Origin of the sequence: Mesorhizobium sp. CA13 (genome assembly GCF_020165235.1) — a bacterium.
GTDB lineage: Bacteria > Pseudomonadota > Alphaproteobacteria > Rhizobiales > Rhizobiaceae > Mesorhizobium.
On the sequence record NZ_JAIUHS010000008.1, the window covers coordinates 57,672 to 113,391 of the forward strand.

At 63.2% G+C, this 55,720-nt stretch carries 59 protein-coding genes and 2 tRNA genes (2 of these 61 only partly in view); 36 read left to right on the forward strand and 25 right to left on the reverse strand.

Annotation, left to right across the window (positions count from 1 at the left end; all coding sequences use genetic code 11):
• Positions 1-446, forward strand: the final stretch of a protein-coding gene (locus LB566_RS18895) for a LysM peptidoglycan-binding domain-containing M23 family metallopeptidase (protein WP_140551463.1). The gene continues 1,087 nt to the left of window position 1, outside the view; only the last 446 of its 1,533 coding nucleotides appear in the window; its start codon lies off the left edge, out of view; it ends in the stop codon at positions 444-446.
• A 238-nt stretch (positions 447-684) separates the two neighbouring features.
• Positions 685-990, forward strand: a complete 306-nt coding sequence (locus LB566_RS18900) for a hypothetical protein (protein ID WP_140551464.1) — start codon at positions 685-687, stop codon at positions 988-990.
• 85 nt (positions 991-1,075) lie between these two features.
• On the opposite strand, the gene LB566_RS18905 is transcribed toward LB566_RS18900, so the two are convergent.
• The gene (locus LB566_RS18905) at positions 1,076-1,951 is read right to left on the reverse strand and encodes an ATP-binding protein (protein WP_140551465.1); all 876 of its coding nucleotides are present in this window, start codon (positions 1,949-1,951) and stop codon (positions 1,076-1,078) included.
• A 278-nt stretch (positions 1,952-2,229) separates the two neighbouring features.
• Between LB566_RS18905 and yajC the strand changes: the two genes are divergently transcribed.
• The 6 genes from yajC to LB566_RS18935 all read left to right on the forward strand — a co-directional run bounded on the left by yajC (position 2,230) and on the right by LB566_RS18935 (position 7,899).
• On the forward strand, positions 2,230-2,568 hold the full coding sequence (yajC, locus tag LB566_RS18910; RefSeq protein ID WP_027024896.1) for a preprotein translocase subunit YajC: 339 nt from the start codon (positions 2,230-2,232) through the stop codon (positions 2,566-2,568).
• Between the two features lie 51 nt (positions 2,569-2,619).
• Complete coding sequence (gene secDF, locus LB566_RS18915) at positions 2,620-5,172, forward strand: protein translocase subunit SecDF (RefSeq protein WP_140551466.1); 2,553 nt, start codon at positions 2,620-2,622, stop codon at positions 5,170-5,172.
• Between the two features lie 29 nt (positions 5,173-5,201).
• Positions 5,202-5,591, forward strand: a complete 390-nt coding sequence (locus LB566_RS18920; RefSeq protein WP_224625483.1) for an Mth938-like domain-containing protein — start codon at positions 5,202-5,204, stop codon at positions 5,589-5,591.
• Positions 5,592-5,616: 25 nt separating this feature from the next.
• Positions 5,617-6,432 carry a phytoene/squalene synthase family protein gene (locus LB566_RS18925; protein WP_224625484.1) on the forward strand — a complete coding sequence of 272 codons (816 nt, stop codon included), beginning with the start codon at positions 5,617-5,619 and terminating at the stop codon, positions 6,430-6,432.
• An 82-nt stretch (positions 6,433-6,514) separates the two neighbouring features.
• Positions 6,515-6,949, forward strand: coding sequence for a hypothetical protein (locus LB566_RS18930; protein WP_224625485.1), 435 nt, complete (start codon positions 6,515-6,517; stop codon positions 6,947-6,949).
• The gene (locus tag LB566_RS18935) at positions 6,949-7,899 is read left to right on the forward strand and encodes a sterol desaturase family protein (protein WP_224625486.1); all 951 of its coding nucleotides are present in this window, start codon (positions 6,949-6,951) and stop codon (positions 7,897-7,899) included. The genes LB566_RS18930 and LB566_RS18935 overlap by 1 nt, the downstream gene beginning before the upstream one ends.
• Before the next feature lie 18 nt (positions 7,900-7,917).
• Here LB566_RS18935 and LB566_RS18940 read toward each other — a convergent pair whose 3' ends face one another.
• The 5 genes from LB566_RS18940 to LB566_RS18960 all read right to left on the reverse strand — a co-directional run bounded on the left by LB566_RS18940 (position 7,918) and on the right by LB566_RS18960 (position 10,901).
• Positions 7,918-8,247, reverse strand: coding sequence for a type II toxin-antitoxin system RelE/ParE family toxin (locus LB566_RS18940; RefSeq protein WP_224625487.1), 330 nt, complete (start codon positions 8,245-8,247; stop codon positions 7,918-7,920).
• Entirely contained in the window at positions 8,219-8,521 is a 303-nt protein-coding gene (locus tag LB566_RS18945; RefSeq protein WP_224625488.1) for a type II toxin-antitoxin system ParD family antitoxin, read from the reverse strand. The genes LB566_RS18940 and LB566_RS18945 overlap by 29 nt, the downstream gene beginning before the upstream one ends.
• Positions 8,522-8,588: 67 nt before the next feature.
• Complete coding sequence (trmFO, locus tag LB566_RS18950; RefSeq protein ID WP_224625489.1) at positions 8,589-9,998, reverse strand: methylenetetrahydrofolate--tRNA-(uracil(54)-C(5))-methyltransferase (FADH(2)-oxidizing) TrmFO; 1,410 nt, start codon at positions 9,996-9,998, stop codon at positions 8,589-8,591.
• A gap of 573 nt (positions 9,999-10,571) precedes the next feature.
• On the reverse strand, positions 10,572-10,712 hold the full coding sequence (locus LB566_RS18955) for a DUF1127 domain-containing protein (RefSeq protein WP_013531314.1): 141 nt from the start codon (positions 10,710-10,712) through the stop codon (positions 10,572-10,574).
• Between the two features lie 48 nt (positions 10,713-10,760).
• Complete coding sequence (locus LB566_RS18960) at positions 10,761-10,901, reverse strand: DUF1127 domain-containing protein (RefSeq protein WP_013531315.1); 141 nt, start codon at positions 10,899-10,901, stop codon at positions 10,761-10,763.
• Positions 10,902-11,136: 235 nt separating this feature from the next.
• Between LB566_RS18960 and LB566_RS18965 the strand changes: the two genes are divergently transcribed.
• From LB566_RS18965 to LB566_RS18975, 3 genes are all read left to right on the forward strand, one after another.
• Positions 11,137-12,255, forward strand: a complete 1,119-nt coding sequence (locus LB566_RS18965) for a DUF2157 domain-containing protein (protein ID WP_224625490.1) — start codon at positions 11,137-11,139, stop codon at positions 12,253-12,255.
• Entirely contained in the window at positions 12,252-12,836 is a 585-nt protein-coding gene (locus LB566_RS18970) for a GDYXXLXY domain-containing protein (RefSeq protein ID WP_224625491.1), read from the forward strand. Before LB566_RS18965 ends, LB566_RS18970 begins: the two co-directional genes overlap by 4 nt.
• Before the next feature lie 220 nt (positions 12,837-13,056).
• The gene (locus LB566_RS18975; RefSeq protein WP_224625492.1) at positions 13,057-13,260 is read left to right on the forward strand and encodes a hypothetical protein; all 204 of its coding nucleotides are present in this window, start codon (positions 13,057-13,059) and stop codon (positions 13,258-13,260) included.
• A 63-nt stretch (positions 13,261-13,323) separates the two neighbouring features.
• Here the strand turns inward: LB566_RS18975 and LB566_RS18980 are convergent.
• Positions 13,324-13,408, reverse strand: a tRNA-Leu gene (locus tag LB566_RS18980).
• Positions 13,409-13,863: 455 nt separating this feature from the next.
• Here LB566_RS18980 and tig point away from each other — a divergent pair.
• On the forward strand, positions 13,864-15,339 hold the full coding sequence (tig, locus tag LB566_RS18985) for a trigger factor (protein WP_224625493.1): 1,476 nt from the start codon (positions 13,864-13,866) through the stop codon (positions 15,337-15,339).
• 163 nt (positions 15,340-15,502) lie between these two features.
• Complete coding sequence (locus LB566_RS18990) at positions 15,503-16,021, forward strand: hypothetical protein (protein WP_224625494.1); 519 nt, start codon at positions 15,503-15,505, stop codon at positions 16,019-16,021.
• Positions 16,022-16,064: 43 nt separating this feature from the next.
• On the opposite strand, the gene LB566_RS18995 is transcribed toward LB566_RS18990, so the two are convergent.
• Positions 16,065-16,745 carry a GntR family transcriptional regulator gene (locus tag LB566_RS18995; protein WP_140551478.1) on the reverse strand — a complete coding sequence of 227 codons (681 nt, stop codon included), beginning with the start codon at positions 16,743-16,745 and terminating at the stop codon, positions 16,065-16,067.
• A 213-nt stretch (positions 16,746-16,958) separates the two neighbouring features.
• Between LB566_RS18995 and LB566_RS19000 the strand changes: the two genes are divergently transcribed.
• The 7 genes from LB566_RS19000 to LB566_RS19030 all read left to right on the forward strand — a co-directional run bounded on the left by LB566_RS19000 (position 16,959) and on the right by LB566_RS19030 (position 25,424).
• Positions 16,959-18,086, forward strand: a complete 1,128-nt coding sequence (locus LB566_RS19000; RefSeq protein ID WP_140551479.1) for a sugar ABC transporter substrate-binding protein — start codon at positions 16,959-16,961, stop codon at positions 18,084-18,086.
• Between the two features lie 76 nt (positions 18,087-18,162).
• The gene (locus LB566_RS19005; RefSeq protein WP_224625860.1) at positions 18,163-19,704 is read left to right on the forward strand and encodes a sugar ABC transporter ATP-binding protein; all 1,542 of its coding nucleotides are present in this window, start codon (positions 18,163-18,165) and stop codon (positions 19,702-19,704) included.
• Entirely contained in the window at positions 19,701-21,767 is a 2,067-nt protein-coding gene (locus LB566_RS19010) for an ABC transporter permease (RefSeq protein WP_224625495.1), read from the forward strand. Before LB566_RS19005 ends, LB566_RS19010 begins: the two co-directional genes overlap by 4 nt.
• Before the next feature lie 13 nt (positions 21,768-21,780).
• On the forward strand, positions 21,781-22,587 hold the full coding sequence (locus LB566_RS19015; RefSeq protein WP_224625496.1) for an SDR family oxidoreductase: 807 nt from the start codon (positions 21,781-21,783) through the stop codon (positions 22,585-22,587).
• 10 nt (positions 22,588-22,597) lie between these two features.
• A complete protein-coding gene (locus LB566_RS19020; RefSeq protein WP_140551482.1) occupies positions 22,598-23,545 on the forward strand; it encodes a 3-hydroxyacyl-CoA dehydrogenase in 948 nt (315 codons plus the stop codon).
• Positions 23,542-24,504: a 3-keto-5-aminohexanoate cleavage protein gene (locus tag LB566_RS19025; RefSeq protein WP_224625497.1), complete on the forward strand. Its 963-nt coding sequence runs from the start codon at positions 23,542-23,544 to the stop codon at positions 24,502-24,504. The genes LB566_RS19020 and LB566_RS19025 overlap by 4 nt, the downstream gene beginning before the upstream one ends.
• Before the next feature lie 41 nt (positions 24,505-24,545).
• Entirely contained in the window at positions 24,546-25,424 is an 879-nt protein-coding gene (locus LB566_RS19030) for an SMP-30/gluconolactonase/LRE family protein (RefSeq protein WP_224625498.1), read from the forward strand.
• A gap of 24 nt (positions 25,425-25,448) precedes the next feature.
• Here the strand turns inward: LB566_RS19030 and LB566_RS19035 are convergent, their stop codons facing one another.
• From LB566_RS19035 to map, 9 genes are all read right to left on the reverse strand, one after another.
• A complete protein-coding gene (locus tag LB566_RS19035) occupies positions 25,449-26,765 on the reverse strand; it encodes a M20 family metallopeptidase (RefSeq protein WP_224625499.1) in 1,317 nt (438 codons plus the stop codon).
• 2 nt (positions 26,766-26,767) lie between these two features.
• A complete protein-coding gene (locus tag LB566_RS19040; RefSeq protein WP_224625500.1) occupies positions 26,768-27,724 on the reverse strand; it encodes an ABC transporter permease in 957 nt (318 codons plus the stop codon).
• Positions 27,721-28,647, reverse strand: a complete 927-nt coding sequence (locus LB566_RS19045) for an ABC transporter permease (protein ID WP_224625501.1) — start codon at positions 28,645-28,647, stop codon at positions 27,721-27,723. Before LB566_RS19045 ends, LB566_RS19040 begins: the two co-directional genes overlap by 4 nt.
• Before the next feature lie 69 nt (positions 28,648-28,716).
• Positions 28,717-29,703, reverse strand: a complete 987-nt coding sequence (locus tag LB566_RS19050; RefSeq protein ID WP_224625502.1) for an autoinducer 2 ABC transporter substrate-binding protein — start codon at positions 29,701-29,703, stop codon at positions 28,717-28,719.
• Positions 29,704-29,734: 31 nt separating this feature from the next.
• Positions 29,735-30,505 carry an ATP-binding cassette domain-containing protein gene (locus LB566_RS19055; RefSeq protein ID WP_140551488.1) on the reverse strand — a complete coding sequence of 257 codons (771 nt, stop codon included), beginning with the start codon at positions 30,503-30,505 and terminating at the stop codon, positions 29,735-29,737.
• A 27-nt stretch (positions 30,506-30,532) separates the two neighbouring features.
• The gene (locus tag LB566_RS19060; protein ID WP_224625503.1) at positions 30,533-31,309 is read right to left on the reverse strand and encodes a glutamine amidotransferase; all 777 of its coding nucleotides are present in this window, start codon (positions 31,307-31,309) and stop codon (positions 30,533-30,535) included.
• A gap of 36 nt (positions 31,310-31,345) precedes the next feature.
• Entirely contained in the window at positions 31,346-32,527 is a 1,182-nt protein-coding gene (locus LB566_RS19065) for a carbohydrate kinase family protein (protein ID WP_224625504.1), read from the reverse strand.
• Between the two features lie 254 nt (positions 32,528-32,781).
• On the reverse strand, positions 32,782-33,570 hold the full coding sequence (radC, locus tag LB566_RS19070) for a RadC family protein (protein ID WP_411910490.1): 789 nt from the start codon (positions 33,568-33,570) through the stop codon (positions 32,782-32,784).
• A gap of 49 nt (positions 33,571-33,619) precedes the next feature.
• Positions 33,620-34,447, reverse strand: a complete 828-nt coding sequence (gene map, locus LB566_RS19075; RefSeq protein WP_224625505.1) for a type I methionyl aminopeptidase — start codon at positions 34,445-34,447, stop codon at positions 33,620-33,622.
• A gap of 208 nt (positions 34,448-34,655) precedes the next feature.
• Here map and LB566_RS19080 point away from each other — a divergent pair, with 208 nt between their 5' ends.
• From LB566_RS19080 to LB566_RS19095, 4 genes are all read left to right on the forward strand, one after another.
• Positions 34,656-35,054 (forward strand): hypothetical protein, encoded by a 399-nt coding sequence (locus tag LB566_RS19080; protein WP_224625506.1) that lies wholly within the window; start codon positions 34,656-34,658, stop codon positions 35,052-35,054.
• 108 nt (positions 35,055-35,162) lie between these two features.
• On the forward strand, positions 35,163-35,399 hold the full coding sequence (locus tag LB566_RS19085) for a hypothetical protein (protein WP_224625507.1): 237 nt from the start codon (positions 35,163-35,165) through the stop codon (positions 35,397-35,399).
• 178 nt (positions 35,400-35,577) lie between these two features.
• On the forward strand, positions 35,578-35,874 hold the full coding sequence (locus LB566_RS19090) for a DUF982 domain-containing protein (protein WP_140551494.1): 297 nt from the start codon (positions 35,578-35,580) through the stop codon (positions 35,872-35,874).
• 44 nt (positions 35,875-35,918) lie between these two features.
• Positions 35,919-36,278 (forward strand): DUF6074 family protein, encoded by a 360-nt coding sequence (locus tag LB566_RS19095; RefSeq protein ID WP_224625508.1) that lies wholly within the window; start codon positions 35,919-35,921, stop codon positions 36,276-36,278.
• Between the two features lie 43 nt (positions 36,279-36,321).
• On the opposite strand, the gene LB566_RS19100 is transcribed toward LB566_RS19095, so the two are convergent.
• The 4 genes from LB566_RS19100 to phaC form a co-directional block, all read right to left on the reverse strand.
• Entirely contained in the window at positions 36,322-37,464 is a 1,143-nt protein-coding gene (locus LB566_RS19100) for a hypothetical protein (RefSeq protein ID WP_224625509.1), read from the reverse strand.
• Positions 37,465-37,632: 168 nt separating this feature from the next.
• Positions 37,633-37,707: transfer RNA gene (locus LB566_RS19105), tRNA-Glu, on the reverse strand.
• Positions 37,708-37,930: 223 nt separating this feature from the next.
• Positions 37,931-39,175, reverse strand: coding sequence for a YcbK family protein (locus LB566_RS19110; RefSeq protein WP_224625510.1), 1,245 nt, complete (start codon positions 39,173-39,175; stop codon positions 37,931-37,933).
• Between the two features lie 216 nt (positions 39,176-39,391).
• Entirely contained in the window at positions 39,392-41,227 is a 1,836-nt protein-coding gene (gene phaC, locus LB566_RS19115; RefSeq protein ID WP_224625511.1) for a class I poly(R)-hydroxyalkanoic acid synthase, read from the reverse strand.
• Positions 41,228-41,325: 98 nt separating this feature from the next.
• On the opposite strand from phaC, the gene LB566_RS19120 reads away from it, so the two are divergent.
• From LB566_RS19120 to recJ, 7 genes are all read left to right on the forward strand, one after another.
• Positions 41,326-41,718, forward strand: a complete 393-nt coding sequence (locus LB566_RS19120; RefSeq protein WP_140551499.1) for a hypothetical protein — start codon at positions 41,326-41,328, stop codon at positions 41,716-41,718.
• Between the two features lie 74 nt (positions 41,719-41,792).
• Positions 41,793-43,010, forward strand: coding sequence for an LL-diaminopimelate aminotransferase (locus tag LB566_RS19125; RefSeq protein WP_224625512.1), 1,218 nt, complete (start codon positions 41,793-41,795; stop codon positions 43,008-43,010).
• Positions 43,011-43,058: 48 nt separating this feature from the next.
• Complete coding sequence (locus LB566_RS19130; protein WP_224625513.1) at positions 43,059-44,372, forward strand: homoserine dehydrogenase; 1,314 nt, start codon at positions 43,059-43,061, stop codon at positions 44,370-44,372.
• A gap of 129 nt (positions 44,373-44,501) precedes the next feature.
• On the forward strand, positions 44,502-44,870 hold the full coding sequence (locus tag LB566_RS19135; protein WP_224625514.1) for a hypothetical protein: 369 nt from the start codon (positions 44,502-44,504) through the stop codon (positions 44,868-44,870).
• 63 nt (positions 44,871-44,933) lie between these two features.
• Positions 44,934-45,101, forward strand: coding sequence for a Thivi_2564 family membrane protein (locus LB566_RS19140; RefSeq protein WP_224625515.1), 168 nt, complete (start codon positions 44,934-44,936; stop codon positions 45,099-45,101).
• Positions 45,102-45,279: 178 nt separating this feature from the next.
• Positions 45,280-46,263, forward strand: a complete 984-nt coding sequence (glpX, locus tag LB566_RS19145; protein ID WP_224625877.1) for a class II fructose-bisphosphatase — start codon at positions 45,280-45,282, stop codon at positions 46,261-46,263.
• 60 nt (positions 46,264-46,323) lie between these two features.
• Positions 46,324-48,108 carry a single-stranded-DNA-specific exonuclease RecJ gene (gene recJ, locus LB566_RS19150; RefSeq protein WP_224625516.1) on the forward strand — a complete coding sequence of 595 codons (1,785 nt, stop codon included), beginning with the start codon at positions 46,324-46,326 and terminating at the stop codon, positions 48,106-48,108.
• A gap of 11 nt (positions 48,109-48,119) precedes the next feature.
• On the opposite strand, the gene LB566_RS19155 is transcribed toward recJ, so the two are convergent.
• From LB566_RS19155 to folE, 3 genes are all read right to left on the reverse strand, one after another.
• Positions 48,120-49,091 (reverse strand): patatin family protein, encoded by a 972-nt coding sequence (locus LB566_RS19155; RefSeq protein ID WP_140517059.1) that lies wholly within the window; start codon positions 49,089-49,091, stop codon positions 48,120-48,122.
• Positions 49,092-49,188: 97 nt separating this feature from the next.
• Complete coding sequence (hisI, locus tag LB566_RS19160; protein WP_224625901.1) at positions 49,189-49,647, reverse strand: phosphoribosyl-AMP cyclohydrolase; 459 nt, start codon at positions 49,645-49,647, stop codon at positions 49,189-49,191.
• A gap of 91 nt (positions 49,648-49,738) precedes the next feature.
• The gene (gene folE, locus LB566_RS19165; RefSeq protein WP_140517057.1) at positions 49,739-50,374 is read right to left on the reverse strand and encodes a GTP cyclohydrolase I FolE; all 636 of its coding nucleotides are present in this window, start codon (positions 50,372-50,374) and stop codon (positions 49,739-49,741) included.
• Between the two features lie 241 nt (positions 50,375-50,615).
• Here folE and LB566_RS19170 point away from each other — a divergent pair, with 241 nt between their 5' ends.
• Complete coding sequence (locus LB566_RS19170) at positions 50,616-51,062, forward strand: iron-sulfur cluster assembly scaffold protein (protein WP_224625517.1); 447 nt, start codon at positions 50,616-50,618, stop codon at positions 51,060-51,062.
• Between the two features lie 16 nt (positions 51,063-51,078).
• Here the strand turns inward: LB566_RS19170 and LB566_RS19175 are convergent, their stop codons facing one another.
• Entirely contained in the window at positions 51,079-51,984 is a 906-nt protein-coding gene (locus LB566_RS19175) for a LysR substrate-binding domain-containing protein (protein WP_224625518.1), read from the reverse strand.
• 91 nt (positions 51,985-52,075) lie between these two features.
• Here LB566_RS19175 and LB566_RS19180 point away from each other — a divergent pair, with 91 nt between their 5' ends.
• The 4 genes from LB566_RS19180 to thrS form a co-directional block, all read left to right on the forward strand.
• Positions 52,076-52,234 carry a hypothetical protein gene (locus tag LB566_RS19180; RefSeq protein ID WP_181172507.1) on the forward strand — a complete coding sequence of 53 codons (159 nt, stop codon included), beginning with the start codon at positions 52,076-52,078 and terminating at the stop codon, positions 52,232-52,234.
• Positions 52,235-52,310: 76 nt separating this feature from the next.
• Positions 52,311-52,685 (forward strand): membrane protein insertion efficiency factor YidD, encoded by a 375-nt coding sequence (gene yidD / locus LB566_RS19185; RefSeq protein WP_224625519.1) that lies wholly within the window; start codon positions 52,311-52,313, stop codon positions 52,683-52,685.
• Between the two features lie 141 nt (positions 52,686-52,826).
• Positions 52,827-53,645 (forward strand): class D beta-lactamase, encoded by an 819-nt coding sequence (gene blaOXA / locus LB566_RS19190; protein ID WP_224625520.1) that lies wholly within the window; start codon positions 52,827-52,829, stop codon positions 53,643-53,645.
• 146 nt (positions 53,646-53,791) lie between these two features.
• Positions 53,792-55,720, forward strand: partial view of a threonine--tRNA ligase gene (gene thrS / locus LB566_RS19195; protein WP_224625521.1) — the 5' portion only. The gene runs 48 nt beyond the window's last position; 1,929 of the gene's 1,977 nt are visible here — the first part of the coding sequence; the start codon lies at positions 53,792-53,794; its stop codon lies beyond the right edge, outside the window.

A 55,720-nucleotide genomic window follows, 5' to 3' on the forward strand; every position in this document is an offset into this window, starting at 1 on the left:
TGGCGTCCTACACGCCGCCGAAGAAAGACGCGAAAGTCATTCAGCAGGCCGAGGACGACGATGTTGCGGCACCCGACGCCACGGGCATCGGCAAGATGCGCTGGCCGGTGCGTGGTCGCGTCATCTCCGGTTTCGGTTCCGGCAAGGACGGCGTCGATATCGCCGTGCCCACGGGCACGCCGGTCAAGGCGGCCGAGAATGGGGTCGTCATCTATGCCGGCGACGGCCTCAAGGAATTCGGCAATACGGTGCTGGTGCGGCACGAGAACGGCCTGGTCACCGTCTATGGCCATGCCAGCTCGATCGAGGTTCAGCGCGGCCAGAAGGTCAAGCGCGGCCAGGAGATCGCGCTGTCGGGCATGAGCGGCACGACGGACTCGCCGAAGCTGCACTTCGAAGTGCGCAAGAACTCGGCCCCGGTCGATCCCTCCGGCTATCTCGAATAGTCGGGGTTATTTCGAATAGAATAAAAAAAGCGATTTGCGGGCCGCCTGACCTCCAGTCCGGCCCGCCGGCTCGGCCCGCCCCGCAAGGAGCGGGCTTTTTCAGTTGGTTGCGGGATCCACGTCGTTGTTTCCATACATGTCGCGGTTCCAAATTCGGGGGCGCCGTCAGAAAAGCGGTTATCTGCATTTTAACTAATATAGAGGAAAGTCATTTTCGGCGCTCTGCAAGGAGAGTGGAATGACTGAATTTGTCGAAGAGGATGAACTTCCGTCTGCCAGTCCAACCCATCGCTGGCAATCGCATGTGCGAGCGACTGCTTTAATTGTCGCGCCGGTCATTTCGATCGGATGTGCCGCTCTGGCCGGTTATTTCTCCTATGCGGTGATCAATACCAAGCCGCCCACGGACATGTCCAAGCTGGCCATTTCCATCCTGAAATCAGGCGATGCTTCACCGGAAATGCAAGCCTGGGCGACCGATACACTCGGCATACAAACCGATATTCCCATGGTCCTGGGAAGCATAAAGCCTGTGCGGGAATGAACACGATATAGAAACCAGCGTCCCCGGACGGGGTCGGCCACGAAACTTTTGTGGCCGGCTCCTGCCGTCACTCGGTCGATCCCGCCTAGTCCTTCAACGGCTTGCCGAGCCGGCCAGCCAGGTCCTGCGTGAACTGCCAGGCGACGCGGCCCGAGCGGCTGCCGCGTGTCGTCGCCCATTCCAGCGCCTCGGCTCGCAACTGCTCGGGGTCGATGTCGAGCCCATGATGGTTGGCATAGCCGTTGACCATTTCGAGATATTCGTCCTGCGAACATTTGTGAAAGCCAAGCCACAAGCCGAAGCGATCGGAGAGCGAAACCTTCTCCTCGACCGCCTCGGACGGATTGATGGCGGTGGAGCGCTCATTGTCGATCATGTCGCGCGGCAGAAGATGGCGGCGGTTCGATGTGGCGTAGAAGATGACATTGGCCGGGCGGCCCTCGACGCCGCCTTCGAGCGCTGCCTTCAATGATTTGTAGGAGGTATCGTCATGGTCGAAGGAGAGGTCGTCGCAAAACAGGATGAAGCGGTAAGGCGCGGCCTTCAGCAGCGTCATCAGCTTCGGCAGCGTATCGATATCCTCGCGATGGATCTCGATCAGCTTGAGCGGGCGGTCGGGTTCCGGCGAGGCGTTGATTGCGGCATGCACAGCCTTGACCAGCGACGATTTGCCCATGCCGCGCGCGCCCCACAAAAGCACGTTGTTGGCGGCGTAGCCGGCGGCGAAGCGCTCTGTGTTGTCGACGAGGATGTCGCGCACGCGGTCGACGCCGCGGATCAGGCCGATATCGACGCGGTTCACCTTGCGCACCGGCTCCAGGTAACCCGGATCCGCCTGCCAGACGAAACAATCGGCCCCGCCAAGGTCGGTTTCGGGCACAGGCGACGGGGCGAGGCGGCTGACCGCCTCGATCAGACGGTCGAGTTTCTGGTTCAAGGCGTCGATGCTGATATCGGTCATCTCTGGTCTTTGCTTCGGTTCTTGCGTGGGGCAGGTTCGACCCCGGCGGTTTCGAAATCGGCTGCAACCGTTTGTTCGAGCGTGATCTTTTGCGAAAACCCGCTCGCGCTTTTCGCGGCCATGCTCTAACACGGGCGAACAAGCCGGAAAAGCAGCCGATTTGCCCGGCCACGCAGTTGCATTGGCAACTTTACCGACTATATTCCGGCCAAATTTCGCGGGGCTGCCAAATCCACTGAACCCTTTGGCGGCTGTTTTCAAAATTCAGGAGTACCTCGATGTTCGTGACACCGGCATATGCCCAAGGCATTGGGGCTTCACCCGATATGTTCATCAGCATTTTGCCGTTTGTCCTGATCTTCGTGATCATGTATTTTCTCATCATCCGGCCGCAGCGCACGCAGCTGAAGAAGCGCGGCGAGATGCTTGCCGCGGTACGCCGCGGCGACACGGTCGTCACCGGCGGCGGCTTCGTCGGCAAGGTGACCAAGGTGATCGACGACAATGAGCTCGAGATCGATCTCGGCGGCGGCACCAAGGTGACGGCGCTGCGCTCGACGATCGCTGATGTGCGCGTCAAGGGCGAGCCGGTGGCGAACCAGAACGCCAAGAAATAACCAAATTCCAGGCGGAGCGATCCGCGGACACGCTCTGACGGACGACGCTATATGCTTTATTTCTCGCGCTTCAAGATGATCCTGATCTGGCTGGCCGTGGCCGCCACAGTGGTCCTCGCCGCGCCCAATCTCATTCCTGCAAGCACGCTGGCGCAGCTTCCGAGCTGGGTGCCCAAGCGGCAGATGACGCTTGGCCTCGACCTGCAGGGCGGCTCGCACATCCTGCTGCAGATGGATCAGAACGACCTGGTCAAGGCGCAACTGGAGACGACGCGCGACGAGATCCGGACGCTGCTGCGCGAGGCCAAGATAGGCTATACGGGCCTGGCGGGCACGGGCAGGACCGTGCAGGTCCGCATACAGGATCCTAACCAGCTCGACGCGGCCAAGACGGCACTGAAGCCGCTGACCGAGCCGGTTGCCGCCAGCCTGTTCACCGGCGGCTCCGTCCAGGAGATGGCGCTGGACGATTCCGAGCCCGGCCTGCTCAAGTTCAGCGTGACCGACGCCGGCATAAAGTATCGCACCTCGGCTGCGTTGGCGCAGTCGATCGAGGTCGTGGAACGCCGCGTCAACGAACTCGGCACCACCGAACCGATCGTGCAGCGGCAGGGCGACGACCGCATCCTGGTGCAGGTGCCCGGTTTGCAGGACCCGCAAAGGCTGAAGGAAATCATCGGCCAGACCGCCAAGCTGACCTTCCAGATGGTGGACGAGTCGATGCCGGTGCAGGATGCGCTGAAGGGCCGTCCGCCGGCCGGTTCGTCGATCCTCTATTCGCAGGACGATCCGCCGGTTCCCTACCTGATCGAAAACCGCGTCATCGTTTCCGGCGAAGACCTCTCCAAGGCGACCGCAACCTACAATTCGCAGACCAACGAGCCGGTGGTTTCCTTCACCTTCAACTCGCGCGGCGCGACACGGTTCGGGCAGGCGACATCGCAGAATGTCGGCAAGCTGTTCGCCATCATCCTCGACAACCAGGTGATTTCGGCGCCGCAGATCCGCGAGCCGATCCTGGGCGGCACCGGCCAGATATCAGGCAATTTCACGGCCGAGAGCGCCAACGACCTCGCGGTCCTGCTGCGCGCCGGCGCGCTGCCGGCAAAGCTGACCGTGATCGAAGAGCGCACGGTGGGCCCGGGCCTCGGCCAGGATTCGATCCATGCCGGCAAGGTCGCCGGCATCATCGGCTCTATCCTTGTCGTCGCCTTCATGTTTGTTGCCTACGGCTTCCTCGGCTTCCTCGCCAATATCGCGCTGGCGGTGCACGTGGCGATGATCGTCGGGTTGCTGTCGCTGCTTGGCGCGACGCTGACCTTGCCGGGCATTGCCGGTATCGTGCTGACCATCGGCATGGCCGTCGATTCAAACGTTCTGATCTACGAGCGTATCCGCGAGGAGCGGCGAAACGGCCGCTCCGTGATCCAGGCAATCGATACCGGTTTCAGCAAGGCGCTGGCGACGATCGTCGATTCCAACGTCACCTCACTGATCGCGACCGTGGTGCTGTTCTATCTCGGAACCGGTCCGGTGAAGGGCTTTGCCATCACCTACGCCATCGGTATCCTGACCACGGTGTTCACCGCTTTCACCTTTACCCGGCTGCTGGTGTCCATCTGGCTGCGCCGCGCCCGCCCGAAGGAATTGCCGCGGGCGCCGGTGACCTTCATCCCGCCCGGCACGAAGATCCCGTTCATGGGTATCCGCCGCTGGACCTTCGCGCTGTCGAGCCTGCTGTCGGTCCTGTCGGTGGTGCTGTTCATGACCGTCGACATCAACTATGGCATCGATTTCAAGGGCGGATCGCTGATCGAGGTGAAGTCCAAGAGCGGCAATGCCGATCTTGCCGACATCAGAGCCAGGCTCTCGGAACTGAATATCGGCGAAGTGCAGGTGCAGCAGTTCGGCGAGCCGAACGACGTGCTGATCCGTGTCGGCACGCAGGACGGCGGCGAGAATGCCGAGCAGACCGTCATCGACAAGGTTCGTGGCGAGTTGCAGGACAATTACGATTTCCGCCGCGTCGAGGTGGTGGGACCGACCGTGTCGGGGGAACTGGCCAAGCAAGGCACGATCGCCATGCTGGTCGCGCTGGTGGGCATCCTGATCTATGTCTGGTTCCGCTTCGAATGGCAGTTCGCGGTCGGCGCCATCGTGGCGACCGTTCACGACGTGGTCATGACTATAGGCTTCTTCGTCATCACCGGGCTGGAGTTCAACCAATCGTCGCTGGCGGCGATCCTGACCATCATCGGCTATTCGCTGAACGACACGATCGTGGTCTATGACCGCGTTCGTGAGGACCTCAGGAAATACAAGAAGATGCCGCTGCCGCAGCTCCTCAACAACGCCATCAACGAGACGCTGTCGCGAACGACGCTGACCTCGGTGACGACGATCCTGGCGCTCCTGGCGCTGGTGCTGTTCGGCGGCGAGGTGATCCGCTCGTTCACGATGGCAATGCTGTTCGGCGTGGTGTTCGGCACCTATTCGTCGATCTTTATCGCCGCACCGCTGCTGATCCTGTTCAAGCTGCGGCCGCAGGCCACGAGTTCGGACGAGGAAAAGCCGGTCGGCGGCGGCAAGGCGGTTGCGACCTGACGCGCGGCCCGAAGGGCGGATAGGCAGGGATGGCCAAAGGCATCGTCATCCGCGAGGCGCATTTCCCCGGCCGCGCCCCTATCGAGGCGTATGGCAATGGCGGCTTCCGCTTCGCCGACATGTCGCATCGCGGTTCGCTTCTGTGCCTGCCGTCGGGCATCCATGGCTGGGAGCCGGCGGACCCATCTGCGCTGACGGTGGCGGATTTCGAACGGCTGCTGGCCCAGGCCGATAAGATCGAAATCCTGCTGGTCGGCACGGGCAAGGATTTACGACCCTTGCCAGCGCAGCTTCGCGCCGCCTTGAAGGCCGCGGGCATAGCCGCCGACCCGATGGCGACCGGTGCAGCGGTGCGGACATATAATGTCCTGCTCGCCGAGGATCGCGCGGTCGCCGCCGCGCTGATCGCCGTCGACTGACGTGGACCACAGGGGCGAAATCGTCATGGGCGCCGTGCGCGCCGCCGACCATGACCGCTATCTCAGCGCGCTCTATGCGCCAACCGACAAGCGCGACGCGCTGTTTTCGCTCTACGCCTTCAATGCCGAATTAGCGGGCATTCGCGATCGTATCCGCGAGGCCTTGCCGGGCGAGGTGCGGTTGCAATGGTGGCGCGATGTCATCGCAGCCGAAGGGTCCGAGACGGGCCATCCTATCGCCGATGCGCTGAAGGCCACGATTTCCAGGTACAGCCTGCCGAAGCCGGCATTCGAGAATATGCTCGAGGCCCGGATCTTCGACCTCTATGACGACCCGATGCCGTCGCGAACCGATCTCGAAGGCTATTGCGGCGAAACGGCAGCCGCGCTCCTTCAACTGGCGGCAATGGTGCTGGATCCGGGAGAAGCGCCACGTTTCGCCGAACTGGCGGGCAGGGCTGGTTGCGCGCAGGCGATTACGGGACTGTTGCTCCTGCTGCCGCTGCATCGCAGGCGCGGGCAGTGTTTTGTTCCGGCCGACATCCTGGCCGCGGCGGGTTCGTCTCCGGAGGAATTCGTCACCGACGATGGTGGACCAGGTGCGCAGCGCGCCGTCGCCGCCATGATCGCGCTGGCGCGGGAGCATCTCTCGGCCTTCGAGAAAGGCGCATCGGGTCTGCCGGCTTCGCTGCGTCCGGCCTTTCTGCCGCTGGTCCTGTCGCGAGCCTACCTGACGAAAATGGAACGCGGTTCGCCGCTCGACGGCACGGTGCGACTCTCGACCATGCGCCGCCACTGGCTCATGCTGCGTCGCGCGATGGTGGGCTGGCCAGCACTTTGACGTAAACGTCAATTATGCTAAGGAATCGCTCGACCGGGAACTGTTGCCAAGACAACAGGCCGGATGGAGGAGACGCCTGTCCATGAGCCTGCCCGTGCTGGTCGTGATCGTCGTGATTGGCATCGCGCTGTCGGTCGCCGCCGTTCATTTCACCGGCGGTAGCCGCAAGGCCAGGCTCGCCGATGCGGAGCAGGCGCGCGAGCGTTTTGCCGAGGATTTTCCGGATGAACCGGCGGCCGCCATCCACCTCACATCCGATGGCCGGACCGCGTTCCTGGAACTCGGGCGCGGGCGCCTCGGCATCGTCCAGAGCATCGGAGACCGTTTCCTGACGCGTATCGTCACGCCGCGCGATGTATTGGCACGGAGTGACGATGGTGCCGGCACGATTGCGCTGCGCCTTGCCGATTTCACCTGGAAAGGCGGCCGCTTCGCCTTCGCCAGCGCTGCCGACGCGCACGCTGCGCTCAAAATTCTTCAGCCGCAGCATCCGAGTTCGACGAGGGAGGCGGCGTGATGGACGACTACAATTTTCCGCAGGTCACGCAGCTTGCCATCCCGTTCTTCGTCGCAGCGATCCTGATCGAGCTGTGGCTGGTGCATACCGGCCGGGCCAAGGGCTCGTTCGAGACGCGCGACACGCTGACCAGCCTGATGATGGGCACCGGCAATGTCGTTGCCGGGCTGCTGCTCGGCGTCGTCTCCTACTGGGCGCTGCTGTGGCTCTGGCAGTTCCGTTTCTTCGATCTCGGTCTGTCGATCTGGGTGTTCCTGGCGGCCTTCCTGCTCGATGATTTGCGCTATTATGTCTACCACCGCATCGCGCATCGGGTGCGTTGGGTGTGGGCCGAGCACGTCAACCACCATTCCAGCCAGCACTACAATCTGTCGACGGCACTCAGGCAGAGCTGGACGGGCCTGTTCACCTTCATGTTCGTGCTGCAGGCGCCGCTGGTACTGCTCGGCTTCCATCCGGCGGTGATTGCCTTCACCTTCGGCTTCAACCTGGTCTGGCAGTTCTGGATCCACACCGAGACGATCGGCAAGATGTGGGGCTGGTTCGAATTCGTCTTCAACACGCCCTCGCACCACCGCGTCCACCACGCCACCAATCCGCGCTACCTCGACGCCAACTACGCCGGCACGCTGATCATCTGGGACCGGATGTTCGGCACCTTCGTCGAGGAGTTGGAAGAGGATCGGCCGCGCTACGGCATCGTGAAAAACCTTGGCACCTTCAATCCGCTGAAAGTGGCTTTCCACGAATGGATCGGCATGTTCAGGGATGCCTTCGCACCGGGCCTCAAGCCGCGCGACCGACTGAATTACCTGATCAAGCCGCCCGGCTGGAGTCATGATGGCTCGCGCGAAACCTCCGAGACGCTGAAGGCGGCTTATGTCAGGCGAAATCCTGGGGAAGCGGGGAAGCCGGGACTGCCGATGGCGGGCGCCCGGCCGGCGGAGTAGCTGTTTCGTGGGCCAATCTTAGGAAGGGCCCGATCCGCCATCTCGCATCAATGTCTCGTAGTCGCGGCCGCCGTAGAAGATGTTGACGATGCGAATGATGTCGCTCTCGATTATATAGGCTATGACGGCGGAGTGCTCGAACGGAACGGTTCGCAGTCCCGGCACGATGTCGTCGTGTAGGCGACCGCCACGAGGTGCGTTGCCGATGTTTTGACAACGCACTTTGATTCGGTCGACAAATTGGATGGCCACGTGCTCGCTTCCGCTCTGGTCGAGAATATAGCTGGCAATCGAATTCAGATCGGCGAGCGCCTCTTCGTTAAGAATGACGGCGAGACGCTGGATCATCGCTCTCTCTCGCCAGCTTCGAGATTCGCGTTTTTATTCTCTCGACCGCTTCGTCCAATGGAACACCCGGCCTCGTGTCCTCGAGCGACGCCTTCACGCGCGCCCGGATCGACGCCATGCGTTCGGCATGCTCGTCCTCTTCGCGCTGGAAAGCGCGAAGCGCAGCGCGAATGACTTCGCTCGCCGAGCCGAAGGAACCGTCCTCGACTTTTTCGCGGATCATGCGCGCCATGGCGGGCGTTACGGTGACGGACAGTTTCTCGGCTGGTTCCATGCGATGACTCCCATGATCGAGCGAGTAGGATACTATCCTACTTTCCGCGGCAGGCCAATCTGAAAGGTTATTCCGCCGCTTGAGCTTGCGCCGGCAACCCCAGCCATTGCCGGCAATCACCCAGAGCACGCGACGTGATCGCGTGCCTTTTGGCAACTGTCTTGTCCTTGCCGCGCAGGCGTTTGCCTTCGATCTTCACCACCTCGACAGGCGGGAACAGTCCGAAATTGACGTTCATCGGCTGGAAAGAGCGCTTTCCCGGCTCGTCATCCGAAACAATATGACCGCCGGTGATGTGGTTGAGCAGCGCTCCGAACGCCGTGGTGAGTGGCGGCAGCGACGGCGCGTGGCCGAGCCGCTCGGCGGCGGCGAAGCGGCCGGCCAGCAGGCCGATGGCGGCGCTTTCGACATAGCCTTCGCAACCAGTGATCTGGCCGGCGAAACGCAAGCCGGGGCGCGACTTCAGCTGCAGCGAGCCGTCGAGCAAGGTCGGCGAGTTGATGTAGGTGTTGCGATGCAGGCCGCCGAGGCGGGCGAATTCGGCGTTCTCCAAGCCGGGAATCGTGCGGAAAATGCGCACCTGCTCGGCATGCTTCAATTTGGTCTGAAAGCCGACCATGTTGTAGAGCGTGCCCAGCGCGTTATCCTGCCGCAGCTGCACGACGGCGTAGGCCTTGACGGTCGGATTGTGCGCATTGGTCAGGCCCATCGGCTTCATCGGCCCGTAGCGCAGCGTCTCGACGCCACGCTCGGCCATGATTTCGATTGGCAGGCAGCCGTCGAAATAGGGTGTGCCTTCCCATTGCTTGAATTCGGTTTTCTGGCCGTCCACCAGTGCCTGCACGAAGGCAAGATACTGGTCCTTGTCCATGGGGCAGTTGATGTAGTCCTTGCCGGTGCCGCCGGGCCCAACCTTGTCGTAGCGGGACTGGAACCAGCAGGTGTCCATGTCGATCGTGTCGAAATGGATGATCGGCGCGATCGCATCGAAGAAGGCGAGCGCATCGGCGCCCGTCGCTTCGGCAATCGACTGTGCGAGCGAGGGTGCGGTCAGCGGGCCGGTGGCGATGACGGCCTGGTCCCATTCGACCGGCGGCAAGCCGGGAACTTCCTCGCGCTGGATGGAGATCAGCGGATGTGCCTCGATCCTGGCCGTCACCGCGTCGGAAAATCCGTCGCGGTCCACGGCCAGCGCGCCGCCGGCCGGCACCTGGTTGGCGTCGCCGGCGCTCATGATCAGCGACCCGGCCAGCCGCATTTCGGCATGCAAAAGACCGACGGCGTTGTTCTCGGCGTCGTCGGAGCGGAAAGAATTGGAACAGACGAGTTCGGCCAGGCCCTCGGTCTTGTGCGCCTCGGTGCCGCGAACGGGCCGCATTTCGTGCAGCACAACGGGAACGCCGGCTTGCGCCGCCTGCCATGCGGCTTCCGATCCGGCGAGGCCGCCGCCGACGATGTGGATGGGATTTTTGATCATGAGCGCCGGAATAATCGCTTGGGGGAACGATTGCAATTGCCGCGCCTGGGGCGACGTGGCCGTGACGGCGAAAGCTGCCCCTGAAAACAACAACACCCGCCGGGGGAGGAGGTCCGGCGGGTGTCGTTTTTGGGGTCGACCCTCGGGAGGAGGTGAAGGCCGACCATATTCGTCATCGCCGGGGAGGAGGTCGGCTCTGACGAAATTCGTTTTGCCATTTTGGAAGGGGGCAAAGCCCTCTGGAGCAAAATTCATCTTGCTCCGGGGAAACAACGCCCGCCGCGGGAGGAGGTGCGGCGGGCGCCGTTTGGGTGGCCAACCTTCGGGAGGAGGTGAAGGTTGGGCCTATTCGTCATCGCCGGGGAGGAGGTCGGCTCTGACGAAATTCTTTTTGCCATTTTAGAAGGGGGCAAAGCCCTCTGGAGCAAAACTCATTTTGCTCCGGGAAACAACGCCCGCCGCGGGAGGAGGTGCGGCGGGCGCCGTTTTGGTGGTCAACCCTTGGGAGGAGGTAAGGGGTGACCGTATTCGTCAGGGTCGGGGAGGAGGTCGACCCTGGCGAAATTCCGTTGGTTAGATCGCCTGGCGAGCGATGATCTTAATTTCGTCGCGGACGATGCCGAGATCATGCAGCTGGCGGTTTGAAAGGCGACCCAGCTCGGTAACCGTCTCGCGATAAACGCGCCAGTTACGATAGTTGCGGATCAGGTTCATTGTCATGCTCTTCTCAAAACTGGGTCGGACCATTCGCGGTCCGAAGGATTAGACCGCCTTGCGAGCGACGTAAGGAATGTCGCTGCGGCTGATGCCGAGGTCGGTCAGTTCACGGTTGCTCAGGCGGCTCAGCTCGGAAACGGTGTCCCGGTAGCGGCGCCAGTTGCGGTAGTTGCGGATCAGGTTCATGGTAGTTCTCGTTTCGTCTTTTCTTGCGGATCATTCCGTTTGTGTACGAACCATAAATAGGCAGGCTCATATCGATTTAAAAGCGCTATGGCTGCATGGCAGCAATGCAAATTGTGCAATGCAACATTAACAAGCCTTCACGGACCTGACACAAAGAAGCCAGAATCAGAAAGTGCCGTGACGTCAACGGTTTGGCAGCTCCAGCTGAAAAACCGACCAAGCAGCGGGGGGAGACATGGCGGGCTACGCGACACGGGTCAGGTCGGACATTGCGCGATGGTTCGAGGCCGGACTGATCGACGCCCCGACGGCCGATGCATTGAGGCGCGACGTCGAGGCCAACGCGCGCCAGTCGTTGAGCTTCGGTTCGATCCTGGCGATGATGGCGGCGCTGCTGTTCGGCGCGGCCATCCTGATCTTCGTCGCCGCCAACTGGGAAGCCATTCCGCGGCTGGCGCGGGTGGCCGCGCTCTTTGCCGTCATCCTTGGCGGCTATGTCGGCGGTGCTGTGCTGAAGACGCGCGACCATGCGGCGATCGGCGAGGCTCTGTGGATCGTGGCGGCGGCTGCTTTCGGCGGTTCGATCGCGCTGATCGGCCAGATGTACCATCTGTCGGGCGACGAGGCCTTGGCCTTGATCACCTGGGGCGCCGGCACCGCATTGGCGGCGGTTGCGCTGCGGTCCAATCCGCTGACCGTCGCCGCGGTCGGCATCGCCGACGCCTGGCTGTTCCTGAAAGGGTTCGACTATTTCAACCGCAGCGAATTTCCGCATCTCTTCCTCGTCATGGCGCTCGTGCTGTTTGCCGTCTCGTTCTGGACCCGCAGCCAGGCGGCGCGGCACCTGATCATCCTGTCGCTGCTCTTCTATCTTGTGCTGCTCGCCGTGGATCACGGGACGCTGCCGGTGGCGGTCCCGCTGGTCGTCGTGTCGGTATTGTTATTCGTTGCGGCCGTCTTCGCGCCGGAACCGGTCGACCGGATCGTGCAGCTTGGCGGCCGCTTGCCGCTGCATGCCCTGCTTGGCTTCCTCACCGGGCTGGCCATCATCCAGTTCGAACTGGCCGACGAAAGCAGCTATAACAGCGGTTTCGCCATTGCCTCGGTCGTCGCGCTGGCCGGCATCGTTGCCGCCATTGTGCTCGCAGGGCGCGACAGCCGTGGCCTGCGCTGGCTTGCCTATCTCGGCTTCGCCTTCGAACTCGCCATGATCTATGTCGTGACCCTGCAATCGATGCTCGACACGGCCGGCTTCTTCCTTGCCGCGGCGGTGCTGCTTGGCATCCTTGCGATCGTCATCATCCGCGTGGAGAAACGCATGAAGGGTCCGGCCACCGGAGGAGCCACGGCATGATCACCGGAAAGAGGCTTGTTATCTCGGCGTTGGTGCTGGCGCTCGTCCAGGTCGGCTTCCTGGGCTGGATCATCGCCGGCCGGGCGGCGATCCTGCGCAATGGCAAGGACGTGCTGCTGAAGATCGAGCCGGTCGATCCGCGCGACCTGCTTCGCGGCGACTATGTGGTGCTCGGCTACGACATCTCGCGCATACCGGTGAAGATGATCGCCAACATCCCGCCCGGAAAACTCTCCAGCGACGACACCTCGATCGTCGTCCGCCTGAAGAAGGACGCCGACGGCTACTGGACGCCGAGCACTGCCTGGTTCGGCACGGCGCCGACACCGGCCGGTGCCGACGAGGCCGACATTCGCGGTCATGTCGCCGAAGGCTGGGATCTTCGCGGCGAGGGAATGACGATCGCGCCGGATTACGGCATCGAACGGTTCTACCTGCCGGAAGGCGAGGGGATGGCAATCCAGAACGACATGCGGGTGCGCCCGTTCGGCATCCGTCTTGCGCTGGCCCGCGACGGCACCGCCCAGATCAAGGCGCTGGTGGACGGCGACAAGACGCTGTTTCAGGAGCCGCTATATTAAGGTGTGCTACGGGGTGGCCGCCATCCATGGCTTGAAGAGCCAAGGGCGGCGCGGCCTCGAAGCTCACGCCTTGGAATGGCTGGAACGTCCTGAACGTCGATCGATCTCAGGGGCCATTTCCGGCATTCGCGTCTCGCCACTGGATTGTGTTGCATGATGGGTATACGCTCAACGCTGGCGGTGGCATTCAGAAAGATGGAAGCCGATGGCGACGGGGTACTTGGACCACCAGTTGGAGTGCCCCTTTTGCGGCACGATAAGACTGCGGATTCCTGCCGATGCCGAACCTTCGACCAGCATCCGGTGTGACGACTGCGGTCAGTATCTTGGCACATGGGACGAATTGCAGGATGATTTCCAGCGCCAAGGCGGCAATGACGGCATCTTCCGCCTCGACAAGGGGCGCATCAAGAAGCTCGCCTAAGACGGTTTCCTGATTTTTTGCCGGGCGCCGCGGACTAGCCGCGAAACATTGTCATGCCGGCAGTGGTGCGCGTGAAGGGACTCGAACCCCCAAGCCTTGCGGCGGCAGGACCTAAACCTGCTGTGTCTACCAGTTCCACCACACGCGCCTCAGGCGGGCTGTAGCAGAGCCTCGCCGGACTTGTCGAGGTCTTGGGAGTGAGGTGAGATACCGCATCGTCCCTGAACATCGCGGCGGCCGCCATCCCTGCCGGTTCGTCACGTCCGCATGGTTCCGGCGATAGCCATCATTCTGTCAATGTCAGGGCCGAAATGATGGTTATTCGCCGAAACGCGAAGATGGTTGAAAATTGGCCTCGCCTGTGACAAAAGGCGTGTCGAATGTGACGGGACGCGACGATCCGCTTCTGCAAAATGTGATAAGAAGTAGGAAAAACAAAGACTTATTCACATTTTGGAACGCAGTTTGGAAGAGTTTGAGCCGTATTTCCGGTCAAATCGCCAGGTTCCGTACCAAAAGCCATTCCCGGCAAGATTATACCGGCAGGCTGTGAACGGCGGAGAGCCGTTTGGCAGCCTCATTGGTGGAAACAAAGGTTTTACGATGCAGGTCACCGAAACACTCAATTCCGGTCTCAAGCGCGAGATCAAGATCACCGTGCCGGCCGGTGACATGGAAGCCAAGCTGATGGCGCGGTTGACCGACGCCAGGAACAAGGTTCGCATCAACGGCTTCCGTCCCGGCAAGGTGCCGGTGCAGCACCTGCGCAAGGTCTATGGCAAGTCGTTCATGGCCGAGGTGGTCAACGAGATCCTCAACGATTCGACCCGGTCGATCATTTCGGGCCGCGGCGAAAAAGCCGCCATGCAGCCCGAAGTCATCATGACCGAGGACGAGAAGGAAGCCGAGAAGATCCTGGCCGGCGGCGCCGACTTCGAATTCCGCCTCAATTACGAGATCATCCCGGCCATCGAGATCAAGGATTTTTCCGACATCAAGGTGACACGCCAGGTGTTCGACGTGCCTGAGGCCGAGATCGACGAGCAGGTCAAGCGCGTCGCTGAATCGGCGCGCAGCTACGAGCCGAAGACCGGCAAGGCGGCCGAGGGCGACCGCGTCAACATCGACTATGTCGGCAAGATCGACGGCGAGGCCTTTGCCGGCGGCGCCGGCACCGATCAGCCGCTGGTGCTTGGCTCCAAGGAATTCATTCCGGGCTTCGAGGATCAGCTCATCGGCAGCAAGGCGGGCGACGAGAAGCAGGTCACCGTGACCTTCCCGGAAAACTACCAGGCGGCGCATCTGGCCGGCAAGGAAGCGACCTTCGACGTCACGGTCAAGGAAGTGTCCAAGCCGGGTGAGCTGGAAATCAATGACGAGACCGCGAAGAATCTCGGCCTGGAGTCGCTGGAACGCCTGCGCGAGATCGTGCGCGGCCAGATAGAGAGCCAGTTCGGCTCGATGACGCGCCAGAAGGTCAAGCGCCAGCTGCTCGACCAACTCGATGCGGCCTATTCGTTCGAGGCGCCGTCGAAGCTCGTCGAGGCCGAGTTCAACAACATCTGGGCGCAGGTCAACCGCGATCTGGAAGCGGCCGGCCGCACCTTCGCCGATGAAGAGACGACCGAGGAAGAAGCCCGCGCCGAATATATGCGGCTCGCCGAGCGCCGCGTGCGCCTTGGCCTCGTGCTGGCCGAGATCGGCGAGAAGGCCGGCGTCACCGTGTCGGACGAGGAATTGCAGCGCGGCCTGTTCGAGCAGGTTCGCCGCTTCCCGGCCAACCAGCAGCAGGAAGCCTTCGAGTTCTACCGCAACAATCCCGAGGCGCTGAATGCGCTGCGCGCGCCGATGTTCGAGGAGAAGGTCGTCGATCACCTGCTCGGGCAGATCTCGGTCACCGACGTCAAGGTCAGCAAGGAAGAGCTGATGGCCGACGACGAGGAAGCCGAGACCGCGACCAAGGCGAAGCCGGCGAAGAAGGCCGCGTCGAAGAAGACTGAAGACAAGAAGAGCGACGACGCGGAAGAGCCGAAGAAGAAGGCAGCGCCGAAGAAAAAGGCCGCGAAGGACGCCGAATAAATCCCGACTTGATGGAACTGACGAAGGCCGCCCCTCGAGGCGGCCTTTTTCGTTGCGAAACTGCAACAGCCGATCCGTTTCGCGGACAGTGACCATTGTCGATACCGAGCATTGATCACTATCTGCGCTTCTGCTGCAAACCACAGGGTTGTTGGAGGGGCGGTTGAGCCTATTCTTCGAAACGCGACGCGTGGTCGCCTTGGCGATCGCCCTGGCCTTTGCCTGCGATTTTGCCCAGGCCGATGCCGGCACCTGGCGCATCGGCACGGACGATGACGGCCTTGTCACGGCTTCGGTCCATGCCACCAACAAGCTGATCACCGGCGGTGGCGCCCTGAGCTATAGCCCGATCCTGACCATCGCCTGCCGCCCGGACAGCCAACCGCGCTGGACCGAGTGGCTGCAATTGAACGACACCGTCTCGGCCAATCGCAAGATCACCATGTCGGTCACCGTCGACGGCGACAACAAGTTCGACGAGAGCTGGTTGGTCGGCCCGCGCGGCCGAATGCTGGTGCGCGATGGCGCCGACGGCATAAAGCGCCTTGCCGCCGCGAACCGGCTCCAACTTTCGTGGCGCTTCGGGCTGCTGTCGGGACGCGGCCAGGCCGATTTCGACCTGGCCGGAGTCGATGAAGCGGTCAGCCAGCTAGCCGGCAGTTGCAACGCCGCTATGCCTTGAACGTGTCCGCTGCGCGCTTCGGGCGCCGACGGAACCCGTTTGGCTATTTCAGCAAGCCGACCAGAACGTCGAAGGCGGCGTCGATGTCGGCGCGGACCGCGGCCTTGACCGCTTCCGCGTCCCGGTCACGCAACGCGGCGAACATCTCCTGATGGTGCGCATTGGCGGTCGAATAGTTTCCGGAATCGTGCAGCATGTTGAAATAAGGGCTGATCTGGAGCCACAGGTTCTCGATGATGTTGAGAATATTCTCGGAGCCGGCCGCCCGGTAGATGGAAAAATGAAAGGCGTAGTTGGCGCGCAGATAGGACTTGACGTCTCCCGCCGCGTTGGCCTGTTCGAGTTCGTCCAGATGCTGGCGCAGCCGGGCGATGGCTTGTTCGTCCATGCGCTCGGCCGCCCATGCGGCGGCGATCGCTTCGATCTCGAAGCGGACGTTTCTCAGATCGACGAGGCGTGCGCGGCTGAGTGCGGGAATGCCGATCGAGCGGCCTGAAACCACCATCAACGCGTTGGCGGCGGTCAGCCGCCGCAGCGCCTCCCTTACTGGCATCGGACTGACGCCGAAAGCGTCGGCGAGGCTTTGCACCGTTACCATCTCGCCCGGCACGATGCTGCCGTCGAGGATCAGTTCGGTGACATGGCGATAGACCCTGTCCTGCAAGGTCTCCTTGGACAGGGGCGCGATCTCCACACCCGGCTTCCTGAACGCCGCTCCAGCCATCTCCCCTCAACCTTCCCGCGCAAGCTGCGCCATAGCCCGTATCCGGAATGCAGGCTTCCGGCTGCGGCGTCAAGCGCCCGGCCGTCGCCTGTCTTGAGCATATTTCATCATTGATCTTTGATCAAATGGTGGTACGGTTGCCATATCGGATGGCAAGGTCACGTCTCGTGCCCTTGGGAGGCATCCGATCGTTCGGATCGGGAGGAGTTTCATATGGGTATCGGATTGAAAGCCCGGCGGCTTGCGCTGCTGGCCGGCATGGCTGTCTGCGCTTTTGGCATCTCCGCGGCCGAGGCCGCCGAAAAACACAAGATTTTTCTCAGCATGAGCTACATCGGCAACGATTGGCAGGCCGAGGCGGCCAACATGGTCAAGGCCATGGCCGCTCACAAAAGCCTTGCCGACAAGGTCGACCTGCAAGTCCAGGTCGCCGGGCCCAATGCGCAACGCCAGATCCAGCAGATCAACGCCATGGTGCAAAGCGGCGCCGAGGCGATCGTCGTCTATCCGATCTCGCCGACCGCGCTCAATCAGGTCGTGAAGAATGCCTGCGACAAGGGGGTGAAGGTCTTCGCCTACGACGCCGAGATCACGGAACCCTGCGCCTACAACGTCCATATTGACCAGTTGGAAGCGGGCCGGGTGACCGCCGAATGGCTCGTGAAGAAGCTCAATGGCAAGGGCAACATCATCGCCGTCACGGGCGTTCCCGGAACATCCGTCGACGACCAACGGACGAAGGCTGCCAAGGAGGTTTTCGCCAAGTACCCCGACATCAAGATCGTCGGCGAGGCTGTCGGCATGTGGAGCCAGGCGGTCGCCCGCACCGAACTTTCCAAGATTCTCGCCACGCGCAACTGGAGCGATATCAACGGGCTGTGGATGCAGGTCGGCTGCTTTACCGCCAATTCGATGCAGCTCGAGGCGGGCAAGAAGGCCAGCGAGCTTCTGCCTTGCGCCGGCGAAGGCTCAAATGGCGGCCGCATCCAGATGCTGCCGGAAGGCACGGAGGTCGAGGGCGCTGCTTCTCCCTACGCGCCGCTCGGCGCGCCGCGCATTTCCTATGCCTCGCCGCCTTATTCCGGCGCGCTCGCCTTGAAGCTCGCCATCGAGGCGGTCGAGGGCAAGGATGTACCTAAAGCGACGATCCTGCCGCTGCCGGTCGTCACCAACGAGACGATCAAGCTTTGCAACGAGGGCACCTGGGCGGAAATGAAGGCCGGATGCAACACCTTCAAGCCGTCGCTGGTTTCCAACCCCGGCTGGTTCGCGTCGATCTTCTCCGACCAGACGCCCGAGATCGGCCTCAACGCGGCGCTCGTCGGCCAACCCGAAGAGTAAGCTTCAGCAGTCCGTGCTCGTGGAGCGCTGTGTGGCTCCACGCGCACGCAGGCATGGCATGCCGGAACCGGGAATGATGACTTCAACAACGCATGTGCCGGCTATTGCCGTCAACGGCATACGCAAGGCGTTTGGAGCGACCGTCGCGCTTGACGACGTCTCCTTCGCGATCGCGCCCGGCAGCGTGCACGCCTTGCTGGGAGAGAACGGCGCCGGCAAGTCGACGCTGGTCAAGCTCCTATCGGGACTGGTGCGGCCCGATCAGGGCCAGATCAGCATCCTTGGCGCGCCGGCCGCGCTCGGTTCGCCGCGCGCGGCGCACGATCGCGGGGTGCAGACGGCGTTCCAGGAGATGACGCTGGTCCGCGACCTCAGCGTTCTCGACAATATGCTGCTGCCCTATGCGCCATCCGGCCCGACCGGATTGATCAGGCGGTCGGCCGCGCGCAAGGCGGTTGGCCGGCACATTGCCGATCTCGGTTTTTCGGTCGATCTCGACGCCGAGGTTGCGACGCTCGATCTCGCAGTCCGCCAGAAGATCGAGATCGCGCGCGCCGTTTACCGGAACCCGCGCATCCTGCTGCTGGACGAGCCGACCTCGACGCTTTCGGGCGGCGACGTCGAATGGTTGGGAACGATCATCGCGCGGCTCAAGGCCGCCGGAACAACGGTCGTGTTCATCACCCACCGCATGCGCGAGGTGCGAGCTTTCTGCGATACGTTGACCATCCTTCGGAATGGCCGCCACATCGTCACGGCACCGGTGGCCGACATCTCGGACGAGGATGTGATCGAGAAGATCATCGGCCGCGCCCTCGCGCAGACCTTTCCGCCAAAGCCCGAGGGTGCGGCGGTCTTCGGTCCGCCGGTGCTCGGCGTGCGCGATCTCAAGGCGGGCAGAAAACTCGACGGCGCCAGTTTCGACTTGCGCAAGGGCGAAATCCTCGGCATCGCCGGACTTCAGGGCATGGGCCAGCTAGACCTGTTCCTTGCCTGCTTCGGCATGGCCGAGATCGAACGCGGCCACGTCATGGTCGACGGCCGCAAAGTGTGGCTCGGCTCGCCGGCCGATGCGCTGAGACCCAACATGGCGATCGGGCTGGTGCCGGAGGATCGCAAGACCGAAGGCCTGTTCCTGAAATTGTCGGGTCGGCAGAACGCATCGCTGCCGGTGGTCGGCCGCTTCACCCGACTCGGCTTGATCCGCGAGGAAGAGGAAGCGCGCGCCGTGCAGGCGGCCTTCTCGACGGTCGAGGTGGACAAGCGTGCGCTGTGGACAAGGGCAGGCGCCTTTTCCGGCGGCAACCAGCAGAAGATCGCCATCGCCAAATGGCTGGTTGCCGAAAGCCGCATCCTGCTGCTCTTCGACCCGACCCGCGGCATCGATGTGGGCACCAAGCACGAGCTCTACGTGATGATGCGCGACTATGTGGCGGCCGGCGGGTCGATCCTGCTGCATTCGACCGAAATTCCCGAACTCGTCCACCAATGCGACCGCGTGCTCGTTCTCTATGACGGACGGCTGGTGGCCGAGCTCGCCGGCGACGAGATCACCGAGAGCGCGATCATGCGGCCGGCGATGGGACATGGCGGCAATATGCTGGAGGCGGCACAGTGAGCGCGGTCGGTTCGTTAACAACCGGACAAGCCGGATTTCTGGTGCGCCTCCTGGCGCGGCATCGCGGCGCTATTATCGCGGCGATCGTCTTTGCAGTGCTGCTCGTCGTCGTCGACCTGATCAGCGCCGGGCGGCTCACCTATTTCGACATCTCGTTCCTGTCGAGCGGCGGCGCCACCTCGGCGCTGGCCGCGATGGGCCAGACCATCGTCATCCTGTCCGGCGGCTTCGACCTGTCGGCGGGCGCCGTGGTTTCGCTGGTCAATGTGGTGCTGGCCACGTCGATGGATCCGATGGCGACCGGAACGAGCGTCTGGCTATGGACGCTGGCCGGCATTGGCGTCGGCATGCTCGTCGGGGCGTTCAACGGCTTCTTCATCGCGGTGCTGCGTATGCAGCCCATCGTCGTCACGCTGTCGACCATGTTCATCTTGCAAGGCATCACACTGCTGGTCATGGACAAGCCCGGCGGCTTCGTCTCGCCCGATCTCGGCGCTTTCTATCTCGGCGACGCGATCCCGGGCTGGTTGCCCATGCCGCTGGTCGTCATCGGCGTGGTCCTGCTGGCATGGTTCTGGCTGAAGGGCACGCGGTTCGGCACGGCGCTCTACGCGGTAGGCAGCGATCCGGACGCCGCCGCCGCGGTCGGCGTGCGCGTCGTTCTCGTGCGCTTTTTCGTCTATGTCATCGCCGGCGGCTGCTACGGGCTTGCCGGCGTGTTCATCAGCGCCCAGACCGGCAGCGGCGACCCGCTGGTCGGCAATCCGCTGCTGTTGTCGATGTTTGCCGCCGTCGTGGTCGGCGGCACGCGGCTCGGCGGCGGGCAGGGCGGTCCGTTCGGCACCGTCTTCGGCGCCTACATCCTGATGATGGTCGTCAACGTCCTGCTCGTGCTCAACGTTTCGGCCTATTATTCGACTATCGCCGAGGGCACCATCCTGATCCTTGCCGTGCTCGCGGGTTCGCTGTCGCATGGCTCCGTCCTCGCTTACCAGGCTCGCGCCTTGCGCGCGCGGCTCGCCGCCTGGCGCGCCGGCATGCTGCCGTCGCAGCTCGATCCAACCGACCGCAGGCTGCGCCTCGGACACAAGGCCGCCGTTCCGGGACAAGCGCCCGGCTTTCGCGTGCGCAATGCCGAGGCGCTTCGCTACGCGCTGCCGGCCTATGTCTGCCTGGCCGTCGTCATGATCGTCACCCAGATCTGGCTCGGCCGGGCCATCTTCAATCCCACCTACTGGAACTCGCTGTTCGTGCTGTCGAGTTTCCTCGCCGTGCTTGCGCTCGGGCAGGGCAGCGTCATTCTCACCGGCGGGCTCGACTTGTCGGTGCCCTGGACGATCGGCCTGTCGGGCATCCTCCTTGCCGGCATGGTCAACGGATCGGACGCGGCACTCCTCTATGCGCTGCCGGTGGTGCTCGCCATTGCCTGTCTTATCGGACTGGCGAATGGTATCGGCATCGTTTTCCTCGGCATTTCGCCGATCGTCATGACGCTCGCCACCAACGGCATCCTGCAAGGTTTCGCGCTTCTCTATTCGCAAGGCACTCCAGCCGGCTTCTCCTCGCCGATGCTGCGCTGGTTCATGACCGGCAAGATATGGGTAGTAACGCCCGTCGTGCCGTTCATGGTCGCCTTCGTGGTCCTTGCGGTGCTGCTGCTCGGCCGCACCGCCTTCGGTCGCAAGGTCTACGGCATCGGCAACAGCCCGCGCGCGGCCCAGCTTTCGGGCATCGCCGTCGGACGGACGCTGATCTTCGTCTATATTCTGTCGGCGCTGTGCGCGGCGCTCGTCGGCGTCATGCTGACCGGCTTTTCCGGCCAGGCCAGCCTCGGCATGGGCGACGACTATCTCCTGCCGTCCATCGCCGTCGTGGTAGTCGGCGGCGCGCTGATCACCGGCGGACGCGGCCATTATCTGGGCATGCTCGGCGGCGTGCTGCTCTTGACGGCGCTGCAGATGCTGCTGGCCGGCACGACGCTGCCCTACGCCACACGGGCGATCCTGTTCGGGCTGGTGGTGCTCGGCGCCGTCATGGCGCTGCGCGAAAGACGCATTCAATGAAGGGAATGGAATGATGAGCACGAGCGCACCCAAATCGCCCGACGAATTCCTGGCAGGGCTCAAAGGGCAACGTGTCCTGGTGACGGCAGGCGCCGGAGGCATTGGCTTCGCCATTGCCGAAACCCTGTCGCGGCTCGGTGCCCGCATCGTCGTCTGCGATGTCTCCGACGAAGCCCTCGCGGCTGCCCCGCAGAAAATGACGCTTGTTGCAGCGGTCAAGGCCGACGTGTCGCGCGACGACGATGTCGACCGGCTGTTCAAGGCGGTGAAGGAGAAACTGGGCGGCCTCGACGCACTGATCAACAATGCCGGCATCGCCGGGCCGACCGGCGGCGTCGACGAAATCGATCCGGCCGACTGGCGGCGCTGTCTCGACATCGGCCTGACCGGCCAGTTCCTGTGCGCACGGCGCGCCGTGCCGCTCATCAAGGCGGCCGGCGGCGGTTCGATCGTCTCGATGTCGTCGGCGGCCGGCCGCCACGGCTATGCGTTCCGCACGCCCTATTCGGCGGCCAAGTTCGGCGTCATCGGCTTCACGCAGAGCCTTGCCAAGGAGCTTGGGCCGCATGGCATCAGGGTCAACGCCATCCTGCCGGGCATCATCGAGGGGCCGCGTATCGAGAGCGTCATCGCGGCACGCGCCAAACAGGTCGGCGTCAGCCACCAGGAAATGACCGAACGCTATCTGCAGAACATCTCGTTGCGTCGCATGACCAGCCCGTATGATGTGGCTTCGATGGTCGCCTTCCTGCTGTCCGACGCGGGCATCAACATTTCAGGCCAGTCGCTCGGCGTCGACGGCAACGTCGAAACGCTTTGAGGAGCAAACCATGACCAAGGTTGCAATCGTCGGAAGCGGGTTCATCGGACGGGCCTGGGCGATCAGTTTCGCGCGCGCCGGCCATGACGTGCGGATGTGGGATCAATCGCCTGCCGCGAGCGGTGGTGCCCGCGACTACATAGAAGGCGTGCTCGGCGATCTCGCTTCGAACGACCTGCTGCGCGGCCAGTCCCCGCACGCGGTGCTCGAGCGTATCGCCGTCGTGGGAGATATGGAAACGGCGCTGGCCGGTGCCGTGCATATCCAGGAGAACACGCCGGAAAACCTCGATGTGAAACGCGAGGTGTTCTCGCGGATCGACCTCCTCGCTGACCCGCACGCGGTGATCGCCAGCTCCACCTCGGCGCTGCTGCCGTCGAAATTCACCGATCATCTCCCAGGGCGGCACCGCTGCCTGGTCGTGCATCCGATCAACCCGCCCTATCTCATTCCGGCGGCGGAGGTGGTGCCGGCGCCGTGGACGTCCGCCGAGACGCTCGAAAGGACGCGCGCCTTCCTCATCGATGCCGGCCACGCGCCGCTGGTGATGAAGCGCGAGCTCGACGGCTTCATCATGAACCGGCTGCAAGGGGCGCTGCTCGAAGAAGCTTTCCGGCTTGTCGCCGACGGCTATGCCAGCGTCGAGGATGTCGATATCGGCATCCGCGACGGGCTGGCGCTGCGCTGGTCGTTCATGGGGCCGTTCGAGACCATCGACCTGAACGCGCCGGGCGGCGTGCGCGACTATGCCGAGCGCTACCAGGGCATCTATTCCAACATTTTTCCGCAGATGCTGCGCCGCGTCGACTGGGCGGGCGAGGTGATGGAAACCGTCGAGGCCGAGCGTAGCAGGCGCTTGCCCAGGGAGAAGCTGGGCGACCGGCAGGTATGGCGGGATCGCCGGCTGATGGCGCTGGCGGCGCACAAGAAGAAATCGGATCAGGAGTTCGGACAATGAAAGAAACCAGCCGCAAGCCCGGCGCCACGGCGGCCAGGGGCAAGGTCATCATCACCTGCGCGGTGACAGGGGCGATCCACACGCCGACCATGTCGCCCTATTTGCCGATCACGCCGGACCAGATCGCCTCGGAGGCGATCGCCGCCGCGGAAGCCGGCGCCGCGGTCCTGCATCTGCATGCCCGCGATCCGGAGACCGGCAAGCCCGACCAGACGCCGGAGGCCTTTGCCCGTTTCCTGCCCCGCGTCAAGCAAGGCACCAATGCCGCCATCAACATCACCACCGGCGGCAGCCCCTATATGAAGGTCGAGGAGCGGGTGCGCCCGGCCGCCCAGTTCAAGCCGGAGGTGGCCTCGCTCAATATGGGCTCGATCAATTTCGGGCTCTATCACCTGGCCGACAAATACGAGACCTTCAAGTTCGACTGGGAAAAGCCGCATCTGGAAGCGACGCGCGATCTCGTCTTCCGCAACTCGTTCAAGGATATCGAGTACATCCTTGCCACCTGCTACGACAATGGCACGCGGTTCGAGTTCGAGTGCTACGACATCGCCCATCTCTACAACCTCGCCCATTTCGCCGACCGCGGGCTGGTGAAGCCGCCTTTCTTCGTTCAGTCGGTTTTCGGGCTGCTGGGCGGCATCGGCACGCATCCGGAGGATGTCGCGCATATGAAGCGCACAGCGGACCGGCTGTTCGGGGATCAGTTCCGCTGGTCGGTGCTCGGAGCCGGCGCCAGCCAGTTACGCATCGCCGCGCAGTCGGCGGCGCTTGGCGGCAACATCCGGGTCGGGCTGGAGGACAGCCTGTGGGCCGGCAGGGGCAAGCTTGCCAAATCGAATGCCGAGCAGGTCGTGCTGGCGCGCAAGATCATCGAGGGGCTCGGCATGGAGGTGGCAACGCCGGACGAAGCGCGCGAGATCCTGTCGCTGAAGGGCGGCGACAAGGTCGCTTTCTGACACAGCCAATCGCCGCGCGAGCCAACAAAGAGGAGGACGGCATGAAGATCGAAGTCGTGGTGGACGTGAAGACCACGCTGGGCGAGGGACCGCTCTGGGACGTCGAACAGGAGCGTCTCTACTGGATCGACAGTTTCGACGGGCGCGTCTTCCGCGCGACCGCCGACGGGCGCGAGATCCGCTGCTGGGACGTGCCGATGAAGATCGGCTCGATGGCGCTGCGCAAGGATGGCGGCGGCGCTGTCGTCTCGTTGCAGCGCGGTTTCCATCTGCTCGATTTCGCCACCGGCGAGGTGACGCTGATCCATGATCCGGAGCCGGACAAGCCGATGAACCGTCTCAACGACGGCAAGGTCGACCGGCGCGGCCGCTTCTTCGCTGGCTCAATGGACACGATGGAGGAGGGGCCGTCCGGCGGTCTCTTTCGGCTCGACCCGGATTTTTCCGTCACCAGGATTGATTCCGGCATCATCTGCTCCAACGGTCCATGCTGGAGTCCCGACGACCGCGCCTTCTATTTCGCCGACACCTGGACCGGCGAGATCTGGGCCTATGATTACGACATCGAGACCGGTGCGGCCACCAACCGCCGCACCTTCGTGCGCGTCGACACCAGCCGCGGTGGCGCCGCCGACGGCTCGACCGTCGATGCCCAGGGCTATCTGTGGAACGCGCTGGTCTATGACGGAAAGCTGGTGCGTTATGCGCCGGACGGCAGCGTCGACCGCATCATCGACATGCCGGTGAAAAAGATAACCAGCGTCATGTTCGGCGGGCCGAAGCTCGACACGCTCTACGTCACCTCGATGGCCAAGCCGCCGCTGCCACGCTTTCCCGGCGACGGTGTCCTGCGCGGCAGCCTGTTCGCCATCACCGGCCTTGGCGTGACCGGCGTTCCCGAACCGCGCTTTGGCGGGTGATCTGCCGCTTGGGCCTGTGGCCTGCTAGCGGCACCATTTCTCGACCGCAATCGCAATCGCCTTCGTGCAATCGACGAGATCGCGCACCGAAACGCGCTCGTTCGGCTGATGCGCCTGCGCCGGATCGCCAGGACCGAAGTTGACGGTCGGGGTGTTGCCGAGGCCGGTCGGCAAGCCGATGTCGCTGTGTGCGCCGAAGCCGCTCAGGGCCGGCGACAGGTCGGCTGCTTTGACGGCCTCCTGGAACAGGCCGACAAAGGGATTGTCCGACGGGATCTCGGCGCAATCGGCATCGAGGATCCATTCGACACGGGCAGGGTGCTTTCGCAGATAAGGATCCGCCTGGCAGACATTGGCAATGTGCTCTTCGATTTCGCGTTTGACGTTGCCGCCAAGCCTGAACTCGTCATGCTCGCTCGGCAGGTACTGTGCGTCGATGATGATCTCGCCGCGTCCCGCCATGGAGGACGGGTGTTCGCCGGCATTGATCTGGGTGACGATGATCTGGTTGGGCAGGTCCATCAGCGGGTGGTTCTTCCTGGGATCGAACATCCAGCGCCGGTTGAGGATGTCGATGCCGTCGAGGATCTGCCGGCAAAGCTGGACGGCGTCGACCGGGCCGCTCGAATACCAGGCGTTCGGCGTCAGTTCCGCGTGCCCGCCTATGCCGTCGATGATGATCTTCCCCCACAGGATGCCGTGACAAAGCGGTGCGATCCTGTTCGCCGTTGGTTCGGTCATGATCCCGGCGTCGGCGCGAAAGCCGCGATCGACCATGGCGAGCGACCCCATGCCGCCGATTTCCTCGTCGACGACGGTGGTGAAGACGACGTCTCCGGACAGGGGAACATCGAGCTCCTTCAGGATCTCGACGGCCATCAGCATGCAGGCGACGCCGCCCTTCATGTCGACCGTGCCGCGACCGTGCAGGAATCCATCCTTCAGGACAGGCTGGAAGGGATCGGTGGTCCAGTGGCCGGCGGCACCCGGCGGGACGACGTCGATATGGCCGGTCAGCATGATGGATCGTCCGCCGCCCGTGCCCTTCAAAACACCGCCGAGATTGGGCCTGCCCTCGAAGGTTCTGCCCTTGTTGGCGCCGGCACGACCCTTGTATTTTTCGTAGAGCGCCGGACCGTCCGGATCCCAGAGATCGGTCGAGAAGCCGAGCGCTTCGATGCGCTTTTGCAGGTAGAGCTGGCAATCACGCTCGCCAGGGCCAGCCTCTTTGGGATCGGATTTCACGATCGAGGGGAAGGCCACGAGATCGCTCAGTGTCCTGACGATGCGCTCGGCGGCCGCCTCGACGCGCGCGGCGATGGTCTCTTCCATGGAAGGCATTTTTATCTCCAATGTTGGGAAAGTCGGTCGGCGAGGAGCACGAAAACCAGAAGGGCGCCGACAATCCCCACCTGCCAGACCGTGTTGATGTTCAATTGCAGAAGGCCGGTCTTCAGCGTGACCAGCAGCAGGACGGCCGCGAACACGCCACCGACGCCACCGCGCCCGCCAGTGATGACGATGCCTCCCAGCATGGCCGCGGTCAGCGATTCCAGTTCGAGGTTCTGGCCGATATTGGGCCTGCCGCTGCCGAGCCAGGCGAGGGAGACGAGGCCGGCCGCACCGGCAAGCGCGCCGCTCAGCACATAAAGGATGAAGCGTACGCGATCGACCGGGATGCCGACCAGTTTGGCCGAACGTTCATTGAAGCCCATGGCGTAGATCCAGCGTCCCCAAGCCGTCGAGAGCAGCACGAGACCGGCAAGCGCGAAGCAGGGGATGGCGAGCGTAAGGAAAGGCACGGGGATGCCCATGATCGCACCGCGCCCCCAAACGAGCAGCCAGGCCGGCACGCCGGACTGCGCCGCGCCGCCGGTGACCGCCAACGCCAGGCCGGAATAGACGAAGAATGTTCCCAACGTCGCGATGAAGGGGAGAAGGGCAAGCCCGTTCACCAGCCATCCATTCAAGGCGCCGAGCATACCGCCGGCCAGGATGCAGACGACCGGCAACAGAAGGGGTGGCAACCCCAGCTTCAGGGAAAGCATGGCAACGATCGCCGAGAGCGAAACGGCGCCGCCGACGGACAGGTCGATGCCCGCGCCGCCAGCCAGGACGACCAGGCCCTGTCCAAGACCGACCAGGGCCAGGATCGTCGAGAATTGCAGGATTGTGGTGACGGTGCCGAGACTGAACACGGAAGGCTTGAGCGCCAGCAGGCCGGCAATGACGAGCAGCCAGAGACCGCACAGCAGAGCCAAGGTGAGGGCGGGGCCCTGCAGGTTCCGGATCCTGTTCATGCCCGGGCTCGCAGGAATTGGGCAAGCGGCAGGCGGTTGGAGACGGCTTCGAAGCCAAGCACGCCGATGATGAGAACGCCTGTGACCACAGGCTGCCAAAGCGAGGGAACGCCGATCAAGAGCAATCCATTCTGGAGAATTCTCAGAAGCAGTACGCCGAAGACCGTGCCGATCAGGCTGCATCTGCCGCCCAATATGCTCGTGCCGCCGAGAATGACCGCGGCGATGGCATCGAGCGCCAGCGTGCTGCCGATCGTCATCTCCACATTGCGGTAGGTGGCGACGTAGAACGTGGCGGCAATGCCGGTCAGGACGCCGCTGATGACGAAGGTCATGAAGCGTACCTTGACCACGGGGATTCCAGACAGCCGCGCCTTTTCCTCGGAATTGCCGATCGCCAGCAGGTGCGGCCCGTAGGGGGTTCGCCGCAACGCCAGCCAGACGACCAGATAGGCCACGGCAATGACGATGGCGGGAACCGGAACGCCGAGCACGGTGGTTGCCAGAAGATTGGTGAGGCTCGAGGACAGGCCTGAGAGCCACTGCCCGCCGAGAAGGACAAAGACGGCAGTGCGGTAGACGCCAAGCAGGCCCAGCGTTCCCACGATTGCCGGAACGCGGCCGAGGACGACGACGGTGGCCGTCACGCAGCCGAGCAGCGCACCGACCAGCGGTCCGACAATGATCGCCAGCGCCGGACTGCCATCGGCACCGAGCACGCGGCCGATGGCGATGGCCGCCAGCCCCATGACGATGCCGATCGACACATCGATGCCGCCCATGGCCAGCAGCAAGGTCATGCCATGGCCGATCAGCAGCAGTTCGACGCTGTTGCGTAGGACGGTCGCCGCATTGCCTGACGTGGCGTAGTGGGGCGATGCGACAGAAAAGATGACGATCGCCAGGAGACAGGCGGCAAGCAAGGACCACTCCCGCCCATTCATGGCCAAAACGCCGTTTCCAAACTGTCGCACCGTGTTCATCCCAAGGCTTCAGAAGTTGAACTTGTCGACATTGTCCTTGGTGAAGACCGCCGGCGGTCCGAGCAGCAGGATGCCCTTGGCGGCATCATAGGTGGCTGGCTTTTCGAGGCCGGCGATCTTGTTTTCCGCTTCGAAGGCCTTGCCGTCGATCAGCTGCTTGCCGGCCCAGACCGTGAGATAGCCGAGCTGCTCGGGATCCCACAGCACGGTGAAGCCGAAGGCGCCGCTCTTCAGGTAGGATCGCGCCGTGTTCGGGCTGCAGTAGCCCGTGCCGATGACGGAGCCGATCTTGCCGGCGGTCTCGATGGCCTGGGCGACGCCCGGACAGGTCGAGGATGCGACGGCGATGATGGCCTTGATGTCGGGATTGGCGGCCATGAGATCGCCTGATATCTGCGCGGCGCGCTCGGCCGTGCCGCCGGCAAATTGCGGATCGAGCAGTTTCAGCTTCGGATATTTGGCGGCGGCCTCTTTCTGCATGTAGCCGATCCAGGCATTGAGATTGGACGCCGTCGCCTCGCCGGAGACGATGCCGATCGTGGCGTCCTCGCCGACGCGCTTGACCAGTTCATCGATGATCGTCGTGCCGAGCCCTTCGTCGGTCGCCTGCGCCACATAGACGGCACGGCCGCTGTCGGGTGCATCGCTGTCGCTGGTAAAAAGCTTGATGCCCTTGGCCTTGGCGCTCTCGACGACAGGCGCGATGCTGGACGCATCCAGCACGCTGACCGAGATCGCCTGGACCCCCTGGTCGATCAGGTTCTGCACGATCTGCAGCTGATCGACCGGGTTGGTGTCGACGGGGCCGGAATAAATGAAATCGACGCCCAGGTCCTTGGCGGCGCGATTGCCGCCGGCTTCCATGGCATTGAAGTAGGGGATGCCGATCAATTGCGGGACGAAGGCGACCTTGTGTTTGTCGGCGGCATGCGCTGCCGTGGCGACCACGAACGACAGCGCGGAAACGGCGAGCGCTTTTTTGAGTTGAGAAAGCATTGGTTTATCCTCTCTGGAATGGACGTGCATTTCAGTTTGATTTTTCAAGCGCCCGCACGTCGGGATGGGCGCCTGTTATGAGCGAAACGACTTCCTCGTGACTGGTCTCGGCCGCCAGCCGCTCCGCCACCTTGCGGCCGCGCCGGAACACCACGATGCGATCAGCAACCTCGAACACTTCGGAAATGTTGTGGCTGATGAGGACGACGGCGCAGCCGCGCGCGGCAAGCCGCCGCGTCAGTGCCAGGACCTTGCGGGTCTCGGCGACGGCAAGGGCCGCCGTCGGCTCGTCCATGATGACCAGCTTGGCATTCAGATTGAGCGCCCGGCAGATGGCCACGGCTTGGCGCTGGCCGCCGGACAGGCTGCCGACGGGTGCTTCCGGATCGGAAATATGCGCGTCGAGCTCTTTCAACAGACCATCGACGCGCTGGCGCATCTCCTTGCGCTTCAGGAAGGGAATACCCAAAATGGAGCGTTTCAATTCGCGGCCGAGAAAGACGTTTTCGGCAATCGACAGGTTTTCCGAGAGCGCCAGTTCCTGAAAGATCGTCGCGATCCCCGACGACGCCGCATCCTTGGGCGAGGAGAAAGCCACCGGATTGCCCTCGATGAGAAGCTTTCCATCGCTGGGTGGATGGGCGCCCGCCAGGATCTTGATGAAGGTGGATTTGCCGGCGCCATTGTCGCCGAGAAGCGCCAGCACCTCGCCGGAGCGGATTTCCAGGTCGACATCGGCAAGCGCAGTCAGAGCGCCGAAGCGCTTGGCGATATTTCTGGCGACAAGAAACGGTTCTGTCATGGCGGTTCCCCGGCGGTTGCTGGTCGGCTAGACGGCCTTGCTGACCCAGCGCAGCACGTTGGTCCAAAGACGCGTATAGCCCGGCCATTCCACGAAGCTGTTGGGCAGCCAATGCGGGCCGATATCCGACGTCCAGGCCAGCGTGCGGCCCTGGCCATGGCGGCCGGTGACCAGCAGCGGATGGCCGCCCTGATCCTGCGGCAACCGTGCGAGGATTTCGACGTCATCGCGATCGCGAGCGATGACCTCGTTGGCGCCGAGCAGCAGCGGCCATTCGCCTTCGATGCCGGCAAAGATCGGGTGATCCTTGGGGCCGGTGATTTCAGGCCGGAACCCTTCGGGAATCTCAAGCCTGTCGTCATAGGGAAGGCAGGTCACCGGCAGCGCCTCCTCGACGGCCGTGCGGTGCCAGCGCGCCTTGCCGTCGATGCCCTGGAAGGAGAAATAACCACCGATCATGACCAGGCCGCCGCCGGCCTGGGTCCAGTCGCGCAGAAGCTTGAGCCGGTTGGGCACTGTCTTGCCGTGCAGCCAGACATCGGGGTGAAGCAGCAGCGAGTTCGCGCCGATGTCGGAGAGGATGATGGCCTTGTATTGCGACAGGCCCTCCATGGTGAAGGGCAGCTTCTCGACAGCTTCATGGGCCGGCATGTATTCGAGGTCGAATTCGCTGCTTTTCAAAGCATCGACCAGCGGCGTCGCGCCCAGGTGAAAGGTGACGCTGCCGAACTGATCGAACCCCTTGTAGTGGGTCGCCGAACTCATCCAGCTCTCGCCGACCAGAAGCACTCTTGTTTTCGCCATGATCAATACTCTCCTGGGTTCCCGTAAGTTGTTGGTTCAGCTTGCCAACATGGCGTTGTTCGCCAAGGCGGCAGCCTTCAAAGTCGTGAAATCCGCGATGTAGCCCTGCGCGCCTTCGACCGTGGTCGTCAGGCTCGCGCCGATCGCCGCATGGCGGGCGGCGTCGTCCAGCGACGCACCATGCAGCCAGAGGCTTAGGAATATGCCGGCGAAGCTGTCGCCGGCGCCCGTCGCATCGACGCGGTCGACAGGCAGTGCCGGCACCTCGATCTGCGGTCCGCCATTCGCCGGAAAGACCACCGCGCCAAACTCGCCGAGAGTGAGCACGACCGTTCCGCGCGGCTTGATGCGTGCCAGCATCAGCCGCACCTCTTCGATCATCGTCGCCATCCTGGAGCGAAAGTCGAAAATCTCCCGCATCATCACATCGTTGATGAAGGTCAGATCGATATGCCTGACCATCTGCGTGAAGGTTTCCGGCGTGCGCGCACTCTTGGGCAGGCCGGCCGAATGCAGGCTCACCCTCCAGCCGGCCTGATGAAAGCGTGCGATGGAAGCGGTCATCGTTTCGTAGTGGAAGCCTTCGATGTGAAGACAGGCCGGGCGCGGCTCGGGCTGGATGTCCAGATTGGCGGTCAGATCGATCTCGCCGAGTTCGAACGGTTCACTGATGATCGTGCGGCTGCCATTGCGCTCGATGATCACGATGGCCTGCGAAAGGCGGTTGTTGGGCGTGTTGCGGATCGGCAGTGCGTGGACGCCCAGTTTGGAAAGCGCGCCGAGCGCCCAGTCACTCTCCGGGTCTTCGCCGACCGCCGTCGCCAGTTCCACGTCGAGAGCGTAGGGCGCCCCGACACCGGCGGCGGCAACCGCGAGATTGGCCGCAGGCCCGCCCAGCGCCTTCTCGATATGGCTGGCTGTGATGCGGTCGTCGCGATGCGGCAGGACGTCCACGCGGCAGAGAAAGTCGACGCTGACCCGGCCCGCGACCAGGAGCCTCGGCAGGTGATCGAGATTCTTCGGCCTGTGGGGCGCGCGGCCCGGCAGCGAACGCGCAAACGAACTCGGCCGGTACATCAGCGTGGCGATCGCCTTTTCGATGCGTTCGCGCGTGGCCTCCTTCAGGCCAGCAGTCCCATTGATGAAGTTCGACACCGTTCCGATGGAGACACCGGCGGCGCGTGCGACATCCGCTATGGTTGGGCGCTTGCGTTGCAATGGCAGGTTCCAATTGAAGCGTTTCAAACGGTACCAACGGAAATGCCGCCCCTCAACGGAATTATCTTCTAAAAGTCCGGGAATTTAGAGATGGATTTGGAAAAGGATGGCGACATGGTCGCAAATTTCGGGCCATCATTCCAGAATTGAACGATTTTCAAATTCTTGAGCCGAAAGATCGTGCCGGCGAATTCGCTGCTTTCATTCGATCGACCGGTCTGGCCTGACGCCGGCAATGTCGGCGAGCTCATCATCTAGATCAGCAGCAAGCCCTTCATGCTGGAATAGCCCTTGCGACCGATGATGATGTGGTCATGCACGGAAATGCCCAGCCGCTTGGCCGCGTCGATGATCTCCTTGGTTATCTCGATATCGGCACGCGATGGGGTAGGGTCGCCCGACGGGTGGTTGTGCACCAGGATGATTGCCGTCGCCGACAGTTCGAGCGCGCGCTTTACCACCTCACGCGGATAGACGGGCGTATGATCAACGGTGCCGGTCTGCTGCACCTCGTCGGCAATCAGCGTGTTCTTCTTGTCGAGGAACAGGATGCGGAACTGCTCGCGCGCCTCGAAGGCCATGGCTGACCGGCAATAGTCGAGAAGCTGCTGCCAGGAGGAGAGGATTTCGCGGCCATGGACCTCGCTGCGCGCCATGCGCTGGGCCGTCGCCGCAATAACCTTCAGGTCGAGCGCTACCGCCGGGCCCACGCCCTTGACCTCCTGGAGGAGGCCGACGGGCGCGCCAAGCACCTCGGCCAACGTACCGAAGCGTGCCAGCAGCGCCTTGGCGACCGGCTTGGTGTCGGCACGCGGGATCAGGCGGAAGAGCAGGAGTTCCAGAAGCTCATAATCGGGCAGGGCGTCCGGACCTGCCGAGGCGAAGCGTTCGCGCAAACGGTCGCGATGGCCGAGATAATGCGGCTTCTCCTCGATCCCCCTGGCCTTCGCGGGAGGCCCGGCTTTCGCAGGAGAGTGCATGGTCGCGAGAAGCTGCGCAGGCTTTTCTGCAAAGAAACTGCGCTCGTCGTCGTCACCTGACATATCGTCTGCCCCCAACTCTCCCGACCGCGAGGTCCGGCAGGACGAGACATTAGGCCGGCAGGCCGGGGCGGTCGAGCTTTTTGGGGGATAGCGTGAAGATCTCGCAGCCGGTGTCGGTCACGCCGATCGTGTGCTCGTACTGCGCCGACAGCGAGCGGTCGCGCGTCACCGCTGTCCAGCCGTCCGACAGGACTTTCACATGCGGCCGTCCGAGGTTGATCATCGGCTCGACGGTGAAGATCATGCCGGGCCGCATTTCGATGCCCTCATTGGCGCTGCCGTAATGCAGGATGTTGGGCGCGTCGTGGAACAACTGGCCGACGCCGTGGCCGCAGAAGTCGCGCACCACCGAACAGCGCTCGCCCTCGGCATAGGTCTGGATGGCGGCGCCAATGGCGCCGGTGCGGGCGCCGGGCCTGATCGCGGCAATGCCGCGCATCAGGCATTCGTGGGTGACTTCGAGCAGGCGTTCAGCCGCGCGTTTTATGGTGCCGACGGGGTACATGCGCGAGGAATCGCCGTGCCAGCCGTCGAGGATGTAGGTGACGTCGATGTTGACGATATCGCCATCCTTCAGCGGCTTGTTGTCGGGGATGCCATGGCAGACGACATGGTTGATCGAGGTGCAGGAAGACTTGGTGTAGCCGCGGTAGTTGAGCGTCGCCGGCAGCGCGCCATGATCCATGCCGAACTCGAAAACGAAGCGATCGATGGTGTCGGTGGTGACGCCGGGCGCAATCATCGGCACCAGTTCGTCGAGGCAGCGCGCCGTGAGGTCGCACGCCTTGCGCATGCCGGCAAAACCTTCCTCGCCATAGAGGCGAATCTGGCCCGTGTTTCTGAGCGGTGCCGTGGCGGCGTCGAGATAGGTGACCATTGGTGTCCGTCTTGCCGGTGTGGCTCCGCAAGGGAGCCGGCGTGAAAATCTCCCCAGATTTGGCACTTGAGGACAAAAGGTTCAAGGAAGAACTGCCCGGACGCTACCATGCGGCAGGGATATTCGGCGCGCCCGGTGTCTTTGACTCCCTCGTTCCTTCCCTTTCGATCGACCGTACGGTAGGGCGAGGGAGGTTTTTGGAGATTTCATGAGGGTCAAACACGCAAGACTGCCGGAAGCGCCGTTGAAGTTGGCCTGCTCATTGCTGATGAGCCTGGTGCTGCTGGCGATGCTGTCCCTTGGCCGGCCGGAGGTGCCCGTCCTTGCCGGAGCAGCCTCCGGTGTCGCCACCGCCGGCGTGGAGCGGTCCGGCGAAGCGGCGGCGCTGCTGCGCATCACCGGCAAGGCGCAGGCGCTGGAAGTTCGTTCCAGCCGGCCGGCTCTGGTCAAGTTCGCCGGCGGGCATCCGGCCCTGCCGGCCCGGGACACCGTCTTTTCCTGGTTGGTTTCGGTTCCGCCGGCAGAGATCGTCGCTGCTGGCGAGTTGGCCCGTACATCTTGGGCGAATGCCAATCAGCCGCGCGCGCCGCCGTGGCTTCCGGCCTGAGCGGTTCCAACCGCTCCTTCACTCAAATCACTTCCTGTTCGCGTCGCGATCCGTGCGGCGGCCTCGGTCGCGCAGCGGTGTGTGGCGCGTCATTTCCGGATTGTTTCCATGCAACGTATCAAGACACTCAAGAGCCTTTCACGCGCGGCCTGCGCCGCCATTTTCCTTTCCGTCCAGGCGCTCATCTGTATCGGAACCGTGTACTGGGCGCTGACGGAGACGCTCGGCCTTTCGGCGACAGGGGCACTTGTCCTTGGCGGGATTTTCTCTGTGCCGTCGGCTTTCGTGCTGCTTACAGCGGTGCGCATGGCCTTCGATGCGGAGACCGATCCCGCCAACCAGTAGTCGGATCGCCAAGGCGCCCGCGTTCGACACGGTCGAGCGCCTTGGCGCTTGCTTGCGGCGGCTGCGGCAAAACGTCCATGACCGTGGAGACGCCACATTCCTGCGGTAGCGGCCGGTCAAAGCAACTTTTTACGACGGATGGCGTTGCCGCTGGTGACGACAGTTCGGGAGATGGCGGATGGACAGACTGCAATTCGAGGTGCCGGTGCGTATCGCGCCCGGACCCGGCCTGCCTGTCGAGGAGATCTACAGCGTCGAACAGGCCCTTGATTTCCTCCAGGACTGGCCGCTGCGCCGGCAAGGCCCGATTTACCAGAAGGCCTTCAACGCCTGCTTCGGCGCTACCGTGGACGTCGTCAAGACCGAGGATGCCTGCCGGGCGTTCATGGCGTTCTGCCGGGTGACCGGGCTGATGGCCCGGGACATGATGGCACCGCGCAAGCGCGGTGGCCAGGCGAGAGGGCTGCAAGCCTGAGGGCGCGCTGCGCTCTTTCGTTCCCGTGGCCGAACGGCGCATCGATGCCGATGCCATTAAGCTTCCGTTTCCACTTTCGCGGCTACGCCATGCTTGTTCGGCAATGGTTGATTCGTTGCGTCAGTCTCGTGGTTCGGAAGATGTCCCCAGAAAAAATCCGTGCATTCCCAATCGACCGTCAGGCATTCCTGGTTCGGGAGGTGGCTGCCAGGCTCGACAGTTTGCATGGCGACAGCGCCACCTCGTTCTGGAGGGCCAAGGCAACGGAGTTGTTCGATCTCGTCGTCAGGTCAGGCAGGGACAGAGCAGCGGCGAGCGACGAGGTGCGCAGGTTCTTCTTCGCCGTGCAAAAAGAGATATCGACCGGCGCGGCAACTGAGCCGATGCCAATTCTTTCCGCCTGAAAGTGCTCCGCAAGGCGTCCCCACATCCGGTCCATGCCAACCGCTAGCGGAACAGATATTTTGATACTTCGGGGTTGCCGCGTCGCCACATGACGTTGTCAAGGAAGTAGTGGTGCACGTTGCTGAAGATCAACACTATGAAGAAGAACAGCGACGAACCCAGGACTTCCTTGTCGTAAGGGATCAAGGCAGTCAGTGCCGCCGGGACCAGCCAGAAACCGAGACCGCCGAGGACCCCGCCGGCGATGACGAACCCCAGGACACGCATCCTGTAGATCGGACCAAGAATGGACAGGATTCTGGAGTCTGGAACCCTTTCTGCATCGGGCCCGTCACGCTCGACATTGCTTTGATAGCGCCAGACCACGGCCAGGTACTGCAGCGAATGGAGTGCCGGCACCACGAGCAGCCAGAGCGGATTTATTCTCACGACCAGGATCCACAGGTACAGGGACGCGCTGTAAGCGAGGACGCCGTTATACGGCAGGCTGCCGCCATTTTTGCTCCAGCGATTGATCAGCATCACAACGGTGGCGGCAGTGGAAGCGGCCGCGGCCGACAGCGCGATCGCATTGAGCCACGCAGGGGTGGCAAACGTGTAATATTCCAGACCGTAGTATTTTGCTTGGCTGACCGCCGTGTTCGTCTGGAGCCATGCAAACAGCCATACGGCATAGCTGTTGACCAGCAGGATTTTCTTATCCGGATTGGTGAAGAACCTGCGCTTCAACACGGCGTCCACCATCAACATGCCGTAGCCTTGCTTGACGTAGTGCCAGCCCACGAAAAAGAACATCGCGTTGGCTGCGTTTCCGAGCAGCCGGGCGTTCGCCGTTATCGAGCCGTAAGCAAAAAACCCGCCCATGAGCAGGGGAACGGCAATGCCGGCGAAGATATAGCGGACCTGGAGGCCCTTATCGTATCCGTCGCCGCGCACCTTGCTTCCAAAATTGCGATAGAAGAGTTGGTAGGAGTGGGCGAAGTGCGGATAGTTGATCAGATACGCCAGGAAAAGCATCACCGCAGCCACGGCGCCTTCGTATTTGAGCGGCACGAAGAACAGGGCTGGCAAAATCAGGAATGCGCTGCCGCCAAGCATGAGGAAGTCCGCCAGCGGGCCAAAGAGATATCTTTGTGGCGGCGTCGCCGCCGGCGCTCGATCCTCCGCCGAAAGGTGAACTGCCATCTAGCATCCCCCTTGGGAAAGCCGATTTAACCATCGAGCCTTGCCCTCGACAAGGTCGAGGCGACGGAATGGTCAACACGTAAAATGACGTTTCGGAAGGGGGTGTTACCCTGTCCGGCGCGATAGCTCTTGACGCCGAAAGGGAGCGTAGGGGACATCGAGTGAAGCTGGTACGCCCAAGGGGAATCGAACCCCTGTTACCGCCGTGAAAGGGCGGTGTCCTGACCGCTAGACGATGGGCGCGCTCAGATGAAAGCGGCTTATACTGGCGTTGTGCGCAACCGGCAACCCGTCAGGTGCCGGCTTGGACAACTTTTTTCCTGCCTGCCAAAGCGATTGATTCACGCAGCGCCGGCGGTAATTTTTCTGGCGGCCGTCACCAGCCGCTGCGTGGATTTCCGGGCACTTTTCAGACGATTGCGGGAAGTGACTTGAGGTCAGGAGGTCCCAGCCGAACCGGCGCTGGTCAGCCTTCGCCACCGCTGCGCCGGCGGCAGCGCCAGTTCCAGTCGCGCTCGGGGCCGACGTCGACGTGGACCGATTCGGTGTGGCAGTAGGTGCCGACGCCGCCGCGGCCGGGCATCGTCCTGACGTAGCTCGCCAGCTCCCATTTCGAGACGCCCGGCACCTGGATGTCGGCGGCGGCGCAATACATGTGCAGCGAATTCTTGGCGCCGTTGGCACGGCGGTTGCGGGCGGGGTCGCGATAGCCGGAGGTGACGACCATCTTGCGGCCGTAATGGCCTTCGATCGTCTTGAGCACGCGCACCAGCGAGGGCTTGAGGCACGCCACGTCGACGCTCTCGTTCTGCTTCAAGAGCCCGTTGGGCGCGAGGCGCGCCATGCCCGCGGCGGAGGCCACCTGGTAGAGGCCGCCCGAACCTTCATCCTCGTTGAGGTCGACGTCGCTTTCGTCGTCGAGGCCGGATTTGCGCTTGATCTCGAACAGGGCCGTCTGGCGCACGCCCGGCAGGGCATCGCCACCGGTGATGTGACCTGAGTCGTCGCCGAGCGAAGCCAGTTGCACCGGTTTCGCCGTGGAATCGGCCGAGGCCAGTGTAATGATCGGCTTTGCCGCCGCCGGGGCGGGCTTGGCCTGCACGGCCGGCGGTTCGCCTGCGCGCGTGTTGACCAGTGGAGCAGGCTTCGCCGAAGCCGGCGTCGCGCCGAACATCGAGGCCAGGAACCCTCTTTTCTTCGGCGCCTCCGCTGGCGGTGCCTCGCCAGCGGTCACATAGACGGGATTGTTCAACGCCTGTGCCGAGGCCGGCTTCGGTGCCGTCACGGCGTCGGCGGCAGCAATCTTCTGCGCCGCCGCCTCAGTCTGTTGAGCCGTCTGCGCCGGTTGCTGCAGCGATTGCGGCGTGTTCCCGGCAATCGTTTCAGCTCCAGCCGGCGCGGTGAGCGGGAAGGCCGCTTGCGGGTTTGCTATCGGCACGTAGGCGACCGTCTCGGGCAGCGCTGTGTCGCCTTCCGCCATCACGGTGGTCTGCGTGGCCGCCGTCTGCGACGACGAATCGCCGGCCACGATCGGCTTGTTTGTCGAGGCTGCGTTAATGTCCGATGCGGAGGCATTGTAGCCGGGCATGCCAACCGACATTGTGGGGTCGCCAGCCGAGGTGCAGGAGGCCAGGAGCACGGAACAGAGCGCCGCCGCAATGGTGCGGCGTTCTCCCTTCGCGAGGCTCCACCCTGCTGATTTCAAAGTCAAATTCCCCCTCGATATCCGATCGGTATATCCTTGGCGCAGCGTCCGAACGGCTGCGTCGAGGTGCCCCTTGTCTCCGATCCGGAAACGAGACCTGTGTCAAATCAGCAAGCCTGGAAGTATTTTTGCGGCAATTGCCGAATTTAGGCGGCAAGATGGTTGACGACACCATTTCGCCCGCTTTTACGGGTCCGTCAACTCACCAGACATTACAGTCGGTTACACACGCACCTTGACATAGGTGCCGGGGGCATCACCAAAGGTTTTCATATGCTTGCCTGCTTTGCGGGCAGGCACGCGATTGTTGTCCTTGGCCTCTATCCAGCTCTGCCAGTGCGGCCACCAGGAACCAGGATGGTCGGTCGCCTTGGCGATCCACTCGCCGAAGTCGCCCTCCGGTTTGCCGCCGGTCCAGTACTGGTACTTGCCCGATGCGGGCGGGTTGACGACGCCGGCGATATGACCGGAGCCCGCCATCACGTATTCGACCTCGCCGCCGAAATATTTCGAGCCGAGGAAGACGGACAGCGCGGGAGCGATGTGGTCTTCCCTGGAGGCGAGGTTGTAGACGGGGATCTTGATGTCGGCGAGCGAAACGGTGCGGCCGGCAAGTTCCATCCTGCCGCGCGAGAGGTTGTTCTCGAGATAGCAGTTGCGCAAGTAGAAGGAATGGTTGGCGGCCGCCATGCGCGTGGAATCGGCATTCCAGTAGAGCAGGTCGAAGGGCAGGGGATCCTTGCCGCGCATGTAGTTGTTGACGACATAGGGCCAGATCAGGTCGCCCGAGCGCAGCATGTTGAAGGCGGTCGCCATCTTGGTGCCGTCGAGATAGCCCTTTTCGTTCATGGCCTTTTCCACCGCCGCGACCTGTTCCTCGTCGACGAACACCTTGAGGTCGCCGGCATGGGTGAAATCGACCTGGGTGGTGAAGAAGGTCGCCGACTTGATGCGATCGTCACCCTCCTGCGCCAGCAGGGCAAGTGCCGCGGCCAGCAACGTGCCGCCGACGCAGTAGCCGATAGCGTTGACCTCCTTCTCGCCTGTGGCCTTCTCGATAGTGTCGAGGCCGTATTGCAGCCCCTCCCTTGTATAAGCTTCCCAGTTCTTCATGCCGTGGCGTTCATCAGGGTTGATCCAGGAGATGACGAACACGGTGTGGCCCTGTTCGATCGCCCAGCGGATGAAGGATTTCTGCGGGTTGAGGTCGAGTATGTAGAACTTGTTGATCCAGGGCGGGCAGATCAGCAGCGGCCGTTTCAGCACCGTCTCGGTGGCGGGATCGTATTGGATGATCTCGGCGACGTCGCTGCGGCCGACCACCTTGCCGGGGGTGGTGGCGATGTTGCGGCCGATCTCGAAGGGCGAGTAGTCGGCCTGACGCAGCTTCAGGTCACCCTTGCCGGCGGCGATGTCCTCGGCCAGCATCTTCATGCCGCGCACAAGGTTTTCGCCGTTCGAGGCGATGGTTTCGCGAAACAGTTCCGGATTGGTCAGGATGAAATTCGACGGTGAGATGGCGTTGGACACCTGCTTGACGTAGAAGCTTGCCTTGTGGCGGGTGTGCTCGTCCAGACCTTCGGCGTGCTCGACAAGCTCAGCCGCCCAGCGCGAGGTGACGAGATAGGCCTGTTTCAAGAAATCGAAGAAGGCGTTGCGGCCCCATTCCGGATCCTGGAAACGCTTGTCGCCGCGCTCAGGCTTGACCGCGTCCTCGGTTCGCTCGGCATCGGGGCTGACGCGCTGGATGGCGTTCGCCCATACCGTCATATAGCCGGCGAACAGCCGCGTCTGAGCTTCGAGCGCACGTTGCGGGTCGGCAAGCCAGTATTCGCTGAGCTTGGAGAAGGTCTTCACCATGTCGACGACCGGTTCGGCGACATGGTCGCGCACTTCGCCCTTCTCGCGCGGCTCGGCCCAGGCGGAAGCCGCCTTGCCGGCCTGCTCGATCATGCGCGCCATGTTCAGGGCGAAGCGCTCCGGGTCCTTCACCAGATATTGCTCGACCGTCGAAGGTCCGCCATCTTCCGCTTTGCCCGAATCGGGTGTTTTGGACATGGTGCGCGGGGTTCCTCCCGAAGCGTTTTCTTGACATATTACCATGGGACATCCGAACGGGTCCAACCTCGCTCTACCCCGGCTGCCAAGGAAACAATATGACGATTAACATTGGCGAGACTGTTTTTTTCGGCGCCGGTCGCTTTTGCCGCATCGGTGCGGCAATGGCCCTGTTATGCCTGGGGGCCTGCTCGAGCACCGATACCAGCGGCCCGGTGCCCATCGCCACATCAGCGGGGCCGAAGGATACCGGAACCTTTCCGAACCTGAACATCCCGCCGAAAGTGGCGGCCAAACAGTTCACCGATGCCGAGAGGAACGCCAAGCTCGCGGAATTGAAGGGAGACGAGAGCGCGCAGGCAGCCAATGGCGGCGCCCCCAAAGTCACCAACCAGGCGGCGCTGACGGACCTGGCCAGCAAGCACGGCGCGCAGACGCTGAAGCAGATCGAAGGCAAATGCGACCCTGCCCTCGACCCCACCTGCAAATAAGTATATAGCGCGCGCCCAAGGCACTTGCCGACACGGCGCGCCTTGCCAAACGCCAAGTGATGTCTGGAACTGCCATGGAAGAGTTTCACAAGGTCCGCCGGCTTCCGCCCTATGTTTTCGAGCAGGTCAACAGGCTGAAGGCCAGCGCCCGCTCGCGCGGGGCCGACATCATCGACCTCGGCATGGGCAATCCGGACCTGCCGACGCCGAAGGCAATCGTCGACAAATTGTGCGAAGTGGTGCGCGATCCGCGCACCCATCGCTATTCCTCCTCGCGCGGCATTCCGGGCCTGCGCCGCGCCCAGGCCGCTTACTATCAGCGCCGCTTCGGCGTGAAGCTCAATCCCGATACGCAAGTGGTGGCAACTCTGGGTTCGAAAGAGGGCTTCGCCAACATGGCGCAGGCGATCACCGCGCCGGGCGACGTGATCCTGTGCCCGAATCCAACCTACCCGATCCATGCTTTCGGCTTCATCATGTCGGGCGGGGTCATCCGCTCGCTGCAGGTGGAGCCCGATGACCATTTCATCCCGGCGGTCGAGCGCGGCATCCGCCATTCGATCCCGAAGCCGCTGGCGCTGATCCTCAACTATCCGTCGAACCCGACGGCGCTGGTCGCCTCGCTCGATTTCTACAAGGACGTGGTGGCGTTCGCCAAGAAGAACGACATCATCATCCTGTCGGACCTTGCCTATTCGGAGATCTATTTCGACGGCAACCCGCCCCCCTCTGTGCTGCAGGTGCCGGGCGCGATCGACGTCTGCGTCGAGTTCACCTCCATGTCGAAGACCTTCTCCATGCCCGGCTGGCGCATGGGCTTTGCCGTCGGCAACGAGCGGCTGATCTCGGCGCTGACCCGGGTGAAATCCTATCTCGATTACGGCGCCTTCACGCCGATTCAGGTGGCGGCCGCGCACGCGCTCAACGGCGACGGCGCCGACATCGCCGAAGTGCGCGACATCTACCACAAGCGGCGCGATGTGATGGTCGACGCCTTCGGCCGCGCGGGCTGGACCATTCCTGCTCCGGCTGCGTCCATGTTCGCCTGGGCGCCGATTCCCGAGCCGTTCCACCATCTCGGCTCGCTCGAATTCTCCAAGCTGCTCATCGAACATGCCGACGTTGCGGTGGCGCCAGGCGTCGGCTTCGGTGAACATGGCGATGATTTCGTGCGTGTCGCGCTGGTCGAGAACGAGCACCGGATCCGGCAGGCGGCGCGCAACATCAAGCGCTTCCTGGCGACCAGCGCCAAGCAACCCAACAATGTCGTGCCGCTTTCCGCCCATCGGTAAGCTTTCCGCACACAATTTCGTTTGATCTTTCGGGGGACATCGCCGGCCATGGCTGAAGCTCTGCGTGTTGGGATTGCCGGCCTCGGCACGGTCGGCGCGTCGGTGGCGCGCGTGCTGCGCGACAAGGCGGTGGAGCTGACACGGCAGTGCGGGCGCGACATCGTCGTGGCGGCGGTTTCGGCGCGTGATCCCAAGCGCGACCGAGGCGTCGATCTCAATGCCGCGAAATGGTTCGACGATCCGGTCAAGATGGCGCAGGCCGCCGAGATCGACGTTTTCGTCGAACTGATCGGCGGCGACGAGGGGCCGGCGTTCGCGGCTGTGAAGACGGCACTCGAGGCCGGCCGTCATGTCGTTACCGCGAACAAGGCGCTGCTGGCCAAACATGGCGTCGCACTGGCCGAGATCGCCGAGAAGAAGGGCGTGCTGCTCAACTACGAGGCCGCGGTGGCGGGCGGCATTCCCGTTATCAAGACGATGCGCGAGGCGATGGCCGGCAACTCGGTCACCCGCGTCTTCGGCATTCTCAACGGCACCTGCAACTATATCCTGACCCGTATGGAGGCCGAAGGCATCTCGTTCGACGCCTGCCTCAAGGACGCGCAGCGGCTGGGTTATGCCGAGGCCGACCCGACCTTCGACATCGAGGGCCATGACACCGCGCACAAGCTGTCGATCCTGACCAGCCTGGCCTTCGGCACCAAGATCGCCGCCAACGACATCTATATGGAAGGCATCTCGAACATCACCCAGGCCGATATCCGTGCGGCCGGCGATCTCGGCTACCGGATCAAGCTGCTTGGCGTTGCCCAGCGCACCGAGAGCGGCATCGAGCAGCGCGTGCATCCGACCATGGTGCCGACGGCCTCGGTGATCGCGCAGGTCCACGGCGTCGTCAATGCGGTGGCCATCGAGACCGACATATTGGGCGAACTCCTGCTCTCCGGCCCCGGCGCCGGCGGCAACGCTACTGCCTCCGCCGTGATCGGCGACATCGCCGATATCGCCAAGAGCCGGCCCGGCTTCCAGCACGGCCCGGTCTTCGGAAGGCCGGCGAAGGAGTTGAAGCCTTACAAGAAGGCACAGATGCGCAGCCATGCCGGCGGCTATTTCATCCGGCTGACCGTGCATGACCGAATCGGCGTGTTCGCGGCCATCGCCAAGCGCATGGCCGACAACGATATCTCGCTGGAATCGATCGTCCAGCACGCGATCAGCGGCGAAGCGGCGGCGCAAAAGACGGTGATCCTGGTCACCCACGAGACCACCGAGGCTGCCGTGCGCAAGGCTGTTGACGGCATCACCAAGGATGGTCACCTGACCGACAAGCCGCAGGTCATCCGGATCGAACGGGCAGGATAGATATTTCCTTCCGTCACGTGCCACTGCATTGCCGCGACCGATAGTGCTCCGGGAGATGCCGCTGCCTGGCTCGCCGGAACCAATCCCGGCTAGCGCCGTTCTCCCGAGGTGCAAACCGAGGGAATGCCAATGGCCGAAACATCGAAATCCGAGACTCCCCGGGATACTCCCCAGATCGACGATATCCAGAAGGCGCTCGAAAAGCAGATCGCCGACCTGCGCAAGGAAATCACCAAGATCAACAAGAGCCTTTCGGAACGAGCCGCGGAACTGGTTGACGACGCCTCCGCGCGGGCATCGGATGTGTACGACAGCGCGACGAGCCGCGCATCGCGGACAGCTCAGCAGTTGCGCAGCCAGGCCCAGGCGGTCTCGGAGGTCGCGCGCGAAAATCCGGGCACCACGACGGCAGTGGTCAGCGTCATCGGCCTTTTGGGTTTTCTGGCCGGCCTCGTCGTTGGCCAGTCGATGAATGACACCCAGCGCCGCTGGTACTGATCCGGTAACCACGGAGCCGTTGGCCGGCTTACCCATCCGTCCCGCAATTTCCAGGGGAGCACCATGGCTTCTTCCGTCCTGATCGGCATCCTGATCACGTTCCTGGTGATCATTCTCGTGCTCTATCTGATCCAGCGTCTGCCGCTGGACGGCAGGATGCGGCAGATCGCGCAGATCGTCGTCATCATTATCGGCATCGTTTCGCTGCTCAAATATCTGGCCGTGTTCTAGATCCCGTTCCTTGTAGGGGAAGGCCCCGGTTCGCTGCAAATCGCGTTGTCCATAGTTTAATCGATTGATATTGCAGGCTTTTCGAGAAAACCTTCGAGAGGTCTTGCCGTTGTCATGCTCGTTTGACACAAGAGGCGCGCCTCCGGCGGGAGGCGGCATGCGAACGAGGATCGACCAGATGAACGTGGCCCCCAACATTGTCGCCGGACTTGACCGGATACTCACCATGGAACTGGTGCGCGTCACCGAACGCGCCGCCGTCGCGGCCGCCAGGCTGCGCGGACGCGGTGACGAAAAGGCCGCCGACCAGGTCGCGGTGGACGCCATGCGCCAGGAGCTCAATCGCCTCGCCATCAAAGGCACAGTGGTGATCGGCGAGGGCGAGCGGGACGAGGCGCCGATGCTCTATATCGGCGAGGAGGTCGGCACCGGCAAAGGCCCGGCGGTCGACATCGCGCTCGACCCGCTGGAAGGCACCACGATCTGCGCCAAGAACCTGCCCAACGCGCTGGCCGTCATCGCCATCGCCGAGAAGGGCAGCCTGCTGTTCGCGCCCGACGTCTACATGGACAAGATCGCCATCGGTCCGGGCTATGCCGAGGGCGTCATCGACATCGATGCCTCGCCGGCCGAAAACATCGCCAGCCTGGCCAGGGCCAAGGGCGTCGCGGTGTCCGACGTCACCGCCTGCATCCTCGACCGCCCGCGCCATGGCAAGCTGATCGACGCGGTGCGCGCCACCGGGGCAGCGATCCGGCTGATCGGCGATGGCGACGTCGCCGGTGTCATCCACACCACCGATCCCGAGGAAACCGGCATCGACATCTATCTCGGCACTGGCGGCGCGCCGGAGGGCGTGCTGGCCGCGGCGGCGCTGCGCTGCACGGGTGGCCAGATGCAGGGCCGCTTGATCCTCGACACGCCCGAAAAGGTCGCCCGCGCCGGCAAGATGGGTATTGCCGACCCGAAGCGGGTTTATCGTGCCGAGGACATGGCGCGGGGCGACGTGCTGTTCGCGGCCACCGGCGTCACCGATGGCAACATGCTGGCAGGGGTCAAGTTCGGCCGCAACTACATCACAACGCATACAATCGTGCTGCGCTCGTCGTCGCGCACCGTGCGCGAGATCAAGGCCCGGCATCAGGACCTGGAAAAGTTTTGATGCATTCCTGACTGGCCGTCGCATATTGTGGGCAATGACCATCCGCAAACGCCGCCTCGCATGACGGGCGAAAGACGCCTTTTTCTCGATGTCCGGCAGTCGGCCACCGGTGTTTCCTGGGAACATCGGTTGACCGAGCGGCAGGACATGGTCGCGCTTGCCATCGCACAGGGGCACGGCGTGCCCGATATCGTCGCGCGCGTGCTTGCCGGACGTGGCGTGACAGCGGAACAGGCGGAGCGCTTTCTCGACCCGACGATCCGCGACCTGCTGCCGGACCCGGCATCGCTGACCGACATGGACAAGGCGGCCATTCGCATAGCCGCCGCGGTGATGGCCGGGGAGAAGGTGGCGATCTTCGGCGACTACGACGTCGATGGGGCCGCCTCGTCGGCCTTGCTCAAACGCTTCCTCGCGCATTTCTCGATGTCGTCGGAAATCTACATTCCCGATCGAATCTTCGAGGGCTACGGTCCCAATCCGGAAGCCATGCGCGAGCTCGTCTCGCGCGGCGCGACGCTGATCGTCACCGTCGATTGCGGCACCAACAGCGCGGCTTCCATCGACGCGGCCAATGCCGCCGGTGCCGATGTCGTGGTGCTCGACCATCACCAGGTCGGCGGCCCCCTGCCGGCGGCACACGCGGTGGTCAACCCCAACCGCGACGACGACCTTTCCGGGCAGGGCCATCTCTGCGCCGCCGGCGTGGTTTTTCTCGCGCTGGTGCAGACCGCCAAGGTCCTGCGCGGCCGGCTGGCCGACGCCACGCCGCCGGACCTGCTCTCGCTGCTTGATCTCGTGGCGCTGGCCACGGTCTGCGATGTGGTGCCGCTTACCGGCGTCAACCGCGCCTTCGTCGTCAAGGGCTTGCAAGTGGCGCGCCAGCAGAAGAACGAGGGAATGGCTGCGCTGGCGCGGGTCTCACGCGTCGGCGAGCCGCTCAGCACCTTCCATCTGGCCTACCTGATCGGCCCGCGCATCAACGCCGGCGGGCGCATCGGCGACGCCGCCCTCGGCAGCCGGCTGCTTGCGACCGACGATCCGGTCGAGGCTCGCACCATCGCCGAGACGCTCGACCGGCTCAACCAGGAGCGGCAGTTGATGGAGCAGGAAATGCTGGCCGCGGCCCGCGCGGAGGCCGATGCCGAGCTTGCCGGCGGCAGCGGGCCGGCCATCGTCGTCACCGCCAGCACCAACTGGCATCCCGGCATCGTCGGCCTGCTCGCCTCCAGGCTCAAGGATCATGCGCGCCGGCCGGCTTTCGCCATCGCCTTCAACGCCACCGGCACCGGCACCGGTTCAGGCCGTTCGGTGTCGGGCTTCGATCTCGGCCGGCTGGTGCGCGAAGCCGCAAATGCCGGGCTGATCGTCAAGGGCGGCGGCCACGGCATGGCGGCCGGCATTACCGTTGAGCGCACGCGGCTCGGCGAGCTCAGGGCATTTTTCGAGGAGCGCGCGGCGGCCGACGTGTTCCGATTGCAGGACGAGGAAAGCCTTGCGATCGACGGCGCACTTGCCGCCGAGGGGGCGACGCTGGCTTTGCTGGATGCGCTGGAAAAGGCCGGCCCTTTCGGTGCGGGGCATGTCGCGCCTGTTTTCGCGCTGCCGCGCCATCGGCTGGCCGACGCCCGGCTGGTCGGCACCAGCCACATCCGCGCCGACCTGCAGTCGGGCAGCGGCGGCCGCATCCAGGCAATCGCCTTTCGTGCCGTCGACACCGTGCTCGGCGACTTCCTGTTCAAAAACCGCGGCAAGACGATCCATGTCGCCGGCTCTTTGTCGGGCAATTACTGGAATGGAAATCGCAGCGTGCAGTTCCGCATCGTCGACGCGGCACGGGCCTGATGCGTCTTTGATCAGGCGAGAACCGTCTGAAGCCGGGTCAGTTCGCCTATCTGTGCCATCGTTGCCCGATAGCCGATCTGGATCGCCTCATCGGCGCGGTGGAATTCGGTCAGACCGATATGGCTGAGCTTGGGCTGCAGCGACATGTCGGGCGGATCGCCGGCAAGCCTGGCGCGCGAGATTCGATCCTGGATGATGTTGAAAGCTTCGACCATGACGCCGGTGATGCCAAGCCGCGTCTGATGCGCCCGGTGCTCCGGGTCGAATTGGCCACTGCGCGGCGCATCGTTCTCGACGACCAGTTCGCCGGCGCTATGCTTGATGACGGCGGCACGGCCGAACAGGTCGTAATGAAGGTTGACCGCGACAACCAGCGGCTGCTCATAGGCGCGGCAGACCGACACCGGCACCGGATTGACCAAAGCTCCGTCGACCAGCACGCGGCCATTGCAAGTCACCGGCTCGAACACGCCGGGCAAGGCATAGGAGGCGCGCATGGCTGTTATCAGCGAGCCGTTCGACAGCCAGATCTCATGGCCGGTGCGGATTTCGGAAGCGACCGCGACGAAAGGCTTGGACAAATCCTCAAAGCGAATGCCGGCCACATGCTCACGCAGGCGAGCATCCAGCTTCATGCCGCCGAACAGACCGCTGCCGCGCAGGTTGAGATCGAGCAGGCCGAAGATGCGCCGCCTGGTCAGGCTGCGGGCGAACTCTTCCAACTCGTCCAGTTTTCCGGCGAGGTAACAGCCGCCGACCAGCGCGCCGATCGAGGTGCCGGCAATCATCGAAACCTCGATGCCGGCTTCATCGAGCGCGCGCAGCACGCCAATGTGCGCCCAGCCTCTTGCGCAACCGCCGCCCAAGGCAAGCGAAATGCCAGTTTTCTTTGGTGATGTTGTTTCGGACGCGCCGCCGGACGAAGCGGGACCATTCGCCTCTCGTACGTCCGCTCTGTTACGCAATGACGCCCACTCGAGCATCATGATCTCCCTTGTCCCACGGCTAACATATAGGCGGGCCGTATCGAAATGGTGAATCTGTGTGATTGGCTGCGGGCAGAAGGTTCAAACTGGTGATTCACGGGAGCTTCCGATACGTTTTTTCCGCATCGAACAAGGGCTCGCTGCCATCGCCGGCAAGCATCGCCTTGCCGTCGATCAGCCCCACCGTCCGATAGAAGCAGGAACGCCGTCCCGTGTGACAAGTTGCGTCGTGGCCTAGCACTTTGACGCGCAACCATATGGCGTCCTGGTCACAATCCGTGAGCACCTCGACGACATGCTGGAGATTGCCTGACGTTTCGCCCTTCTTCCACAGCGCATTGCGCGAACGCGACCAGTAATGGGCGACACCTGTTTCAAGCGTCAACGCCAGAGCCTGTGCATTCATGTGCGCTACCATCAAAAGCATACCGTCCGCCGCATCGGTGACGACGACGGTGACCAGTCCGGCGGCATCGAAGCGCGGTGAAAACACCGCGCCTTCTTCCAGCGCTTTCTTGTCTGAGGGAGCCTTCGGAAATTCCAGTGCCGACATCGCCGGGCTATCTTCCTGTTTGACCATGATCTATCCGAAAACCGGTATCCACCTTTCGGAATCATGGCCCGGCGATGCCGGGCGAGGGGGCTTACACCCCACCGCCGCGCACCATGGTGACGAAACGAACCTGTTCTTCTGGAGTATCCTTGAACACGCCGGTGAAGGTCGAGGTCAGCGTGGTGGAGCCCTGCTTGCGGATGCCGCGCATGGCCATGCACATATGCTCGGCCTCGATCATCACGGCGACGCCGCGCGGATTGAGCACGTCCTGGATGACGCCCGCGATCTGCGCGGTCATGGCTTCCTGGGTCTGCAGGCGATGGGCGAAGATGTCGACCACGCGTGCGATCTTGGACAGGCCGACGACCTTGCCGTCCGGCAGATAGCCGACATGGGCCTTGCCGATGATCGGCACCATGTGATGCTCGCAATGCGAATGGAACTGGATGTCCTTGACGATGACAAGATCGTCGTAGCCGGCCACTTCCTCGAAGGTGCGGCCAAGCTCTTCGGCCGGGCACATGTCATAGCCGCCGAACATTTCCCGATAGGCCTTGGCCACGCGCTTGGGGGTGTCGACCAGGCCTTCGCGATCGGGGTTGTCGCCGGTCCAGCGCAAAAGCGTGCGCACCGCGGCCTCGACCTCGGCCTCGCTCGGCCTGTCGGTGACAGGCTTTTCCATGTAGGCCGACTGGGGCATGAACTTCTTGATAACGGCATCCATAAAGGCGTCTCCCGTAGTCCCTCTCTCAGGAGGAACGAGTTGAACGGACCACGACCTTTCGGCGTCGGAAACTCGCCCCGTTTCCAGCCCCGTAAGCGGCGTGAGCAAACTGCGGCAAAGACGCGGGCTTTCGTCGCCTTGTCGATACCGGACTGCCACCATTATATATGGTCATGACGAGCGAAAGGAAGACGCGTCAGCGGCAAACGCTGTTCGCTTGGCGGCGACGGACTGGAAAATAATGATCAACGACGTCTACAATGCGAAAATTCTCGGTTTTGCCGGAAACATCACGCGGATCGGCCGGCTCGATCATCCCGACGCCAGCGCGAGGGCACATTCCAAATTGTGCGGCTCTACCGTTACCGTCGATCTCAACATGGCGGACGGCGTGGTTACCGATTTCGCCCATGACGTGAAGGCTTGCGCGCTCGGCCAGGCCTCGTCGTCGATCATGGCGCAACATGTGGTTGGCTCTACGGCCGACGAATTGCGCGCGGTGCGCGAGACGATGCTGAAAATGCTGAAAGAGAACGGCGCGCCGCCGGAAGGCCGCTTCGCCGATCTCAAATATCTGGAACCCGTGCGCGACTACAAGGCGCGCCATGCCTCGACCATGCTTACCTTCGACGCCGTGGTCGACGCGATCGGCCAGATCGAGAAGAAGCGCGCCGAAGAAGCCGCCTGATAGCCCACTTGGCGGCCTATCGGGGCCGCCTGCTTTCGGCGAATTCGCTTCTCACCCAGTCGGCGAAAGCGGCGGCTGGCTCGGGGAGATCACGCAGGCTTCTAGCCACCAGCCAATAGGCGCCGGACGCGACGTCGATGTCGAACGGCTTGACCAGCGTGCCGGAGGCGAGCTCTTCGCCGATCTGCAGGAGATCGCCCAGCGCCACGCCGTGTCCGAGCAGGGCGGCCTGCTTCGAAAGCGAGGCATCCGCCAGCATGGGACCGCGCGCGGGCACCGCGTCGGCAGGCACGCCGGCCGCCTCGAACCAGCGCGCCCAACCCTGTCGGTTTTCCTCATGCAACAGCGTGTAGCGGCCAAGGTCGGCCGGCTTGTCGAGGGGAGGTCCCGCGGCAAGCAGCGCCGGCGACAGAACCGGTGAATCGACTGTCGAGGCAAGCCGCTCGGCCTCGCTGCGCGGCCATGAGACAGCATGCGCACTGAAGCGCAAGGCGAGTTCTGGCTGGTCGCCGCGAAACTCAATCAGCCTTGGATCGACTTCGAGCGCGACGTCGATATCGGGCCGCAATTGGCGAAAACGGTTGAGCCGCGGCACCAGCCATACCGATGCCAGCGACGGCTCGACGCTGACACGAACCACTGTCTGCGCGGGGGCCGCCACCAACTCGGAAAGCAGGGCGTCGATGGCGTCGAAACTCCTGACCAGTTGGCTGAGCAGCCGGCGGCCCGCGTCGGTCAGTTCGACACGGCGATGGCGACGTTCGAACAGGGGCCGGCGCAGAAAGATCTCGAGCTCGCGGATCTGCCGGCTGATCGCCGCCTGCGAGACGAAAAGCTCCTCGGCCGCCCTGCTGAAGCTCAGGTGCCGCCCGGCTGCTTCAAAGCTCCTCAAGGCCGTCAGCGGCAGTCGCCCGCGCTTCATTCACATAACCCAGGATTATCCGAAGCGGAAATTATACTCGTTTGAAGGCGAAGGCCAGCGACGGTCTACTCGTCGCCAAGGAGATGCGGCCATGATCCAGTTGCTGGAGATTTTTGGCGATGTGATGCGGATTGCAACCTTTCAGTGGCGTGACGAAAGAACCTGTCGAAAGCATTACGAGGAGCAGTCTAGCTCCTGCCGGTGGGCACCGCCGGTTGATCGGCAGCCACTCCGCCGCTTCCGCCCGTGAAAGCTCAGCAAGCAGGGGCGGGATTGCGTTCTCCCGATGAAGCCCACATCTATCGTGTGGAAAGACGGAGATCGCAGTGGGCGACCAGCATGGGCATGCACATACAGCCGGGCCGCCGCGGCACGGCCGCAACTGGTCCGGCCCGTGGCGCAAGACCCCCGGCCGGGTGTTGGGCACGTCGCTGGTGCGCCTCTATCAACTGACGCTGTCCGGCTTCATCGGCAGTTCCTGCCGTCACCTGCCGACCTGTTCGGAATATGCGCATGAGGCGATCGCCCGCCATGGGCTTTGGGCCGGCGGCTGGATGGGGTTTTTCAGGGTTCTGCGCTGCGGGCCATTCGGCACCCACGGCGTCGACCTTGTTCCGGAGGTTCTGGCGGATCGGTATGTCTGGTTTACGCCGTGGCGATATTGGCGGATCGGCGGCAATCGCGACGATGCGCGAAGCTGACTCCCGATCAGTTTTCAAGCCGACCGTTTACGATCCGGTAGGGTTAATGGCAGCCTGCACAACAACTGCGAATTTGAGACAAAATCGAGACAAGAGACCCCGCTAAGCCGCTCGCCGAACCCTCTCTGGAGCGAGCATCCAATGCGCAACGTCGACCGTCTTCCCTTCATCCTTGCCGGAGTCCTGTTCCTGCTTGCCTGGCTTCTGGGATTTCCGATGCGCGCGCAATCGGCGCCGCTCGGGGATGTGCAATGCACGCTGATCGCCGACGCGCAGAGCGGCAAGACGCTTTACCAGGACGGCGCCTGCGACCAGCGGTTCAGCCCGGCCTCGACATTCAAGGTGGCGCTGTCGCTGATCGGCTACGATGCCGGCATACTGAGCGACGAGCACACGCCGAGCTGGGACTACAAGCCTGAATTCAAGGCGGTCAAGCGGGACCACAAGACCGTCGATCCGACGATCTGGGAGGGGGACTCGGTGCTCTGGTATTCACGCGAGATCACCCGCCGGCTTGGACCGGAAAGCTTTGCCGGCTACGTCTCGAAGTTCGGCTATGGCAATGCGGATGTTTCCGGCGATCCCGGCAAGAATGACGGCCTGACCCATTCCTGGGTGAACTCCTCGCTCAAGATCACGCCGGTCGAACAGGTCGATTTCCTGCGTAAGCTGCTCGCCGGCAAGATCCCGGTCTCGGCCAAGGCTCACGACATGACGAAAGCCATCATACCGAGCTTCAAGACCGGCGACTGGACCGTCCAGGGCAAGACCGGCAGCACCAGGCTCGGCGAGGGTGGCAAGGACAGGCGCTCGCTTGGTTGGTTTGTCGGCTGGGCGCAGAAAGACGGCCGCCAGATCGTGTTTGCCCGGCTCGTCGTCGATACGAAGCGGAGCGACATGCCGAAGGGGCTCGCGACGCGGGCGGCCTTCCTGAAGGACCTGCCGCTGCTGATTAAATAGCCGAGGCTTTACGGCGGCGGCATCTGCCCATAAAAGACTGCCGCCGCCGGACGCCTCCGGCTACCTGGCAGGTCACAGCCTCGAACCGCTGACGACCTGCATTTCACCACCCGCGCTCGTTTGCGGGACTGGATAGGAGATACCTGATGCTGAATTCCGTTTCCCTGACATTTCCCGATGGCTCCGTGCGCGACTACGACGCGGCGATGACCGGTGCCGGGCTTGCCGAATCGATCTCCAAGTCGCTGGCCAAGAAGGCCGTTGCCTATGCCATCGACGGCACCGTGCGCGATCTCTCCGATCCGCTCGGCAAGTCCGGCAAGATCGAGATCATCACCCGCGACGATCCGCGCGCGCTGGAACTCATCCGCCATGATGCGGCACACGTGCTGGCGGAGGCCGTGCAGGAGATATGGCCGGGAACGCAGGTGACCATCGGGCCGGTGATCGAGAACGGATTCTACTACGACTTCGCCCGCAACGAGCCGTTCACTCCGGACGACTTCCCCGTGATCGAGAAGAAGATGCGCGAGATCATTGCGCGCAACAAGCCGTTCACCAAAGAGGTCTGGTCGCGCGACAAGGCCAAAAAGGTCTTCGCCGACAAGGGCGAGCGCTACAAGCTGGAACTGATCGATGCCATTCCTGACGATCAGGATCTCAAGATCTATGCGCAAGGCGACTGGTTCGACCTTTGCCGCGGTCCGCACATGGCCTCGACCGGGCAGATCGGCAATGCCTTCAAGCTGATGAAGGTGGCGGGCGCCTATTGGCGCGGAGATTCGAACAACCCGATGCTGACGCGCATCTACGGCACGGCATGGGCCGATCAGGCGCAGCTCGACGCCTACCAGACAATGCTGGAGGAAGCCGAAAAGCGCGACCACCGAAAACTCGGCCGCGAGATGGATCTGTTCCATTTCCAGGAAGAGGGGCCCGGTGTCGTTTTCTGGCATGCCAAGGGCTGGAAGATGTTCCAGAACCTGGTCAACTACATGCGCCGCCGCCTAGACGAGCAGGGCTACCAGGAGGTCAACGCGCCGCAGGTGCTCGACAAGAGCCTGTGGGAAACCTCCGGTCACTGGGGCTGGTATCGCGACGCCATGTTCAAGGTGACGGTCGCGGGCGACGATACCGATGACGACCGCGTCTTCGCGCTGAAGCCAATGAACTGTCCTGGCCATGTGCAGATATTCAAGCACGGGTTGAAATCCTATCGCGACCTGCCGGTAAAGCTTGCGGAATTCGGCAATGTGCATCGCTACGAGCCGTCGGGTGCGCTGCACGGGCTGATGCGCGTGCGCGGTTTCACGCAGGATGACGCGCATATCTTCTGCACCGAGGAGCAACTGGCGTCGGAGTGTCTGCGTATCAATGACCTGATCCTGTCGACCTACGCTGATTTCGGCTTCGACGAGATCAGCGTGAAGCTGTCGACCCGGCCGGACAAGCGCGTCGGCACCGACGAGGCCTGGGATCACGCCGAAGCGATCATGGGCGGCGTGCTGGAGACGATCAGGACGCGATCGGGCAACCGCATCAAGACCTCGATCAATCCTGGCGAGGGCGCCTTCTACGGGCCGAAGTTCGAATATGTGCTGAAGGATGCCATCGGCCGCGAATGGCAATGCGGCACCACGCAGGTCGACTTCAACCTGCCGGAGCGTTTCGGCGCCTTCTACATCGGCTCGGATTCCGAGAAGAAACAGCCTGTTATGGTGCACCGTGCCATCTGCGGCTCGATGGAGCGCTTCCTCGGCATCCTGATCGAGAACTATTCCGGCCATTTCCCGCTGTGGTTCGCGCCGCTGCAGGTGGTGGTGGCGACGATCACTTCGGACGCCGATGGCTATGCGAACGAAGTGGTGGCGAAGCTGAAAGCCGCAGGCTTGTCCGCCGAGGCGGATCTGCGCAACGAGAAGATCAACTACAAGGTCCGCGAGCACTCGCTGGCCAAGGTTCCGGTCATTCTTGTCTGCGGCAAGCGCGAGGCGGAGGAGCAGACGGTCAACATGCGCCGGCTCGGATCGCGCGACCAGGAGTCGCTGGGTCTCGCCCAAGCGGTCGCGCAGCTG

Coding starts and splice junctions, on each gene's coding strand:
- LB566_RS18900 (WP_140551464.1), top strand. CDS start 685: ATGACTGAATTTGTCGAAGAGGATGAACTTCCGTCTGCCAGTCCAACC.
- LB566_RS18905 (WP_140551465.1), bottom strand. CDS start 1,951: ATGACCGATATCAGCATCGACGCCTTGAACCAGAAACTCGACCGTCTG.
- yajC (WP_027024896.1), top strand. CDS start 2,230: ATGTTCGTGACACCGGCATATGCCCAAGGCATTGGGGCTTCACCCGAT.
- secDF (WP_140551466.1), top strand. CDS start 2,620: ATGCTTTATTTCTCGCGCTTCAAGATGATCCTGATCTGGCTGGCCGTG.
- LB566_RS18920 (WP_224625483.1), top strand. CDS start 5,202: ATGGCCAAAGGCATCGTCATCCGCGAGGCGCATTTCCCCGGCCGCGCC.
- LB566_RS18925 (WP_224625484.1), top strand. CDS start 5,617: ATGGGCGCCGTGCGCGCCGCCGACCATGACCGCTATCTCAGCGCGCTC.
- LB566_RS18930 (WP_224625485.1), top strand. CDS start 6,515: ATGAGCCTGCCCGTGCTGGTCGTGATCGTCGTGATTGGCATCGCGCTG.
- LB566_RS18935 (WP_224625486.1), top strand. CDS start 6,949: ATGGACGACTACAATTTTCCGCAGGTCACGCAGCTTGCCATCCCGTTC.
- LB566_RS18940 (WP_224625487.1), bottom strand. CDS start 8,247: ATGATCCAGCGTCTCGCCGTCATTCTTAACGAAGAGGCGCTCGCCGAT.
- LB566_RS18945 (WP_224625488.1), bottom strand. CDS start 8,521: ATGGAACCAGCCGAGAAACTGTCCGTCACCGTAACGCCCGCCATGGCG.
- trmFO (WP_224625489.1), bottom strand. CDS start 9,998: ATGATCAAAAATCCCATCCACATCGTCGGCGGCGGCCTCGCCGGATCG.
- LB566_RS18955 (WP_013531314.1), bottom strand. CDS start 10,712: ATGAACCTGATCCGCAACTATCGTAACTGGCGCGTTTATCGCGAGACG.
- LB566_RS18960 (WP_013531315.1), bottom strand. CDS start 10,901: ATGAACCTGATCCGCAACTACCGCAACTGGCGCCGCTACCGGGACACC.
- LB566_RS18965 (WP_224625490.1), top strand. CDS start 11,137: ATGGCGGGCTACGCGACACGGGTCAGGTCGGACATTGCGCGATGGTTC.
- LB566_RS18970 (WP_224625491.1), top strand. CDS start 12,252: ATGATCACCGGAAAGAGGCTTGTTATCTCGGCGTTGGTGCTGGCGCTC.
- tig (WP_224625493.1), top strand. CDS start 13,864: ATGCAGGTCACCGAAACACTCAATTCCGGTCTCAAGCGCGAGATCAAG.
- LB566_RS18995 (WP_140551478.1), bottom strand. CDS start 16,745: ATGGCTGGAGCGGCGTTCAGGAAGCCGGGTGTGGAGATCGCGCCCCTG.
- LB566_RS19000 (WP_140551479.1), top strand. CDS start 16,959: ATGGGTATCGGATTGAAAGCCCGGCGGCTTGCGCTGCTGGCCGGCATG.
- LB566_RS19005 (WP_224625860.1), top strand. CDS start 18,163: ATGACTTCAACAACGCATGTGCCGGCTATTGCCGTCAACGGCATACGC.
- LB566_RS19015 (WP_224625496.1), top strand. CDS start 21,781: ATGAGCACGAGCGCACCCAAATCGCCCGACGAATTCCTGGCAGGGCTC.
- LB566_RS19020 (WP_140551482.1), top strand. CDS start 22,598: ATGACCAAGGTTGCAATCGTCGGAAGCGGGTTCATCGGACGGGCCTGG.
- LB566_RS19025 (WP_224625497.1), top strand. CDS start 23,542: ATGAAAGAAACCAGCCGCAAGCCCGGCGCCACGGCGGCCAGGGGCAAG.
- LB566_RS19030 (WP_224625498.1), top strand. CDS start 24,546: ATGAAGATCGAAGTCGTGGTGGACGTGAAGACCACGCTGGGCGAGGGA.
- LB566_RS19035 (WP_224625499.1), bottom strand. CDS start 26,765: ATGCCTTCCATGGAAGAGACCATCGCCGCGCGCGTCGAGGCGGCCGCC.
- LB566_RS19040 (WP_224625500.1), bottom strand. CDS start 27,724: ATGAACAGGATCCGGAACCTGCAGGGCCCCGCCCTCACCTTGGCTCTG.
- LB566_RS19050 (WP_224625502.1), bottom strand. CDS start 29,703: ATGCTTTCTCAACTCAAAAAAGCGCTCGCCGTTTCCGCGCTGTCGTTC.
- LB566_RS19055 (WP_140551488.1), bottom strand. CDS start 30,505: ATGACAGAACCGTTTCTTGTCGCCAGAAATATCGCCAAGCGCTTCGGC.
- LB566_RS19060 (WP_224625503.1), bottom strand. CDS start 31,309: ATGGCGAAAACAAGAGTGCTTCTGGTCGGCGAGAGCTGGATGAGTTCG.
- radC (WP_411910490.1), bottom strand. CDS start 33,570: ATGTCAGGTGACGACGACGAGCGCAGTTTCTTTGCAGAAAAGCCTGCG.
- map (WP_224625505.1), bottom strand. CDS start 34,447: ATGGTCACCTATCTCGACGCCGCCACGGCACCGCTCAGAAACACGGGC.
- LB566_RS19080 (WP_224625506.1), top strand. CDS start 34,656: ATGAGGGTCAAACACGCAAGACTGCCGGAAGCGCCGTTGAAGTTGGCC.
- LB566_RS19085 (WP_224625507.1), top strand. CDS start 35,163: ATGCAACGTATCAAGACACTCAAGAGCCTTTCACGCGCGGCCTGCGCC.
- LB566_RS19090 (WP_140551494.1), top strand. CDS start 35,578: ATGGACAGACTGCAATTCGAGGTGCCGGTGCGTATCGCGCCCGGACCC.
- LB566_RS19095 (WP_224625508.1), top strand. CDS start 35,919: ATGCCGATGCCATTAAGCTTCCGTTTCCACTTTCGCGGCTACGCCATG.
- LB566_RS19100 (WP_224625509.1), bottom strand. CDS start 37,464: ATGGCAGTTCACCTTTCGGCGGAGGATCGAGCGCCGGCGGCGACGCCG.
- phaC (WP_224625511.1), bottom strand. CDS start 41,227: ATGTCCAAAACACCCGATTCGGGCAAAGCGGAAGATGGCGGACCTTCG.
- LB566_RS19120 (WP_140551499.1), top strand. CDS start 41,326: ATGACGATTAACATTGGCGAGACTGTTTTTTTCGGCGCCGGTCGCTTT.
- LB566_RS19125 (WP_224625512.1), top strand. CDS start 41,793: ATGGAAGAGTTTCACAAGGTCCGCCGGCTTCCGCCCTATGTTTTCGAG.
- LB566_RS19130 (WP_224625513.1), top strand. CDS start 43,059: ATGGCTGAAGCTCTGCGTGTTGGGATTGCCGGCCTCGGCACGGTCGGC.
- LB566_RS19135 (WP_224625514.1), top strand. CDS start 44,502: ATGGCCGAAACATCGAAATCCGAGACTCCCCGGGATACTCCCCAGATC.
- LB566_RS19140 (WP_224625515.1), top strand. CDS start 44,934: ATGGCTTCTTCCGTCCTGATCGGCATCCTGATCACGTTCCTGGTGATC.
- glpX (WP_224625877.1), top strand. CDS start 45,280: ATGAACGTGGCCCCCAACATTGTCGCCGGACTTGACCGGATACTCACC.
- recJ (WP_224625516.1), top strand. CDS start 46,324: ATGACGGGCGAAAGACGCCTTTTTCTCGATGTCCGGCAGTCGGCCACC.
- LB566_RS19155 (WP_140517059.1), bottom strand. CDS start 49,091: ATGCTCGAGTGGGCGTCATTGCGTAACAGAGCGGACGTACGAGAGGCG.
- hisI (WP_224625901.1), bottom strand. CDS start 49,647: ATGTCGGCACTGGAATTTCCGAAGGCTCCCTCAGACAAGAAAGCGCTG.
- folE (WP_140517057.1), bottom strand. CDS start 50,374: ATGGATGCCGTTATCAAGAAGTTCATGCCCCAGTCGGCCTACATGGAA.
- LB566_RS19170 (WP_224625517.1), top strand. CDS start 50,616: ATGATCAACGACGTCTACAATGCGAAAATTCTCGGTTTTGCCGGAAAC.
- LB566_RS19175 (WP_224625518.1), bottom strand. CDS start 51,984: ATGAAGCGCGGGCGACTGCCGCTGACGGCCTTGAGGAGCTTTGAAGCA.
- LB566_RS19180 (WP_181172507.1), top strand. CDS start 52,076: ATGATCCAGTTGCTGGAGATTTTTGGCGATGTGATGCGGATTGCAACC.
- blaOXA (WP_224625520.1), top strand. CDS start 52,827: ATGCGCAACGTCGACCGTCTTCCCTTCATCCTTGCCGGAGTCCTGTTC.